We start from the raw sequence: 55,730 nt of genomic DNA on the forward strand, positions 1-55,730 counted from the left end.
GCGTCCGTTCGGCCTCGGGCGGCGGCAGCGCGTTGAACGTCTGCAGATCCACGCGCCCCCTTCCGTGCGAGGCGAGTGCTCCACCCGGCGACCGTCGCCGGATCGTCTCGCCCACCCCAACGTATCGACGTACGCGGCGCGCGCATGGTTCAGCGTTCGGAAGATCCCGCGGGGAGCGCCTCGAGCACCAGATCGTCGAACTTCCGCCGGATCGTCTCCAGCCGCCACTTGTTGCTGAACAGCGCCAGCACCGCGCCGTCGGCGCGGCGGGTGAGGACCTCGACCTCGCTCTGGCTCTTGAGCAGCTCCGCTCCGGCCGCGTCGGTGCGGCGGGTGACGGAGTAGCTCAGCGGTTCGAGGATGACCGGGGCCCGGAACTCCGACTCGAGCCGGGCGGTGACCACCTCGAACTGCAGGGGGCCCACCGCCGCGAGCACCGGTGCCTGGTCGCCACGCAGGTCGGAGCTCAGCACCTGGATGACGCCCTCGCTGTCGAGCTGCTCGATGCCCCGCCGGAACTGCTTGTAGGTGCCGGCGTCGGCCCCTCGCACCACGGCGAAGTGCTCGGGCGCGAAGCTCGGGATGGCCGGGAACTGCACGACTTCGGTGGAGTAGAGCGTGTCACCTGGCCGCAGTGCACCGGCGTTGACCAACCCGACGATGTCGCCGGGAAAGGCCTCCTCCACGGTGGTGCGCTGCTGGCCGAACACGGCCTGGGCGTACTTCGTGGCGAACGGGCGCCCGGTGGCGGCGTGGGTGAGCACCATGCCGCGCTCGAACCGCCCCGAGCAGATCCGCACGAACGCCATCCGGTCGCGGTGGGCGCGGTCCATGCCGGCCTGCACCTTGAACACCAGCCCGGACGTGGACGCCTCGAGCGGACGCGGGTTGCCCTCGGCGTCGTCGCGGGGCTCGGGTGCGGGGGCGAGCTCGACCAGTGCGTCGAGCAGCCGGGCGACGCCGACACCGTTCAACGCGGCGCCGAACAGTACCGGGGTGGCCGTGCCGGTGAGGAAGTCCTTCTCGTCGAACCCGGCCCCGATCTCCTCCAGGAGCGCGAGCTCGTCCTGCGCGGTGGCCCAGTACTGCGGCTCCTCCGCGCCGATGACCTCGGCGGGCACGATCTCGGTGGTGGCGCGGGTGGCCCCGCCCGCGGTACGTGAGTAGCGGCGGAACTCCCCGGTGGCCACCTCGACCAGCCCACGCAGCTCCCCGGCCACGCCCACCGGCCAGGTGACCGGCATCGGCCGCAGCCCGATCGTCTGCTCCACCTCGTCGAGCAGCTCCAGCGCCTCACGCCCCGGCCGGTCCCATTTGTTGACGAAGGTCAGCACCGGGATGCCGCGGGTGCGGCAGACGTCGAACAGCTTGAGGGTCTGCGGTTCGAGGCCCTTGGCCGCGTCGAGCAGCATCACCGCGGCGTCGACGGCGGCGAGCACGCGGTAGGTGTCCTCGGAGAAGTCGCCGTGGCCGGGCGTGTCGAGCAGGTTGATCACGCAGTCGCGGTAGGCGAACTGGAGCACCGCCGAGGTGACCGAGATCCCCCGTTTGCGCTCCATCTCCATCCAGTCCGACGTGACCCCGCGCCGGCCCGACTTGCCGTGCACGGCACCGGCCTCGTCGATCACCTCGGCGTAGAGCGCCAGCGCCTCGGTGAGCGTGGACTTGCCCGCGTCGGGATGGCTGATCACCGCGAACGTCCGACGCCGTCCCGCTTCGACCGCAATACGAGCGTCGCCCGATACCCGGACCGACTCCCCCGCCGACTTCTCCACCACAGCTCCAGACATCAGACCGCCGATCCTACGCGGCGGCCTGTTGTCCCCCAACGTCCGTGGTCGTCCACGACGGCCCTGACCGGGCGATCGTCACGAGAGAGCCGGGATGACCTCGCGCTCGAAGAGCTCCAGGCTCGACCGGTCGTGGGCCGCGCCGGGGAAGACGAAGATCCCGTAGGCCAGACCTCTCGACCGCATGCCATCGAGCCGCTCCACGATCTGCTCCGGCGTCCCGCAGCAGGCGACCGGCCCGTTGCCCAGGAACCGCCGGCCGAACGCCTCGGCGCCGTCCTCACCCAGTACCGGCACGAGCCGCGCCTTGTGCGCCGCGATCCGCTCGCCGACCTCGGACTCGGTGGTGCCGGCCACCACGTAGTAGAGGGAGGAGCGCACGATCGCGTCGAAGTCGGTGCCGACGTCGCGGCAGTGCTGGGCGAGCACCGCCGACTTGCGCGCGAAGCCCTCGGGCGAGCCGTCGAAGTTCGTGTACCGCGCGTACTGCGCGGCGATCCGCAGGGTGACCTTCTCGCCCTGTCCCGCGATCCACAGCGGGATGCCGCCGTCCTGCAGGGGCAGCGGACGCACGATCGCGTCCTCGACCTGGTAGTGCTTGCCACGGAGCGTCGCGCGGCCCGTGGTCCAGGCCTGCCGCATGATCGCGACACCCTCCTCGAGCATGCCGAGCCGGTCCGCGGCAGGTGGGAAGCCGTAGCCGTAGGCGGTCCACTCGGCCTCGTCCCACCCGGCGCCCACACACATCTCGACGCGCCCACCGGAGACGATGTCGCAGGTCGCCGCCACCTTCGCCAGATGGGCCGGGTTGCGGAAGCCGATGCACGTGCAGACCTGGCCCAGCCGCACCCGTTCGGTCACGGCACCGAAGGCGGCCATGAGGCTCCACGCCTCGTGCGTGCCCGTCTCGATCGGAGGCGGCGTGGGGAGGGCGTGGAGGTGGTCGTTGACCCAGATCGACTCCCAGGGACCGGCGTCGGCATGCTGCGCCAGGCCCTTCATCACGTCCCAGTGCGCCGCCGGATCGAGGCCGGCCAGGTCGTGGCTCCACCCCTGTGGCACGAACATCCCGAACCGCATACCCAGCCTCCCCGAGGACGACGATCACGACCGTACGTCGCGCGGCCGGGGTCAGCTCGCCGCGAGCGGCTCCCGCACCGAACGCTCGGCAGCGATGTGGTCGGCGACCCGGCAGGCCAGGGCGGTGATGGTGAGCGTCGGCCCGACGGCGCCCGCGGTCGGGAAGACGGCGCTGCCCGCCACGTAGAGGTTGACGCTGCCGTGCACCCGGCAGTCGGCGTCGACCACGCCGTGGCGCGGGGAGTGCGCCATCCGCAGCAGACCCATCTGGTGGGTGCCGTCGGTGAAGGGCATGTCGTCGATGCGCGCCGCGTCGGCCATGTCGACCGTGCCGTACCCGAGGCGGGCGAACTCCTCGCCGATCAGCTCCATGCTGCGGCGGATCCGGGCCCGGTCGTCGGTGGACACGCCGTAGTGCACCTGCAGGCGCCGCTGGCCCAGGTGGTCGCGCTCACGCGACAGCGTGACCCGGTTGGCCGGGTCGGACGTCTGCTCGGCGTCGAACCGGAGGCGGCAGGTGGCTCCGTCCAACGGCATGAACGAGGGCAGGATGCGGCCGCCCGTGACCCGGGGAGCGGCCCAGGACACCGCGAACCTGCCCACCCGCCGCCAGTCGTGCGCGACGTTGCCGATGTGCTGCCCCAGGCCGGACGTGCTCGCGTAGCGCGCGTGGGTGCCGGCGGACTTGAAGCCCAGCCGGGCCCGGTTCAGCGCGTAGTAGGTGAGGGAGAACGTGGACAGCAGCCCGTCCCCGTGGCTGGGGTCCATCGGGTCGGGGAACCACAGCGCGGCCTTGAGGTTTCCCAGCTCGTGGCGGGCCTGCGCCGCGGCTGTGAGCGCGAGCTTGCGCCGGGCGTACACACCGTCGCGGGTGGGCACGTAACCGAGCGCGAGGTTGCGGCCGAGCTCGCTCAGCACGACCGTGCCGACCTCGCCGACCGGGTGGGTCATGTAGTGCCGCCCGACCTGGTCGTGCTCGTTGCCGATGCCCGCCGGCGACTGCCGGTCGGACGCCAGCAGGATCCGGGACGACTCGAGACCGCCCGCGGCGAGGACGTAGGTGCGCGCCACGACCGCGATCTCGACGCCGGGGCGCGGCGAGACGACCGCCTCGGTGATCGCCCCGCTCACCGGGTGGCGCTCCAGGCGCACCACGGTGGCCTCCACGAGCAGCCGGACGTTCGCCGCCCCGGCCAGCGCCCGCATCCGGCCGGCGAAGCTGGTGGGCGGGCTCCACCGCCAGGTCGAGTCGACGTCCAGCGTCTCCGACGGCAGCGGGGCGAACAGGGGGAAGCCCGAACGGGACGCGGAGTACTGGTACTCCCCCGCCTGCAGGTGCCGCTGCGCGCGCCGGTAGAAGGGCTCCAGCTCCGACCCGGACACCGGCCATCCCGCGCTGTTCAGCCACTCGCGCGGCCCGAGGTCGAGGTCGTCGAGGGGAGCACAGCGCCCACCCCACACGACGCTCGTGCCGCCGAGGCGCTTCTGCCGGACCGCCTCGAGGGGATCGTGCGGGTCGACCGTCTCGCCGCGGTAGGTGTCGGCCTGACGCGACCCGAACCGCTGGCTACCACCCTCGACGACCACCACGTCGACGCCGCGGTGGGCGAGCTCGGCGGCCACCACCGCACCCGCCGGCCCGGTGCCGATGACACAGACATCGGCCGACACGCGGCCTCCCGGCGTAATGCCACGAGCATCGATCAACACGTGCACCGAGGGTAGAGCAAGGCCGGTTTCGTCCCCGCTTCCGGTTCCGTGGAGACTCGGGCCCCGGAGGTACGACAATGCGATTTCGGGAGATGGGCGCTGCCGTGCGGGTGCTGGCCCGCAACGACCTGGCCCGGTACAGCGGGGGCGGCACGTCCGAGACGTCCCGCTTCGAGGGTGAGCTGGGCCGGATGCTCGGGGTCGAGCATGCGCTGGCGGTGAACAGCGGCACGAGCGCGCTCATCGGAGCGCTGGTCGGGGCCGGGATCGGGCCGGGCGACGAGGTGCTCGTGCCGGCCTACACGTGGGTCGCCACGGCGGCGGCACCGCTGGCGGTCGGCGCCGTGCCGGTGCTGGTCGAGATCGACGCGAGCCTGACCATGGATCCGGCCGACCTCGCCCGCAAGATCACGCCGAACACCCGCGCGGTGATCCCCGTGCACATGCTCAACCTCGTGTGCGACATGGACGCGATCATGAAGGTCGCCGCCGAGCACGATCTCGTGGTGATCGAGGACACGTGCCAGGCGATCGGCGTGCGCCACCACGGCCGCCGGGTCGGGTCGATCGGGCACGTCGCGGCGTTCAGCTTCAACCAGCACAAGAACATCACCTGCGGAGAGGGGGGCGCGGTCGTCACCAACGACCGGCGCATCCACGCGCGGGCCGCGATGCACCACGACGTGGGCAGCTACGAGCGGCCCGGCTGGATCGAGACCGAGGCCCTGTTCCCCGGCGTCAACCACCGCATGCCGGAGCTCTCGGCCGCGGTGCTGCGCCCCCAGCTCGCCGCGCTCGACGCGCAGCTGGACCGCAGGCGCAAGCGCAGGCAGATGGTGCTCGACCGGATCGCCTCCGGACCCTGGCGGGGGGTGGCCACGGCACCGCACCACGACGAGTCGGACGCCGTCGGGCTCGCCCTGACCTTCGACGACCCGGAGCGGGCCCGCACGTTCGGCGCGCTGCGGGGGGCACGCCGGCTGATCGACAGCGGCCGCCACGTCTACACCAACTGGCAGTCGGTGCAGGCCAAGCGCTCCTACCACCCGCTGTTCGACCCGCACGGCTGGGCAGGGCGCGAGGTGGACTACGGGCCCGACGCCTGCCCGGCCACGCTGGAGATCCTCTCCCGCACCTGCTCGGTGGAGCTCGCCCCGGAGGTGCCGACCCCCGCGTTCCGGTTCCTGACCAGGGCGATGGGCCGCTGACGTCGCGATGACGGGCTCCGACCCCATCCCCCGAGGGTGGGGTCAGCCCGTGTCGGAGATCTGACGCCTGCTCTCCCCCGCCAGCCTGCGGAGGTCTCGCGACAGCATCTCCAGGCCCTGCACCTGGGCCCGGAGTGCCTCCACCCGGCTGTCGACCGCGGCGCGGAACACGGCGAGCCGTCCGGCCAGCTCGGCGGTGATCCGGGGGTCGTCGCCGAGGTCGTCCTCCAGCGCATCCATGGTGGCGAGCAGGTCACGCATCTGCTCGAGGCTGAAGTCGAGCGGCCGGAGCGTCTTGACCAGCACGAGCCGATCGATGTCGGCCTCGGTGTAGAGGCGGAAGCCGCCTGCCGAACGCTTCGATGGCACGACGAGCCCGACCTCGTCCCAGTGCCGGATCGTCCGCAGCGACAAGCCCACCCGCGTGGCGACCTCGCCGATCTGCATCACTCTCGTCGTTCCTTCCCACGAGTTGACCGAGCTTAGCCGCCGATCCCGGCTCGGCAGCGGCACGACGCTCGCCAGATCCACCCGGATCCGGGCCGCCGTCTGTCACATCCGTGGCCTCCCCGCCGTCCTGGTGGTTGATCCGGTGCGAGGACAACCGGACGAGAACGAGGAGAGCACGACGATGCACCCGCGCATGGACATCAGCACCATTCAGCCCGAGGCCTACCAGGCGATGTTCGGGCTCGAGAAGTTCCTGGCGGCGAGCCCGCTGCCACCGACCACGCTGCACCTGGTGAAGCTGCGCGCCAGCCAGATGAACGGCTGCGCCTTCTGCGTCGACATGCACAGCCACGACCTCAAGGCGGAAGGCGAGGCGGACGAGCGGCTCTTCTCCGTGGTCACGTGGCGCGAGGCGCCGTTCTTCACCCCCGCCGAGCGGGCCGCCCTCGCTCTCACCGAGGAGGCCACCCGGCTCGACGCGCACGGCGTGAGCGAGGAGGTCTGGACCGAGGCGGCCGCGCACTACGACCCGCCGACCCTCGCGGCACTCGTCACCGCGATCGCCACCATCAACGCCTGGAACCGCATCGGCGTGACCCTGCGGCTGGTGCCCGGCTCCTACCGGGCCGCCACCGCTACTTCTGGGGCAACCGCGTGAAGTCCGGCGGCACGATGAGGTCCTCGGGCCGCAGGTCGTGCACCGAGGCCCGGCCGAGCCCGAGCAGCGCCTCGTCGATCCCGCTGCGCAGGATCTGCAGGACGTTGGCCACCCCCGCCTCGCCGTTCGCCGCCATCCCCCACAGGTAGGCGCGCCCGATCAGCACGGCGCGGGCACCGAGGGCGAGGGCCTTCACCACGTCGCTGCCCCGCCGGACGCCGCCGTCGAGCAGGACCTCCACCTGCTCGCCGACGGCGTCGACCACGGCGGGCAGGGCGCGGATCGACGCCGGGGTGCCGTCGAGGTTGTTGCCGCCGTGGTTGGACACACTGACCGCGGTGGCACCGGCGTCGGCGGCGCGCCGGGCGTCGTCGGGGTGCATGATCCCCTTCACCGCGAACGGGCCGCCCCACTGCTCCCGCAGCCACGCGATGTCGTCCCAGGTCGGCAGCGGGGTCTGCATCCACTCGCCGTAGGCCCCGAAGAACGTGGGCGTGTCCTCGCCGGGGGCCGCCATGTTGGGCGTGGTGAGGTCGGGCAGCGCGCGGTGCCGTGCCCATTCGAGCAGGTACCGGGGCCGGGCGATGCCCTCCGGGGCGAACCGGAGCAACGCCTTGAGGTCGAGCCGCTCGGGGATGGGTGGGCTGCCCCAGTCGCGGCGCGTGGCGAACGTCCAGTCCAGGGTGACGATCAGCGCCTTCGCTCCGGCCGCCCGCGCGCGTTCCGTGCGCTGCAGGATTCGGTCGCGGTCACCCACCCAGTACGTCTGGAAGAACGTCAGCGGGTTGGCGGCCACCACGTCCTCGACGGACCGGCTCGCGAACGAGCTCAGACCCATGGCCGTGCCCGCCGCTGCGGCGGCGCGGGCCACGGCCACCTCGCCCTCCGGGCTCACCGCCTGCACTCCCGTCGGGGAGATGACCACCGGGAACGCGATCTCCTGGCCGAGCACGGAGGTGGCCTGCTCGCGTTGCTGCGGGAGGTCGGCGATGTGCGGGCGGAAGCCGATCTCGCGGAACGCCTGCACGTTGTCCTCGAGCGTGATGCCCTGTTCGGACCCGGCCACGAGTGCCAGGTAGACCGACTTCGGGAGCCGCTTCCTCGCCCGGCGCTGCGCCTCGGCGACCGACTCGAACCACTCCCTGGTGCTGGCCATGGGAAGACACTATCCAGCGGAGGGATCGACCTCGATCTTTCAGACGTCCCGGGTGGCGACGTGCGTGACCGGCAGACCGAACTTGCGGGCCAGTCGCCCTGGCAGGTCCTGGTGCAGCCAGCGCGACATCCGCGGCGGGAGCGTCGACACGATGATCTCGTCGAACTCCCCGCCGGACACGACCGCCTCGACCGCGCGCATGGGGTCGGGGTCGCACACCTCACCTCCCGCGGTGGCACCGGCGGCGGCCAGCTGCTTGAGCGCCGCGTCGAGCTTCAGCTGCGCCAGCCGACGTGCCTCCTCCGGCGGCGCCGGGATCGCGGGGACCCCACCCATCACCGGCATCGGCACGGCCATGGCGCTCGTCGAGAGGTCCTTCACGCGGGTTGCCGGCACGACGAGCCAGAACTCGGCGGGCCCTGCGGCGACCCGCTCCCGGACGAGGTCGGCGAGCTCGTCGCTGCCGAGCGTCTGGTTCGCGACGAGGAGGTAACGGTGCATGACGCCTCCCGGAGGTGTCGGACCTGTGCCGTCAGCGCCGGCGACAACGTGGAACGGCGCCACATCGGCGCGCGAACAGTACCGCTGCGCGCCCGACGTGAGAATGGTTCGACGTCGCCCGAAAGGGGCGTGCGCCGAAAGGGGCGTGGGGCCGAACGGGTGTAGGAATGCACGCATGAGCGAAGCCGACCGGCCACTGTTCCTGGTGGTGACGATCAAACCGAAGCTGGATCGGATGGCGGAAGCGGAGGCCCAGCTCCAGTCCATGCGCCGGAACACGCTCACCGAGCCCGGTTGCGTGTTCATGCATCTGGTGCAGCCCCATGACGACCCGCAATCCTGGGTGATGCTGGAGATGTTCCGCTCGCGCGCGGCCTGGGCCGAACACATGCGCCAGCCCTACAACACGGAGGGCAACATCATTCTGCAAGATCTGCTCCGCGAGCCCTCGGACCTCCGGCTGTTCGACGAGAAGTAGCCATCGGAACTGCGACCCGGTTCGTCGGTGCGAACACGGAACGTAGTTTGTGGTGCTTGCGGTGGAATCCGGCACGGGTGCGGACTAGGGTTCGCCCAGCTGTGTCCCACGTCACACGGGTGGTACCAGTCCGGCGTCTGCGAGGGGTGATCTCATGTCCCGTGGTTCGGTCACCCGGGTCCAACCGCACGAGGACGCGCGGAAGCCGCGGCTGGTCTACCCGGGCCTCACGGTTCCGTTCATCCTGGTCATCCTCTGCTTCGCGGCGTGGGGGTCGGCGGCCAACCTCACGGATGTGCTCGTGGGCGTGTTCCGCCACATCTTCGCGATGTCGAACTTCGAGTCGGCGCTGGTGCAGTTCGCGTACTACGGCGCCTACTTCTCACTCGCCATCCCCGCCGCATTGATCAACCGACGCTTCGGATACAAGGCAGGCGTGCTCACCGGGCTGGCCTGCGCCACGCTCGGCGGGCTCATGTTCATCCCGGCGAGCATTCTGCTCACGTACGGGTTCTTCCTCGTCGCCCTGTTCGTGCTGGCGGCCGGACTGTCGATCCTGGAAACCTCGGCCAACCCGTTCGTGATCGCGATGGGCCCGGAGCAGAGTGCCACCCAGCGGCTGAACCTCGCACAGTCGTTCAACCCGGTCGGCGCGAACGTCGGGGTGCTCCTCGGCGCGGTCCTGATCCTCCCGCAGATCACGCCGGAGTCGGCGAAGACGTCGATGTCGCCCGAGCAGCTGCGCCAGACCCAGGAACAGGACCTGTCGCTGGTGCTCGGGCCCTACACCGGAATTGCCTGCGTCCTCCTGCTGATCTGGATTCTCATCGCCTTCCGCAAGATCTCCGTTCCCGAGGAACACGCCGAATTCGGGTTGGACACCGAACGGACCGGAGTGCTCGGCCGACTCTGGCACAACCGGCACTACCGCTACGGCGTGGCCGCGCAGTTCCTCAACGTCGGCGCCCAGGTCTGCACGTGGACGTTCACGATCCAGTACGCGCAGGACGTCGTGGGCGTCAGCACCGCGAACTCCGGCTGGTACCTGCAGGCCAGCCTGATCCTGTTCCTGATCTCCCGGTTCGTGATGACCTACCTGCTCGGCATCTTCCGGCCGACCAAGCTGCTCTTCGCCATGGGCGCGCTCGGCGTGGTATTCGCCGCCGTCGCCGTGCTCTCGCCGAACCTGGTGGGTCTGCTCGCGGTGGTCGGGATCTCGCTCTCGCTGTCCCTGATGTTCCCGACGATCTACGGCGTGGCGCTGCGCGGCCTGGGCCCGGACACCAAGTTCGGCGCGGCGGGTCTCGTGATGGCCATCCTCGGCGGCGCCCTCCTCCCGCTGGTCCAGGGCCGGATCATGGACACGGCCGGGGCCGCCCCCGCCTTCATCGTCCCGGCGATCTGCCTGGCCCTGGTGGCGTGCTACGCGCTGTTCGACCTCCGCAGTACCCGGCATCCGGACATGGCCGTGGACGAGGGCGTCGCGCCGTGACCAGGTGAGGCGTCCCGGCTGACGCACTCGGTACACCGGTTCTCGTCGAGAGGAGTGGAGCGGATGTTCGTCGTCGTCGGGGAAGCGCTCGTGGACCTGGTCGGGCAGCGCGGCAGCCGCACTCTCGTCGCACATCCCGGCGGGAGCCCGGCCAACGTGGCCCTCGGACTGGCGCGGCTGGGGGACGAGGTGACGCTCATGACGCGGCTGGGCCGCGACGCACTGGGCGAGATGGTCGCCGCGCATCTGCGGGCCAGTGGTGTCCATGTCGAGAGCGGCCCCAACCACGGCACCTCCACCAGCCTCGCGATCGCCACCCTCGCCGCGGGGATCGCGACCTACGACTTCCGCATCGAGTGGGACATCGACACGCTCGAGCCCCTCCCGATCGAGACGCGCTGCCTGCACACCGGCTCGCTGGCGACCGCCCTGACACCGGGCAGCACGAACGTCGAGGACCTCATGGAACGGGAGCAGCGGCGGGGCCGGACGACGATCTCCTACGACCCCAACGTGCGGCCCGCGCTGCTCGGCTCACCCCACCACGCGCGCCCCGGCATCGAGCGTCTGGTCGGTCTGTCCGACGTGGTCAAGGTCAGCGACGAGGACCTGCTGTGGCTCTACCCCGACCGCCGGGACGAGGACGTGGCCAGGGACTGGCTCGGGCGAGGGCCGGCGCTCGTCGTCGTGACCCGCGGTGGCCGGGGCGTCTACGCCGTCACGGCGAACCTGGAACTGCGGCGACCGGCGCAGCCGATCGACCTGGTGGACACGGTCGGGGCCGGTGACTCCTTCACCTCCGGCCTGCTCGACGGCCTTCGCCGAGCCGATCTGATCGGCGGCGCGCGGCGCGCTGCCCTCGCGGCGATCGACGAGTCCACGCTCCTCAGCGTCGTGGGTGCGGCGGCCCTCGTCGCGGCGATCACCTGCTCCCGGCCCGGCGCCGATCCGCCCACGCGGACCGAGGTCGACGCCGCCGCCGACACCGCGCGATCGTCCACGACCGTCACGGCGCCGCTCGGCGGCTCACGAGGGATCGCCCCACCCGGTCCCGAGCCCGCCGCGCCGTCCCCGGTCGCACCCGAGCAAGGGAGACAGCGATGAACCGCACGGCGATGAACCGGACCGCGGGCTTCAGCGGCGCGATCTTCGACGTCGACGGCGTGCTCGTCGACTCGCCGCACGAGCTGGCCTGGCGCGAGGCCTTCAAGTCGTTGATGGAGGGCGAGTGGAGCGACATCCGGGACCGGACGAGCTGGACTCCCGAACGCTTCACCCCGGCGGTCTACCAGCAGGTGATGGCCGGGATGCCGCGCATGGCGGGCGCCCGGGCGGCGATGGAGCACTTCGGCGTGCCCGACATCGACGCGCGGATCCAGCAGTACGCGGATGCGAAGCAGGAGCACGTGATCATCCTGATCGACCAGAGCCGCTTCATGGCGTTCCCGGACGCGCTGCGCTTCATCCTCGACGTGAAGGCGATGGGCGTCCCGGTGGCGGCCGCGTCGTCGTCGAAGAACGCCAAGCTGTTCCTCGACCGGATCCGCCTGGACCTGTTCGCCGCCGAGCAGCGGATCGACCACGACTTCATCCACCCGGGCATGACACTGTCCCAGCTCTTCGACGCCGACATCTCCGGGCGTGACTTCCCGAAGGGGAAGCCGGACCCGACGATCTTCCTCACCGCAGCGGAGGAACTCGGTGTCGACCCGGCCGACTGCGTCGTCACCGAGGACGCGACCAGCGGCATCCAGGCCGCCAAGGCGGCGGGGATGGCCGCGCTCGGGGTGGCCCGGCTGGACGACCGGGACATGCTCCTGGAAGCGGGTGCCGACCTCGTCGTCACCACGCTGGACGACGTCTCCCGGCGAGCCTTGCGCCACGGGTACGTCGAGGAGCGGCGCGCCGCAGGCGAGATCCGGCAGCGGCGCACGCAGCAGCCGTCGAGCGTGTGGCGGCTCCGGTACGACAGCTACGACCCCGCCCGGCAGGGCCTGCGGGAGGCGCTGCTCGCGCTGGGCAACGGCTACCTGGTCACGCGCGGCGCCCTGCCCGAGTCGGACGCCGACGACGTGCACTACCCCGGCACCTATGTCGCGGGGCTGTACGACCGGGCCGAGACCGAGGTCGCCGGGCGGATGGTCGAGAACGAGGACCTGGTCAACGTCCCGAACTGGCTGCCGCTGCGCTTCCGGATCGAGGGCGGCCAGTGGTTCGACGCCGGCCGCGCCGACGTCTCCGAACACCGCTTCGAGCTCGACATCCGCCGGGGGGTGCTGACCCGGGACATGACCTGGCAGGACGCCGAGGGACGGCGGACCAGCATGACCCAGCGCCGGTTCGTGAGCATGAAGGACGAGCACCTCGCCGGGCTGGAGACCACGTTCACGGCGGAGAACTGGTCGGGCCGGCTCGAGGTCTCCTCCGGGCTGGACGGCCGGGTCGTCAACTCGGGCGTGAAGCGCTACCGCGACCTCAACGGTCGCCACCTTCAGGTGCTGGGTCACGGTGAGGTCGACCCGGAGACCGTCGACCTGCAGGTCGAGACGCTGCAGTCGCACGTGCGGGTCGCGGTGGCCGCGCGCACGCGGGTGCTGCGCGACGGACAGCGCCACGATGTCGACCGGCGGCTCGTCGAGGAGCCCGGGTACGTCGCCCACGAGCTGGGCATCGACCTCGAGGAGGGGCGGCCAGCGACCGTGGAGAAGATCGTCGCGCTGTACACCTCGCGGGACCGCGGGATCTCCGAGAGCCGCGACGACGCCCGGCTGGCCGCCGCCACGGCGGAGGACTACGCCGCGCTGCTGGCCCGGCACGAGGGCGCGTGGAACAGCCTCTGGAACCGCTTCGACATCCAGCTCGACAGTGCCAACGAGTGGACCGAGACGGTCCTGCACCTGCACATCTTCCATCTCCTGCAGACCATCTCGCCGCACACGCAGCACCTGGACGTCGGCGTACCGGCCCGGGGCTGGCACGGGGAGGCCTACCGGGGCCACGTCTTCTGGGACGAGATGTTCATCTTCCCGTTCTTCAACTTCGAGCGCCCGAGCCTGGCCGCGGCCCTGCTGCAGTACCGCTACCAGCGGCTCGACACGGCCCGCGCCGCGGCCCGCGCCGCGGGGTACGAGGGCGCGATGTTCCCGTGGCAGAGCGGGGCCACCGGTCGCGAGGAGACCCAGGAGGTCCACCTCAACCCGAAGTCGGGCCGCTGGCTCCCCGACCACTCGCACAACCAGCGGCACGTCAACATCGCCATCGCCTACAACGTCTGGCAGCACTACATGGTCACCGGGAGCACGGGGTTCCTGCGCTTCACCGGTGCTGAGCTGCTGATCGAGATCGCCCGGTTCTGGGCCAGCGCCACCACCTACGACGCCGACGAGGACCGCTACGAGATCCACGGCGTGGTGGGGCCGGACGAGTACCACGAGGGATACCCGGACTCCGACGAGCCGGGGCTGCGCAACAACACCTACACCAACGTCATGGCGGTGTGGGTGCTCCAGCGGGCGCTCGAGACGCTCGACGTCCTGCCGCCGCACTACCGCGATGAGCTCGTCGCGGAGCTCGGCATCCGGGACGAGGAGCCGGAGCGCTGGCGGGACATCACCAAGAAGATGAAGGTCGTCTTCCACGCCGACGGGGTGCTCACCCAGTTCGAGGGCTACGAGGACCTGCCCGAGTTCGACTGGGAGGGCTACCGGGAGCGCTACGGCAACATCCAGCGGCTGGACCGGCTGCTGGAGGCCGAGGGCGACAGCACCAACCATTACAAGCTCGCCAAGCAGGCCGATGTCCTGATGCTGCTGTTCCTGCTCTCCCGCGACGAGCTGCGCGGGCTGCTGCACAACCTCGGCTACGAGGTGAGCGCCGAGCAGCTCACCCGCACCGTGGAGTACCACCTCGACCGGACCTCGCACGGCTCCACGCTCAGTGGCGTGGTGAGCGCCTGGGTGATGGCGCGCTACCACCCCGAGGAGGCCTGGCGGTTCCTGCAGCAGGCACTGGAGAGCGACGTCAGCGACGTCCAGGGCGGCACCACGGCCGAGGGCATCCACCTCGGGGCGATGGCCGGGACCGTCGACATCGTGCTGCGGTGCCTCACCGGCATGCGGGCACTCGGGTCGGTGCTCCGCTTCGAACCCGCACTGCCGCCGGAGGTGAAGGAGCTGCGGTTCAGCGTCCACTATCGCGGCCAGCGCGTGGACGTCGACCTGGCCGAGGACCGCATCCGGCTCAGCGCCCGGCCGGGCGGCGCCACCCCCGTCCACCTCCTCGTGCACGGTCAGGCGGTCGAGCTCGCACCCGGTCAGGAGCGGGAGCTGCCACTGGAGCGCTTCTCCTCCGGTGGCGGCGGCTAACCTGCCTCCGTGACGCGCCCCGGCCCCGACAGCGGGCCCCGGCCCGGAACCCGCAGCGCGGTCGAGGACAGCAACCGCCGGATGCTCCGCGCGCGGGACGCGATGGACCGCACCTACGCGGAGCCGCTCGACGTTCCTGCCCTCGCCCGGATCGCGTTCGTCTCACCCGCGCACTTCAGCCGGACGTTCCGGGCCACCTTCGGCGAGACGCCGCACCGCTACCTGCAACGGCGCCGGGTGGAGCGGGCGATGTTCCTGCTGCGGACGTCCGGGCGCAGCGTCACCGAGATCTGCGTGGACGTCGGCTTCACGAGCCTGGGCACGTTCAGCCGGACGTTCCGCGACATCGTCGGCGAGTCACCCTCGGACTACCGCAAGCGCGGCGGCACGCCGGCCGACGCGGTGCCGACCTGCTTCGCGAAGGCGTGGCTGCGCCCGGCCGGGCCGCGGTGAGAGCCTGAGCAGTTTCGGATAAGCAGCGGCCGCCGCCCGCGCCCTAGATTTCTGCACATGCTGAAGAACATCACGCAGTCCTCGATCGTCGTACTCGACCAGGACGAGGCACTCGACTTCTACGTGAACAAGCTCGGGCTCGAGCTCCACGCCGACCAGGACCTGGGCTTCATGCGCTGGCTGACCGTCCACGTCCCCGGCGACCCCGAGCGGCAGATCCTGCTGGAGAAGCCCGGTCCCCCCGCGATGGACGAGGCCACGGCAGCCCAGGTGCGCGAGCTGGTCACGAAGGGCGCGATGGGCGGCTGGCTGTGCATCAGCACCGACGACCCGCAGAAGTCCTTCGAGACGCTGAAGGCCCGCGGCGTCGAGATCACCGACGAGCCCTCCGAGAAGCCCTACGGCGTCGACTTCGGGATCCGCGACCCGTTCGGCAACGCCATCCGGATCGGCAAGCTGAACCCACCGGCGGACGCCTGACACCGGGACACCCCTGCCCGGATGAATTCCCCCACCTGCGGGTACAACGCCCGTGTGAATCGATTCGGTCCTTTCGCCCGGCGCTACTTGCGCGACCGGGCGCCCGGTGGCCGGGTGGTGCCCCGGCCGTACGTCCAGGGGGACCCCCCGGTGCCCGGCAGGCGCAGGCGCGGCCGGTTCGGCTTCTGGGGCCCGGTGCCCTTCTACTCGACCAGGACCCGCCGCGGGTCGGAGGTCTCGGTCGGGGGCTGCGGCTGCTGCCTGCCCATCCCGCTCCTGGTCACGGCCGGTGCGGTCGGACTGCTGCGCACGGTCTGGCGGCAGCTGCGATGACCGGGCCCGAGAAGTTCGACCGGATGGTCGTGATCTTCAACCCGAACAGCACGGGACGGGCTCCCGAGCTCGCCGAGGAGCTTCGCGCCGAACTGGCGGAGCGGTTGCCGGACCTGCCGGTGACGATGAGCCCCACCCAGCACGCCGGGCACGGCCGCGACCTGGCCCGCGACGCGGCGGCGGCCGGTGGCCGACCGCTGATCGTCTCCGTCAGCGGGGACGGCGGTTACAACGAGGTCGTCGACGGCGTCATGCAGGCCGGCAACCGCGACGTGGTCTGCGCGGTCATGGCGGCGGGCAACGCCAACGACCATCGGCGGACCATCCGGGAGCGCCCGCTCGCCGACGCCGTGGTCGCAGGCGAGGCGTACCGCATCGACCTGCTCCGCATGACCATCGGCACCGGCCCCGATGCGCGCACGCACTACGCCCACTCCTACATCGGGCTCGGGCTGACGCCGGTCGTCGCCGTCGATCTGGAGAAGGGGGGCAAGGGCTCCATCCGGGAGATCGTGTCCGTGGTGCGGACCTTCGCCCGCTTCCGCCCCTTCACGATCGAACTGGAGGACGGGAGCCGCCGCAGCGTCGACAGCCTGCTCTTCGCCAACATCTCCGAGATGGCCAAGTTCGCCACTCTCAGCGAGGGCGGACGGCCCGACGACGGCCGGTTCGAGGTGATCACGGTGCCGCACACGGCGAAGTGGCGGATCCTCGGCGTCGCCATCAGGGCGGCGACGCGCGGGCTGGGTCCGCAGCCCACCGCCACGCGCTACGGCTTCACCACGCTCAAGCCGACCCCGCTGCAGCTCGACGGCGAGGTCATCGCACTCGACCCGGGCACCCCCGTCTGCGTGGAGGTGGCCCCCCGGGCACTCGCGACGATCAGCTGACGGGCCCGGGAGCGGCGCTGCGGAGCATCAGCAGGGCGGACGCGCGCAGGTCGGCCAGGGCGTCCGGCCTGCCGGACAGATGCCGGAGCAACGCCATCTGGAAGGCGCCGTCGAACATCGTGTAGGCCGACGACGACGTGATGGCGGGCCGCACGCCCAGCAGTTCGGCGTAGCGGTGGACGACCCGCCAGACCATCCGCTCGATGCTGGCGTCGATCTCGAGGACGTCGGCGCGGAAGGACTCCTCGAACAGCGCCTGCGCCCGCAGGTCGTACCAGAGGCGGTGCAGCTTGCTCTCCTCGCGCACCGACTCGACGAGACCGTCGGCGAACCGGCCGGCGAGCCCCTCAGGTGAGTCGGCCTCCACCACGAGCCGGTCGTAGCGGAGCACGCACTGCGCCTTGTACTCCCGGACGCAGCACGTGATCAGGTCGACCTTGTCCGTGAAGTAGTAGTGCAGGACACCGTGGGAGAACGCGGAGTTCTGCGCGATCTCCCGGAGGCTGGTGCGGGCGTAGCCCAGCTCGGACAGCGTCTGGATCGCCGCCTGGGCCAGTTCCTTGCGACGCTCGGCGAACTTGCCTGCCGACGGCCGTGAGGGCCGGGGGCGCTTCGCCTCGGCTTCGGTCACCGGTGCGCCCGAGGCGGGTGCGCCGCGCATTCCGTCCCGGCCCTCACGCTGCCGGCACGACTGCTGCCCTGGCCTGCAACCTGCCGGCCACGACCGTGCCGATCCCGGCGAGGACCACCATGAACGTGAGGTAGACCGATACGCCCCAGACACCGGCGGACGAGGCCAGCAGCAGGGTGGCGATGATCGGCGCGAGGGCGCCGCCGAGCACCGAGCCGAGCTGGTAGCCGATCGAGGCGCCGCTGTAGCGCACCTCCACCGGGAACGCCTCGGCGGCCACCGCGGCCGACGGCCCGTACATCGGCGCGGCGCCCGTGCGCCCGAGCACCACGGCGATGAAGACGACCACCGGGATCGCGGTGGCGAGCAGCGGGAGGAAGACGATCGCGACGATCCCGGTGGAGATGGCGCCGAAGAGGATCATCCGGTGCCGCCCGATGCGGTCCGACAGCGAGGAGAAGTACAGCGACAGCGGGATCTCCAGCAGCGCGGCCACGAGCACGGCGGAGATCATGAACGTGTTGGGGAGCCCGAGGGTGGCGGTCCCGTACTGGATGGCGAAGGTGGCGGCCATGTAGCCCATCGTGGTGATGCCGGCGAAGATCCCGATGCCGCAGAGCACCTGCGGCCAGTGGTCCCGCGCGACCGTGATGATCGGCAGGCGCATCGACGGTGCGGCCTTCGCGGCGGCGGCAGCGGCCACGAACTCGGGGCTCTCGGTGACCTTGAGCCGGACGTAGAGCCCCACGGCCACCAGCGCGGCGCTGACCAGGAACGGGATGCGCCAGCCCCACGAGGTGAACTGCTCGTCGGTGAGCGTCGCGGCCAGGACCAGGAACACGAGGTTCGAGGTGATGAGCCCGATCGGCACCCCGAGCTGGGGGAAGCTGCCGTAGAGCCCGCGCCGGTTCTCCGGGGCGTGCTCCACCGAGATCAGCACGGCCCCGCCCCACTCACCGCCGACGGCAAGGCCCTGCACCACCCGCAGCAACACCAGCAGGATCGGGGCGGCCACCCCGATCTGCGCGAAGTTGGGCAGCACCCCGATGAGCGCGGTCGCGACGCCCATCGACACGAGCGTGGTGACGAGGGTCCGCTTCCGGCCAATCCGGTCGCCGAGGTGACCGAAGACCACCCCGCCGATGGGGCGCGCGAGGAACCCGACGGCGAACGTGCCGAGAGCGGCCAGGGTGCCGGCCAGCGGGGAGGCGCCGGGGAAGAACTGGCCGCGGAACACGATCACGGCGGCGAGGCCGTAGATGAAGAAGTCGTACCACTCGATGGACGTGCCGACGAGGCTGGCCACCGCCACCCTGCGCACCTCGGCCGGCGTTGCCGGGGCCGGTGCATCCGGCGGGTACTCGGTGGACGAAGACATCTGCACTCCTATGTGGAACACCTGTGGCCCACGCCGCCCGGCCGGGGCGACGGATGGCAGCACCCTGCACCGGGGACGATCAGTGCGCTATCACTCTTCCGCATGCTGAAAAGACATTTCCGGTGATCCTCGCGAACACCCAGGACACCGACGGGATTACCTTTCCGCCATGTGGCAAGGGGGTTCGGTCACCCGCTTCTCCACCGGAACATGCATAGGTATGACAACGATCCCGCGCGACCAGTGGTACGTCGCGGCCTACGGCCGCGAGATCGGGCGCGACCTGTTCTCCCGCACCGTCTGCGGTGAGTCGATCCTGTTCTGGCGCACCGAGGCCGGCGAGGTCACCGCCATGTCGGACCGGTGCGTGCACCGCCGCTTCCCTCTCTCCCAGGCTCCGAGCCGGCTCGTCGGCGACGCGGTGGTCTGCGGCTACCACGGCTTCACCTACGGCGCCGACGGCGCGTGCGTCGCGGTGCCCGGCCAGACCCGGGTCCCGCGCACCGCCCGGCTGCGCAGCTACCCCGTCGTCGAGCAGGACTCGTTCATCTGGGTGTGGATCGGCGACCCGGCCCTGGCCGACGGCACGCGCATCCCGCGGGCGCCGTGGCTCACCTCGCCCGGCTACGCGACGGTGTCGGGGATGGAGCCGCTCGCAGCCCGCTTCGGCCTGCTGGTGGACAACCTCATGGACCTCTCCCACGAGACCTACCTGCACGGCGGCTACATCGGCACCCCCGAGGTGGCCGGCACGCCGATCACCACGGAGGTCGACGACGGGGCCGGCATCGTCTACGTCAGCCGGCACATGGACGACGCCGAGTGCCCGCCGTTCTACGCGAAGTCGACCGGCCTGACCGGGCGGATCGCACGCTGGCAGGACATCGAGTACACGCCGCCGTGCCTGTACAAGCTGCACAGCCGGATCGCGCCGGTGGGTTCCGTGCCGAACCCGGACGGCACCGACCCCGATGCCTTCCACGTCGAGGTCGTCTACGCGATCACCCCGGAGACCGAGCACAGCACCCACGACTTCTGGGCGGTCGCCCGCGACTTCGCACTCGACGACACCTCGGTCTCGGACTTCCTCGCCGAGCAGAACCGCACCGTCGTGCTGCAGGACGTCGCCGCGCTCGACGTGCTGGAGCAGGTGATCGCCACCGAGCCGGCGGGCTACCAGGAGCTGTCCATCAACATCGACACCGGCGGCCTCGCCGCCCGCCGGATGCTCACGGCGATGCTGCACGAGCCGGCCACGGCGGCGGCGAGGTGAGCCCGGGCATGGACATCGAGCCCATCCGCATGCTCACCGGACCCGGGGTGCTGCGGGTGGTGTGGCTGCCGGGCAGCGACCAGTTGCAGGGCACCTGCCACTGCGGCGCCGTGCACGTGGCCGACGGGCCGGTCGAGGTGTGGGACTGGCTGCTCGCCCATCCCGTGGGACACGAGCGGCACCGCGGGACCGGCGACGGAGAGCCACCCACCCCGAGGCGGAGCTCACCCGCGCCCGTGCCCGCGTTCGCCTGATCCGCGAGCGTCTCAGCCCACCACGGCCAGCGCGTCGACCTCCACCAGCATGGCCTCGTGGGGCAGGCCGACGATCACCGTGGTGCGGCCGGGCAGTTCACCGCTCGGCACGTGCTCGGCCAGGAACTCCGCGTACACCTCGTTCATGGCGGCGAAGTCGCCGCGGCTGGTGAGGTAGACCCGGAACATCACGACGTCCTCGACGCTCGCGCCGCCGGCCTCCAGGATCGCGCGGACGTTCTCGAGCGTGCGCCGGGTCTGTGCCCTGACGTCCCCCGCCCCGACGTACTCACCGGTCGCCGGGTCCATCGGGGTCTGCCCGGAGACCTGGAGGATGCCGCCCTTGCGCACCCCCTGGCTGTAGGTGTGCGCCGGGGCGGGGGCGTCCGTCGTGCTCACGATGGTCTTGCCGGTCATGCCAGGCCTTTCGTCTCGGTCGGGGTCTCGGGCTGCCAGCCGCAGTCGCGGGAGATCCGCTCGGTGACGGCCAGCAGCGGGGGCAGCAGTTCCAGGAGCCGGTCGTAGGTCAGGACGATGTCGGGCACGGAGACCGACACCGCGGCGCCCACCCGGCCCGACGCGCTCCGCACGGGCGCGGCGATGCAGTTGATGGAGGGCTCGTTCTCCTCCCGGTCGCAGGCCCAGCCCTGCTCCCGGACCGTCGCCAGCTCGGCGAGGTAGTCCGCGCGCCGCGTGATCGTGCGGGGCGTGGCGGGCGTGAAGGCCAGACCCGCGAGGACGGCGTCGCGCTCGACGGGCGGGAGGTCGGCGAGCAGCACCTTGCCTGCGGCCGTGGAGTGCACGGGAGCCCGCAGCCCGATCCGCGACGCCATCCGCACGCGGTCGTGCGACTCGAGCTTGTCGATGTAGACCACCTCGTCGCCTGCCAGCTCGGACAGATGGGTGGTGCGGCCGTGCTCCCGGTTGAACGCCGCGAGGTGCGGTGCCGCGATCCCGCGGACCTCCCGCTGGTCCAGCCCGCGCGAGGACAGCTCGAAGATCCGCGCCCCGAGGTGGTAGCGGTGCCGGCCGTCGCGGAAGACGAAGTGCTCGCCCGCGAGGGTGCGCAGCAGCCGCAGCACCGTGGTCTTGTGGACCCCCAGCGCGGCGGCGAGCTGGTCGAGCGTCGCCGGGCCGGTCCCGAGCTGGACGAGGATGCGGAGCGCTTTGCCCAGGCTGTGGCTCATCGTGGCGCCGTCACCACCGGCCCTCCCTCACGTGTGATCATTTGACGGGTTCGGTTAGCAATGCTACAACCCGTGGATCACCCTCTGCAACGGACGTTGCGTAGGGCGCAACCCGGCAGTGCGAGGGGGATCCGCGTGGACACGACCGTCGCCACCCGCCGACCGGACGCGCTGGACAAGTCGCTGCCCGTGGCCGCGGACGGGGCGCCGGTCGCCGAGTTCCTCGCCGGACTGCCGCGGCTCTCGTCCTTCAGCACCCCGCTGCTGGTGCTGACGTCGTCGGTGATCGACGCCAACGTGTCCCGGATGGCCGAGTGGTGCGCCGCGCGCGGGGTGGACCTCGCGCCGCACGGCAAGACGACGATGGCGCCCGCCATCTGGCAGCGCCAGCTCCGGGCCGGAGCCTGGGGCATCACGGTGGCGACGCCGAGCCAGCTGCGGGTGGCGGTGGCGTCCGGGGTCGGTCGCATCCAGCTCGCGAACGCGCTGGTCGACCCGGTCGGACTGACCCGCGTCGCTGCCGCTCTGGACGCCGATCCGGACCTGCAGGTGCTGAGCTGGGTCGACTCCGTCGACGCCGTCGAGGCGATGACCACCGTGCTCGCCGACGCCCGCCCGCACCGTCCGCTCACCGTGCTCGTGGAGCTGGGCGCACCGGGCGGCCGCACGGGCGCCCGCGACCTGCCCACTGCGCACGCGGTGGCCGCGGCCGTGACCGCGAGCCCGCGCCTCTTCCTGGGCGGGGTCAGCGGGTACGAGGGCGCGCTCGCCCACGACGCCTCCCCCGGCGCGCTCGGCGCCGTCCGCGGCTACCTGGGTGACCTCGCGGCGCTGCACCGGGAGCTGGTCGAGACCGGTGCCTACGCCGGAGCGCCCGAGGTGGTCGTCACCGCGGGCGGCAGCGCCTACTTCGACGACGTCGCCGACGTTCTCGGGCCGCTGGCCGATCCCGCGGGCGCGGCGGGCGTGCCCACCCGCGTCCTGCTGCGGTCGGGCGCCTACGTGATCCACGACGACGGCTTCTACCGGGGAATCTCCCCGTTCTCCCGGACCCACGGCGAGCCGCTGCGATCGGCCATGCACGCGTGGGCGCGGGTCGTCTCCCGTCCCGAGCCGGGCCTGGCCCTGCTCGACGCGGGCAAGCGCGACGTCCCGTTCGACGAGGGGCTGCCGGAGCCGCAGCTGGTGACCGACCGGCTGGGCGGCCCGGTCACGGCGCTGTCCGGCGCGGAGATCACCGCCGTGAACGACCAGCACTCCTTCCTCCGCATCGACCCGGCCTCGACACTGCGGGTGGGGCAGGTCGTGCGGCTCGGTCTCTCGCACCCGTGCACCGCGTTGGACAAGTGGCAGTGGATTCCCGTGATCGCCGACGACGCCGACGGCGAGACCGACCCGGTCGTGGTCGATCTCCTCCGGACCTACTTCTGAGCAGGGGGACCAGCGTGCGCACCCTCATCCGGTCCGCGACCGTCGTCGACGGGACCGAGCAGCCCCGCTACGGCGCGCACGTGCTCGTGGACGGCGCCCGGATCGCCGAGATCTCCCGCGACGGGGGTGCACCGCCCGCCGCCGACCGGGTCATCGATGCCGACGGCCTGGTGCTCGCGCCCGGCTTCATCGACATGCACGCCCACTCGGACCTGCAGATCCTCACGTCGCCCGAGCACCTGCCCAAGATCACCCAGGGCGTCACCACCGAGCTGCTCGGTCAGGACGGGCTGTCCTACGCGCCGGTCGACGACGCCGCGCTGGCCATGCTCCGGAAGAAGATCGCCGGCTGGAACGGCGACCCCGCAGGCTTCGACTTCTCCTGGCGCAGTGTCGGGGAGTACCTCGACCGGCTCGACGAGGGGATCGCGGGCAACGCCGCGTACCTGGTGCCGCACGGCGTGGTCCGGGCCCTCGTCCTGGGCTGGGACGACGTCCCGGCCACCGCGGCCGACATCACGGCCATGCAGCGGATCGTCCGCACCGGCATGACCGAGGGCGCCGTCGGGCTCTCCGCCGGGCTGACCTACACCCCCGGCATGTACGCCGACTCGGCCGAGCTGCTCGCGCTGTGCCGGACGGTCGCCGAGCTCGGTGGCTTCTTCGCCCCGCACCACCGCTCCTACGGCAAGGGAGCCCTCGAGGCCTACGCGGAGATGATCGACCTCAGCACGCGGTCCGGGTGTGCCCTGCACCTGTCGCACGCCACCATGAACTTCGGCCCGAACAAGGGCCGCGCGGGCGAGCTGCTCGCCGTGCTCGACCGGGCCGTCGAGGCCGGCACCGACATCACCCTGGACACCTACCCCTACCTGCCGGGCGCCACCACGCTGTCGGCGGTGCTGCCCAGCTGGTCGTCGGCGGGCGGCCAGGACGCCACGCTGGCCCGGCTGCGCGACCCCCACGACCTGGCCCGGATCCGCGAGGACCTGGAGGTGCGCGGCTCCGACGGCTGCCACGGCGTGGTCGCCGAGTGGGACACCATAGAGATCAGCGGGGTGACCCGCCCCGAGCTCGACGACACCGTCGGCCGGACCATCGCGCAGCTCGCGCAGGCACAGCGCCGCGACCCGTTCGACGTGTTCGTCGACATCCTGCTCCGCGACGAGCTGGGCACCGGGATCCTGCAGCACGTCGGCCACGAGGAGAACGTCCGGGCGATCATGCGTCACCCCCGGCACACCGCGGGGAGCGACGGCATCCTCGTCGGCGCGAAGCCGCACCCGCGGGCCTGGGGCACGTTCCCCCGCTACCTCGGCCACTACGCGCGCGACCTGGGCCTGTTCACGCTCGAGGAGTGCGTCGGGCACCTCACCGGCCGGGCGGCCGCCCGGCTGCGGCTGCGTGACCGCGGCCTGGTCCGCCCCGGGTACGCCGCCGACCTGGTGCTGTTCGACCCCACGACGGTTGCCGCCACCACCACCTTCGAGCACCCGCAGCAGCCTGCCGCCGGCATCCCCTACGTCTTCGTCAACGGCGAGGCCGCCGTGGCCGACGGCGAGCGCACCGGCGCCATGGCGGGCCGGGCGCTGCGCCGCCGCCCCGACGGCGACGTGACCTGACCTTCCCCCGGACTCCCCTCCTCCCTCCCTCCCTCCCGGAGCCGCTGATGAATGCCTTCGTGCACTGGCTGCAGCACGACACGGCCGGCCTGCTCACGCTCGCGGTCCTGAGCGTCGCCGTCCTGCTGCTGCTGATCATCAAGGTGAAGCTCGAACCCTTCATCGCCCTGATCGTGGTCGGGGTGCTCGTCGCGCTGGCCGCAGGCGTGCCGATCGCCGAGCTGGTGGGCACGCCGATCAAGTCCTCCGACTCGCTGCTCGAGACGGGGTTCGGGTCGATCCTCGGCCACATCGCCCCCATCATCGGCCTGGGCACGGTGCTCGGCGCGATCATGGAGCGCTCGGGCGGCGCCGACGTGCTGACCACCCGGCTGCTGCGGTTGTTCGGCCCGAAGGGCGCTCCCCTGGCCATGGGCCTCACCGGCCTGATCCTGGGCATCCCGGTGTTCTTCGACATCGGCATCTTCGTGCTGGCGCCGCTGGTCTACGTGGCCGCCAAGCGAGGCGGCCGGTCGCTGGTGCTGTACGCGATGCCGATGCTCGCCGGCCTGTCGATGACGCACGCGTTCCTGCCACCGCACCCGGGGCCCGTCGCCGCTGCCGGCCTGCTGGGCGTCGACCTGGGCTGGCTCATCATCATGGGTCTCGTCTGCGGCATCCCGGCCTGGCTGGTCAGCGGCGTGTGGTGGGGCTCCTACATCGGCAAGCGGGTGCTCGTGGACGTGCCCGACGAGTTCGTCCCCGCCGAGCCCGATGACCCTGAGAACGACAGCGCAGGGAAGGACGGCGCACGGAAGGACGCCGCAGGGGACGACGCTCCGGCGGGCGGCGTCGCGACGGCGGTCCGCACCCGTCCGCCGTCGGTGGCGCTGATCAGCTCGGTCATCCTGCTGCCGATGGTGCTGATCCTGGGGGCCACCATTGGCACCGTCGTGCTCCCCGCCGGCCCCGCGCAGTCGGTGCTCATCTTCCTCGGCACGCCGACGATCGCTCTGACCGTCGCCGTGCTCGTGGCCATGTACCTGCTGGGCATCCGGCGCGGCTTCGGCGTCGCCGAGCTCGGTCGCATCACCGGCGAGTCGCTCAAGCCGATCGGCATGATCCTGCTCGTCGTGGGCGCCGGATCGTTCTTCGGTGCGGTGCTGCGGGCCACCGGCGTCGGTGAGGCACTGGCGGGCTCGATGACGGCGGGCGGACTCCCGGTGATCGTCTCGGCCTATCTGATCAGCTCGGCCCTGCGGCTGGCCCAGGGCTCGGCCACCGTCGCCATCGTCACCACCGCGGGCATCATCGAACCCATCGTGACGGCGGGCGGCTACTCGCACGCACAGATCGCGCTGATCGTCATCTCGGTGTCGGCGGGGTCGATCATCGCGAGCCACGTCAACGACGGTGGTTTCTGGATCGTCGCCAAGTACTTCAACATGTCGGTCAAGGACACGCTCAAGACCTGGACGGTCCTGGAGACGATCCTGTCCGTGGTCGGCTTCGCCATGGCCGTTCTGGTGTGGCAGGTGGTGTAGCGCCCGGGGTGAGGTGGCCGGCCAGTGCGGCGTGGCGGGAGCGGCTGTTCTCGTTCATCCCGGTGATGGTGACCGCCTTCGCCTTGCTTGCGTACTTGGCGGTGATCGCGTCGAGCGCGGCCACACTGGAGGCGTCCCAGATGTGCGCCTCCGACAGGTCGATCACCACATCGGCCGGATCACCGGCGTAGTCGAACGCGAAGACGAGATCGTTGCTGGAGGCGAAGAAGAGCTGGCCGGTCACCCGGTACACCTTCCGGGTGCCGCCGGGCTCGACCAGCGAGGTGACCTCGACGAGGTGGGCCACCCGCCGCGCGAACAGGACCGTGGCGACGAGCACCCCGACCGCGACGCCGTAGGCGAGGTTGCTCGTCGCGACGGTGACCGCGACGGTCGACAGCATCACCGCCGTCTCGCTCTTCGGCAGCCGGCGCAGCGTGGCCGGGCGGACGCTGTGCCAGTCGAACGTGCCCACCGAGACCATGATCATGACCGCGACGAGCGCCGCCATCGGGATCAGCGCGACGACGTCGTCCAGCACCACGACGAGGATCAGGAGGAACACCCCGGCGAGGAAGGTCGACAGCCGCGTGCGCGCTCCGGCCACCTTCACGTTGATCATCGTCTGGCCGATCATCGCGCAGCCACCCATGCCACCGAAGATGCCGGTCACGATGTTGGCCACGCCCTGACCCCAGGATTCGCGCCTCTTGTCCGAGTGCGTGTCGGTGATGTCGTCGACGAGCTTGGCCGTCATCAACGACTCCAGGAGCCCGACCGCGGCGATCGCGAGGGCGTAGGGCAGCACGATTCGCAGCGTGTCGAGGGCGAACGGAACGTCGGGGATCCCCGGGACAGGCAGGCTGTCGGGCAGCGCGCCCTGGTCCCCCACCGTCGGGACAGCCACGCCGGCGCCGACGGTGACGAGGGTGAGCACGATGATCGCCACCAGCGGCGCGGGCACCGCCGTGGTGAGCCGGGGCAGCCCGACCAGCACCACGAGCGCCACGGCGACGAGGGGATAGACCATCCAGGGCACGCCCGTCAGGTGGGGCAACTGGGAGACGAAGATGAGGATCGCCAGCGCGTTGACGAAGCCGACCATCACGCTGCGCGGCAGGAACCGCATGAGGCGCGCGACGCCGACAAGTGCGAACGCCACCTGGAACACTCCGCCGAGTATCACCGCGGCCACGAGGTAGTCGAGACCGTGTTCGCGCGCCAGCGGGCCCACGACCAGTGCGACCGCACCGGTGGCGGCCGAGATCATCGCCGGGCGCCCTCCGGCGAAGGCGATCGTCACCGCCATCGTGAAGGACGCGAAGAGCCCGACCCGCGGGTCCACGCCCGCGATGATCGAGAAGGCGATCGCCTCCGGGATCAGCGCCAGCGCGACGACGAGGCCCCCGAGGACCTCGATACGCAGTCGGCGCGGAGTCGGCCACGGGACACGGGAACGGAACACGGGCAGGGTCGACACAGGGGATGCCTTGATCACTTTCATCGGGGAGCGGAGGTGTGAGCCGCGGACATCGGGACTCGGCACGCTCGAATCTATCTCCCGTCAGAGGTGGCAGCCGAAATGCGGGCAGGGGCAACCCTCGGCTCCGCCCGCGAGACCGGATCGCCGGCCTGCTACCCACCGTGAGGCGCACGGCACAGCTGCATTGCTGTCTCGAAGCCAGCTGCGGCCGATCGAGCGGATCGTCCTAGTCTTGACGGGTGGACGTCGACGGGAACGAGCCGACATGCTCGATCGAGCGGAGCCTGCAGATCCTCGGTGAGCGCTGGACGCTGCTCATCCTGCGCGACGCGTTCCGTGGCCTGCACCGGTTCGCCGACTTCCGCCGCAGTCTCGGGATCGCCCCGAACCTGCTCAGCACTCGCCTGAGGACGCTCGTCGACGCCGGCCTCCTCGAGACCCGCGGCTACCAGGAGCCCGGCAGCCGCACCCGCGTCGGTTATCACCTCACGTCGTCCGCCCTGCGGCTGCGCCTCATCCTGGCGGCCCTGCAGCAGTGGGGCGACGAGGAGCGGCCCCGGCCCGCCGGACCGTCCTCGCTCCGCCGCTCCCGCACCACGGGCCGTCCCCTGCGGGTCGCCCTCGTCGACGACGAGACCGGCAGGGAGGTTCCGCTCGAGGACCTGACGTTCCTCGCCGCCACACCGGAGGTGTCCCGACCCGCCTGACGCGACGTCGCGCGGCGGGCACCTCAGCTCAGGGGCCCGGCGAGGTGATCCGGGCCTGGATGCCGGCGAGAATGGTGTCCAGGCCGAAGGTCAGCGCGTGCTCGGGATGCTGGGCGGCGTCGAACTGCGCACCGACCGCGCCACCGATCCGGGCGGACACGATGAGCTCGTCGTCGGCCATGACCTGGTCGAGGACCGGGGCCACGACGGCCCACCATTCGGCATCCGACATCCCCGACTCGGTCCGGGTCCGCGAGACGTTGCGGTGCGCGCGGGCCGTGCTGTCGACGTGGCTGAGCACCAGGGTGAGGGCGGCATCCATCTCGACGTCGGACAGGCCGATGCCGTCGAGTGGGCGCAGTTCTACCTCGTACTTGCGGCTGATGTGCGGCCCGAGGGTCGGCCGGGACGAGCGGATGTCCAGCAGCCACGGGTGCCGCTGGTAGAGCGCCCAGTTCCGCTCGGCGACGAACCGCATCGCCGCGCGCCAGTCGCCGACCCGGCTCGCGGCCGCTACATCCCCGCCGCCGTTCCCGTCATCGCCGTAGAGCTCGGCGCAGACCGCGTCGACCATCAGCGCGGTGAGGTCGTCCTTGCCGGGCACGTGCCCGTAGAGCGACATCGCGCCGACGCCCAGCCGGTCGGCCACCTTCCGCATCGAGACGGCGTCCAACCCGTCGACGTCGGCGATCTCGATACCGGCGGCGACGATCGCGGGCACCGTCAGGCCCGAGCGTCCCGGGCTGGGATGGTGGCCCCACAGCAGGTAGATGCTGCGGGCCAGGTCGGGCGCCGGGGAACGTCGAGCCACTGGTCGTGCCTTCCTGCTGAACAGCTGTCCGTCCAAGCGCGCCGGCCGAGTGTGGAGGGGTGCTGCTCGCCGCTCCCGGACAGCGTACCGTACGGTTCACGGTACAGCGTACGGTACGCTGCACGATGGAGGTCGCCGTGGCCGACGAGAAGACCGTGCCCCTGCTGCCCTGCCCGGACATCGACGAGATCGAGGCGTTCTACGCGATGCTGGGGTTCACCCGGACCTACTACCAGACCCGCCCCAACCCGCACGTGGCGTTGCGGCGTGGGGACATCGACCTGCACTTCTTCGGTATCCCGGGCTTCGACCCCGCGGACTCCTACGGGTCCTGCCTGGTCATCGTGCCCGACACCGGGGAGCTGTACCGGGCCTTCGCCGCGGGGATGCGCGCGGCCCACGGCAAGATCCTGGTCGCCGGGATCCCCCGGATGACCCGGCCGCGCCTGCGCAAGAACGCCGACAACCTGTCCGGGTTCGCCGTCATCGACCCGGGCGGCAACTGGATCCGGATCCACGCCGCTGCCGGCGAACCCGCAGCCGACACCACTGCCGCGCAGCCGGCCCGGAGCAGGCTCGGGAAGGCCCTGGACAACGCCGTGGTCATGGGCGACTCGCGCGGGTTCGAAGAGCAGGGCGTGCGCATCCTGGACACCGCACTCGGCCGGGACCTGTCCACGTCGACGCCGGTCGACCTGGTCAACGCCCTGGCCTACCGGGCAGAACTCGCCGCCAGGACCGACGATCCGGGCGGCGCCATGGAGTTCCTGACCCGGGCAGGCGCGGTCGCCCTGACCGACGCCGAGCGGGTCACGCTCGCCGACACCCTCACCGGTCTGCGCGACCTCGCCGCCGCCCTGCCGACCAGCCCTGAGCTCAGCTCTCGGCGAGCGCCTTGACACCGGCGAGGGTGGCGGCGATGTTCGCCCGGATGACGCGGAACCGGCCGGTCCAGATCTCCTCGGCCTGCTCGGCGTTCTGCTGGGCGACGGCCGATGTGGCGGAGGTCCCGGGCCCGACGAGCATCGAGTGGGTGACCCGGGTGCTGCCGCCGGACAGCGGTTCCAGGCGGAACGTCCAGCGGGCCGACGGGCGTTCGCGGTCGCCGACGATGTAGCCGAACTCGTGCGGCGGCTCCCACCGCTCGATCCGGCAGGGCGTGGTCCAGAACAGCCCGTCCTCCGCGAGCCGGTCGATCGCCGGATGCCCGGCGTCCGTGGTGGCGTTCGAGCCGCGGAAGCACGCGCCCGGCCCGGGCTGCTGGTTCTCGTCCCAGGTGGCACCCGTGGCTTCGGCGCTGAACCGCGACGGCAGCGTGATGTCGCTGACCAGCTGCCACACCCGCTCGGCCGGAGCCTGCACGTCCACGTCGAGGCTCACCCCCCGTCCCTCACCCGAATGAGCCCGCTCCTGCTCGGGCACCGTGCTGGGGGTGAATCCCCACTGGTCGAAGAAGGTGATCTCGCCGGCCGGACGTCGGGGAGCGGGCTGGAAGTCGCCGCCGGTCGTGTAGGCCACCGGGAGCAACACGATTTGCGTGACACCGTCCGGAATGCCCAGCAGCTCGGCCACCTCCTGTGCGCGCTGCAGGTGCAGAGTGGTCCATGCGGTCCCGATTCCTCGAGCCCGGGCGGCGAGGCAGAAGCTCCATGCCGACTGGATGACCGAGTCGAACAGACCGGGCCTGCCGCCGCCGTCGTACGCGCCGTAGATCGTGACGATGACCAGAGCCGGCACCCGTTCCAGGTTCTCGGCGAGGTGGGCCGCCGAGCCGGCCACCCGCCCGCTTCGCCCGTCCGCCTGGTCGGCCCCCGCCCGCAGCCCGGCGAACAGGCTCGATCCGGCCTCTCGGTACAGCTGGGCGATGCGTTCCTTCGTGGCCGGATCGCGCACGACCACCCACCGCCTGCTGGCCTGGTCGGAGCCGGAGGGCGCCTGTTCGGCCAGGTCGATCAACCGCAGCACCACCTCGTCGGGTACCGGCCGGTCCAGGTCGAGTCGCTTGCGCACCGCCCTCGTGGTGCTGAGCACGTGGTCGATCCGGTCGAGGTCGAAGGACGTCATCAGATCCCTTCCGATGGGTGGTCGATGCGGGTCACCTGATTCCGAGCCGTCTGACCGACCCGCTCGATACAGCTCGACCATAATCTATCGACGATTACAGGGTCACCCGGTCGGTGCGCAGACTGTCCTCTCCGACCGGATATCTATTCACAATGGGATTCCAGAGTCATTTCTCTTCCCGCCGCTCAGCGCAAGGGGCAGGCCTGTTCAGGTGGGATAAAAATCACAGTCCAATCATGATCTGATCCATACCACCGGGCTGCACGTGTAATTCGTAAGTGGCTCGAAAGGTGCGACTCCGTCCTGGGAGGAGATGCGATGGCCAACCTGACCGAAGAGGTCGTGCGGCGTGGGGTCACAGCGCCGCTGGGGTTGCGACCCACCCCACGATGGGGCCGGATCTACCGCTCGCGCGGAGTCTGGCGCGATCAGACACCCGTGTCCGACCTGCGGCGATGGCGTCGGAAGACCCCGGACGCCGTGGCGATCACCGCCCACCGCACCGAACACGGGGTCCGGCACCTCACGTACCGGGAATATGCCGCGTACGTCGAACGGTTCGCCGGCGCGCTGCACGAACTGGGCGTGCGCCGTGGCGACGTGGTGGCGATCCAGCTGCCCAACTGGTGGCAGGTCAGCACCCTGGTTCTCGCCTGTGCCCGGGTCGGTGCCGTGACAGTTCCGATCACCACCAGCATTCGTCCGCGCGAGCTGGAACGCATGCTCGCGATGCTCGGGGCATCGGTGTGCGTCACCGTCGACCGTTGGTCCGGATTCGACCATTCGGCGGCATTGGCCGAGATCGCACCTCGGCTGCCGCACCTGCGGCACCGGGTGGTGCTCGGTGACCACGTGCGCGACGGCGAGGTCGACTTCGTCCGGCACTTCGAGGACGTGCCGTGGGAACAGTGGCACGGCATCAGCCTCGACGACCCCGGCGAGGACCCGGACCAGGTCTCCGTGGTCACGTTCACCTCCGGCACCACCGGATCGCCGAAGGCCGTGCTGCACACCTTCAACACGTTCCATGCCGGCGTCTTGCCCGTCGCGGTCGAGGACGAGCTCGGGCCGGACGATCGGCTGTTCACCCCGCACTCCCTCACCCACGGGTGGGGGGTGAAGTTCGGGGTCCTGCTCCCGCTGCTGGTGGGCGCCCGCTCCGTGGTGATGGACACCTCGGAGCCGGATGCGGCGCTGCGCCTGCTCGCCAGCAGCGGCGCGACGTTCGTCGTCGCCACCCCGGGGTTCCTGACCGAGCTGACGGCAGTGGCCCGGCAGCGCTGCGAACGGCTGCCCACCGTGCGACGGATCGTGACCGGCGCCGTCCCCGTCGCACCCGAGGTGGTCACCGAGGTCGGCGAATGGTTCCGCGTGGTCCCGCAGGCGGCGTGGGGGATGTCCGAGGTCATCGGCGGCACCCGGACCCGGATCACCGACCCGATCGACTGGCCGACCCGCAGCGACGGCTCACCGCGCGCCGACCTGGAGATCGACCTGCGCGGCGACGGGGAGATCACCTCGGAGCGGCCGGCCCGGCTCTTCGTACGCGGCGCCAGCGTCTGCCTGGCCACCGTGAACCGCGACACGGGAGCGACCGTCGTGCTGGCCGACCACGATCACGGGTGGTACGACACAGGTGACATCGTTGTCCCGGATGGCCGCGAGGGCATCCGGCTGGTCGGCCGGACGGGCGACCGCATCGGTGGACTCGCCATGATTCCGGTGCTCGACGTGGAGCAGGCGCTGCGTCGTCATCCGGCAGTACGAGAGGTGGCGCTCGTGGGTTATCCCGACCCGCAAGGCGGAGAGCTGGCCTGCGCCGTGGTCGTGCCCGACGCGCCGGTGACCCTGGCCGACCTGCGCCACCATCTGGCGACCCTGCAGATGACCGAGTGGTACCGCCCCAGTCGCCTGGAGATCCTGCCGGCGCTGCCGCGCAACATCATGGGCAAGGTCGAGAAGGACCGGCTCCGGCGGTGGTTGCGTGACGGCACTGCGGTCGACCAGGGGCCGCCCGAATGACGGTCCCGTACCGGTCCCGCACCGACCCGACCGCACACCCCACCACCCCGAGGAGCCTCCATGTCCGTCCATGACACGTACGGCGAGCCCCGTCCCTCGGTCGAGGTCCCGGACGAGGAACTCCCGAGCTCCGTGCGCTACATCGGCTCGATGGCCTGGGTCCGCGAGCCGCTGGACGACGCCGTGCGGGGCCGCAGGCAGGTGATCGCTCCCCCCTCGACCGCGACGATCGGCACCCCCGCGCACGGCGCCAAGGCGGCCCTGAGGGTGGAGCTCGACCAGCCGAACACGGTCTTCATGATGGGAGACAACCCCGCGCTGCCGAAGATGCCCGAGCGCCCGACGCTCGGCGACTTCTTCCGCCTGCGGTTCGACGCCTTCTCCACCTCGCACATGCTGCAGAGCGCGAAGATCGCCAAGGATCGTGGCCTGGACGAGAACGTCATCATGGCCTGCCTCCTCCACGACATCGCCGTGGCCGGGCTGATCTCCAGCGACCACGGGTACTGGGGCGCCCAGCTGCTCGCGCCCTACGTCGACGAGGAGGTGTCCTGGGCCGTCGAGAAGCACGAGGCACTGCGGTACTTCGCCGACGAGTCGGTCGGCTACTCCTACCCGGAGGCGTACATCAGGTACTTCGGCGAGGACTACGACCCGCCCGAGTACATCCACCGCGAGCACGAGGCAGCGCGCAAGCACCGCTGGTACATGACGTCCCGGCTGGTCACGATCAACGACATCTACTCGTTCGACCCGGCGGCAGAGGTCCGGTTCGAGGAGTTCGAGGACATCGTCGGGCGCAACTTCCGCCAGCCGGCCGAAGGGCTCGGGTTCGACGGGTCGCCGGTGGCCCACATGTGGCGCACGATGATCTGGCCCAACAACTTCCTGTGAGCCGTCCTGCTGTCTGCACCGACCCTCAGCGGGGGCCGCTGCCTGCGGGGAACACGGCGTCCACCTCCACCTCCACCAGCCAGCCCGCCACGGGCAGGCTCTGCACCTCGAGCGCGAAGCGGCTCGGCCGGGCCGGGTTGCGCACGAGCGGCGCGGCGGGGGCCGCGCTGCCCAGCGGCACGAGTTCCGTGTCGCCGCTGACGAGGTCGGTGTTGGCGAAGAACTGGCGGTAGGCGCGGTTCCAGCCGGCGTAGTCGGCGCGGTCGGACCCGGGGGCGTTGTCGAGGAAGACGCGCATCGTCGTGACGTTCTCGAGCGTCAGGCCCTGCGCCTCCAGGTTCTCCCGGATGTTGCGCAGCACGTTCATGCCCTGGGCCTCGGTGATCGTGACCCCGGCGGGAAGCGTGCCGCCTGCGAACTGGTCGGTGTCGATGAACGACTCCGGGGTCCCGTCTGCGGCGGCGGCGTTCAGCTGCGCCGGCCCCAACCCGCTGGTCTTGTAGAGGGCGGCACCTGCGCCGAGCGCCACCCCCTGGGCGATCATGGGGTTGTCCTGCCCGGGCTCCAGCACCGCCTGCGACACCACCTCCGGCGGGGCAGGGGCGGCCGTGGAGGCACCGGTGGCGGAGCATCCGGCGGCGACGAGCGCGAGCACAGCCGCTCCCGCTGCGACCGCCCGCCTGCGGGCGAGCGGCAGGGTCGTCCGGTGCGGCGTCGTCTGGTGCGGCGGGGTCGGTCGGTGCGGCATCGGGTGCTCCCGTCGGTGCTGGGGGTGCTGGGCGTGCTGGCTGAGCGCTACCGGGCCCATCAGTTCGGACCTCCGACCCGGCTGTGCAGGGCGGCGACGACGGCCCGGGCCGAGGTGAACGCCCCGTGCTGCCACGCGATCGCGTTCGAGAGGTGGTCGCCGGCGAAGTAGATCTTGTCGACGGGCTGGAGGAGCAGCTTGTACTCCGGGCTCGTGGAGTCCCATGACGCCCACGCCGACTCCGAGAACCGGGTGCGCCGCCAGCTTCCGGAGAACGACGAGGTGACGTCCTTCTTGTACTTGTCGCCGTGGATCTCGGCGCCTTCCGCCAGCGCCTTGGCCAGCCGTTGGCGGTGGGTGAGCGACTCGAAGGCCTGGTGGCGTCTGCCGGTGTTGTAGTAGCCGACCACCACTCCCCGGTCGGAATGGAAGTGGTCGTAGGGGAACATGATCTGCGCGATGTCCTTGTCGGTGTTGCTCGCGCCGCCGTAGATACGCTCGTCGGTCTCCCACCACCGCCTCGAGTACTCGATGCCGAGCTTCCCCGACGAGGTCACCTTGGCTGCCTTGAGCGCCGCCAGCACGTCCGCGGGGAGGTTGTTGCCCAGCCGCCCGATCAGGTGCGGCGGGATCGTGCACACGACGTAGTCGGTGGTGATCGACTGGGCCCGGCCGCCCGCGGTGTACTCGACGGTGACGCCGTCGGGCACGTTGCGCATCGCCGTGACGACGGACCCGAACGTGACGCGGTCGCCGAGCCGGTCCTGGAACGCGTAGTAGATGCGGTCCATCCCGCCGACCGGGGTGAACATCATCGTGGCCTGGTCGTACTCGAAGTCGAACGCGAAGTTGCGCCCGATGCCGCTGCGGATGACGTCCGACATGCCGTGCGGTGGTGCCAGACGCGTGCCGTAGTCGGTGCCCGCACCCGGTTCCGACGTGTACCCACGCCGGGTCGAGCCGAGATAGCGCCCGTCGCTGCCGAGGTCGCCGAAGTCCGTCAGGAACTCCGCGAGCGCGTGCTTGTCGTCGGCCGAGAGCACGTCGTCGAGAGCGCCCCGCGACGCGGCCTTCTGCAGCAGTTCCGCCACGTAGCCGTAGGTATCGGCCTTCGCCGCGCGGTAGGTCATCGACGTCTTGGACAGCGGGGTGTCGCTGGCGTAGTTCACCAGCGTGTTGGCGTTCTGGTTGCCGAACGGCTGGATCTCGACGCCGAGTTCCTTGCAGTAGTCCAGCGTCACGTGGCTCTGCGGGATCCGCGTCGCGCCCATGTTGAAGAAGTGGCCGTCCGAGAACGTGGAGCGCTGCGTCTCCCCGTTCAGGTCGGTCTCCTCGGTGCCCGCCCGGATCGACCACACCCGCCCGCCCGGCCGGGACCGGGCCTCCAGGACCGTGACGTCGTAGCCGGCCTTGCCGAGCTCGTACGCCGTGCACAGGCCCGCGGGCCCGGCACCGAGGACGGTGACCGAGTGGTGTCCCGGCGCCTGCCCGACGAGGTCGCGGATCGTGGGCGACCGGAACGGGGCCTCCGCGGCGGCCGGAGCCAGCCCGATCGCCGACATCGCGCCGTACATCACCCCCGCTCCCCCGGTGACTCCCAGCCCTTTCATGAACGATCTCCGCGTTACCGGCAACTCGCGCTCCTGCTCCCCAGCCCGGATGACCAACGGCACCCATGCTCGAAGGCACAGAATTCGGGCAGAGGACGCGCCGCGAACGATTCGGCGCGCCCCGAGTGGGAGAGCCCGGCGCCGTTCCCACTCGCGAGGCGGCGGTTCGACCCCTGCGGGCAACCTCACCGCAACACGGCGGTCCTAGCTTCCGGTTGATCACCGCACTAGTCGTGGCCAGGCGACTCCGGAGGCAACGATGTCGGCGCTCTCGGACGCCATCAGCCGGTCGTTCACCGCCGGGGAGCCCGAGCGTCCCGCGGTCTCGCCGTTGCGCGCGCTCGGACGACGCAGGCTCTCCGGCGTCGAGGTGCTCGCGCAGTCGGTGGCCACCACCGCGCCCGCGGCGTCCATGGTGGTCCTGCCGATGACCGTGCTGCGGTACGCGTCGCCCCTCACCGGGCTGCTGACGATCCTCGGCGCGACGATCCTGATCTTCCTGATCGCCCTGTGCGTCACCCGGTTCACGCGGCGGCAGGCCGCGGCCGGCGGGCTGTACAGCTTCGTGTTCCAGGGCCTCGGCACGCGGGCCGCGATCACCACCGGGGTCGCGATCCTCGTCAAGTACCTGGGGAGCGCGACGCTCACTCTCTACAGCGGCACCGCGGCGCTCACCGCCGTGCTGGGCGAGCTCGGGATCGACGTCACAGGGCGCGCGGGCACGGTCGCGATGCACGCCGCCGTCGCCGCCGTGGCGCTGGCGGTGCTGGTGCGCGGCGCCCGGTTCGCCACGCTCGCGCTCCTGGCGGTCGAGGCCGGGTCCCTGCTGTTCATCGTGGCCCTGACCCTGCTGCCGCCCGCGGGGCCCGCGCCCCCGGCGCCCACCGGGGCACCGCACGGGTTGCTGTACGTCGCGCTCGCCGCCATCTTCGCGCTGGCCGGGTTCGAGAGCGCCACGTTCTTCGGCCCCGAGGCGAAGCGCCCGCTGGTCACCATCACCCGCACGGTCCTGCTGACGCCGTTGATCTGCGGCGGGCTGTTCGTCTTCGCCGCGTGGGCCGCCTGGACCGGCCGCGCCGACACCCTCGTCGAGGCCTACCTGCGCGGCACGGCCTCCGGCGCGTCCGCACCGCTCGTGATCGCCCTCAACCTCGGGCTGACCTGCTCGTGGCTCGCGTCGGCCACGGCGTCGTCGCACGCGGCGTCCCGGCTCGTGTACTCGATGGGGGTCGAGCGGCTGCTGCCGCCGTTCTTCACCGTGGTGCACCGCCGGTTCCGCACCCCGTACGCGGCGCTGCTGTGCATCGTGCTGCTCGTCACCGCGGCGAGCGCCCTCATCGCGCCCCACCCCGTGGCCGACACCCTGCGCGACGTCGTCAGGGCGATGGTCGTGGCGGCCTACGTCCTCGTGGCCGTGGCGTCGATCCGGTTCCTGCGCCGGATCCGGGAGCAGACTCCCGGCGCCGTCGGCTGGGCGCTGGTGGCGAGCCTGGCGGGAGTCGCGCTGCTGGCCTACCTGCTGGTCGCGCGCGCCGTCGACGCCGACGTCGGGGCGCCGGCCGTGATCGTCGCGCTGCTGTCGGCGGGCGCGGTCTGGCACCGCCACCTGCGCCGACGCCGCCCGGGGGACCTCGCCAGGGTGGGTGCGTTCGACTGCGCGGAGTCCGCCGACGTCCTGCCCGGCGCGGGGGTGTTCGCCCCCGACGCCCACGGCAACCCCGTCCTCGTCGCCGGCAGAGCCCCGCCCCGGCGCAGGCCACGACCGCGCGAGACCCCACCTCCCGACCCCGACGCCGCCTGATGGGCGCGGTCTCGCAGCGGCCACACGAGCCAGGCGGCCATGAGACGCGGGCGGCACAGAAGGCGCTGATGCTCCTGGAGGCGGTCGCGCAGCTCGGATCGGGCGCCACGGCGAGGGACATCTCGAGCCTCAGCGGGATCCCGCCCGCCACGGCGTACCGGCTGCTGAACCTCCTCGTCGCCGACGGGTTCCTCGTGCGGGTCTCCGACCTGTCGGGGTTCGCGCTCGGCCGCCGGACCCGCGAGCTGGCGGGCGAGGTGGGCGCCCCGGCCGCCGAGGACTTCTCGACCGCCCACGCCGTGGTGGAGCAACTGCGGGCCCGCGTGCGGTTCGGCATCTTCGTCGCGTCCTACGCGGAGGACCGCATCCGGCTGGTGGACCGGGATCCCGACCACGAACTGGCGGGCGAGAGCGTCATCCGCACGCACCTGCACGCCTCGGCGATCGGCAAGCTGCTGCTGTCGCACCGGCCGGGGCTGGAGCCCCGCGGGCCGCTGCGGCCGCTGACCGGGCGCACCATCGTCGAACCGGACGCCCTCGCGGTCGAGCTCGGCAGGATCCGGGAGTCCGGCGTCGCCCACGAGGTGGACGAGATCAAGGTGGGCCGCTCGGCGCTGGCGGTGCCGCTGCGCGACAGCCGGACGACGGTGATCGGGTGCATCGCCGCGATCGGGAGGACCGGACGCGTCAACAGCGACGACGCGGAGCTCGCCGGGCTCCTGCGCACCTACGCCGAGCGCATCGTCGCGGAGATCATGGCGTAGCAGTCAGCGCGTACCGGCGGCCCGGGCATGCACGGCGGCGACGGCGGCGCGGGCCGAGGTCAACGCCCCGTGCTGCCACGACATCGCGTTCGAGAGATGGTCGCCCGCGAAGTAGATCCGGTCCACGGGCTGCAGGAGAAGCTTGTACTCGGGGCTCCTGGAGCTCCACGACGCCCACGCCGACTCGGAGTAGCGGATGCGGCGCCAGCTGCCCGAGAACGACGAGGCGATGTTCTTCGTGTAGCTGTCCCCGTGGATCTCCGACCCCTCCGCCAGCGCCTTGGCCAGCCGGTCGCGGTGGCGCAGCGGCTCGAAGATCTCCTGGCGCTTCCCCGTGTTGTAGTAGCCGACCACCACGCCCCGTGCGCCGTGGAAGTTGTCGTAGGGAAACATGATCTCCCTGATGTCCTTGTCGGTGTTGCTGATGCCGCCGTAGATCCGCTGTTCAGCCTCCCACCAGCGCGTCGAGTACTCGATGCCGAGCTTCCCCGACGCCACCGCCTTGGGCGCCCGCAACGCGGCCAGCACCGGGGCGGGAAGGTTGGTGCGCAGCCGTTCGACCAGGTGCGGCGGCAGGGTGCAGACCACGAAGTCGCTGGTGATCGACCGGGTGGCGCCGCCGTCGGTGTAGTCGACGGTGACGCCGTCGGGGACGTTGCGCATCGCCGTCACGACCGTGCCGAAGCTGACGCGGCTCCCGAGCTTGCGCAGGAACGCGTAGTAGATGCGGTCCATCCCCCCGACAGGCGTGTACATCATCATCGCCTGGTCGTTCTCGAGGTCGAACCCGAAGTTGCGCCCGATCCCGCTGCGCACCACGTCGGAGAGGCTCGGCGGCGGCGGAAGTCGGGTGCCGTAGTCGGTGCCCGCGCCCGGTTCGGAGAGGTAGCCGCGCCGGCTGGAGCCGACGTAGCGCCCGTCGCTACCGAGGTCGCCGAAGTCCTTGAGGAACTCGGCGAGCGCCTGCTTGTCGTCGGCACTCAGCACGTCGTCGAGCGAGCCGCTCGACGACGCCTTCTGCAGCAGCTCCGCCACGTATCCGAAGGTGTCGGCCTTGGCCGCCCGCTGGGTGATCGAGGTCTTGGTCAGCGGGGTGTCGCTCGTGTAGTTGACCATCGCGTTCGCGTTCAGGTTGGGGAACGCCTGGATCTCGACGCCCAGCTCGCGGCAGTAGTCGATCGTGACGTGCCCCTGCGGGATCCGGGTGGCGCCCATGTTCAGGTACTGGCCGTCGGCGAACGTGCAGCGCTGCGTCTCGCCGTCGAGGTCGGTCTCCTGCGTCCCGCTCCGGATCGACCACACCCGGCCGCCGGGACGTGTCCGGGCCTCCAGCACGGTCACGTCGTACCCCGCCTTGCCCAGCTCGTACGCCGTGCAGAGACCGGCGGGCCCGGCACCGAGGACGGTGACCGAGTGGTGCCCGGGCGCCCGCCCGACGAGGTCACCGAGCATCGGCTCCCGGAACGGCACCTCCGCCGCCGCCGGAGCCAGCCCGACCGCGGACATCGCCCCGTACATCATCCCCGCTCCCCCGGTGACCCCGAGGCCCCTCATGAACGATCTCCGTGTCAGCGCCACCCCGTACTCCTGATCCCCCCGCGTCCCACGATCGAATTCATCCGGTGAAATGCAGCCGGCTGGTCCGACCCTCGCGTTCGGACAATAAGCGGGGACTTCCATTTCTGCCGCCCGGACGTAGCACACGCAACCCGTGGCCAATATCACGAGTGGCGTCCCAGCGATCAAGTACCACCCGATCTGGTCAGTGCGCACGACACCTAGTGACAGCGATCACTTACCGCGCTCCGCCGAGGCCGTTAGAACGGACACACCCACCACGTCGGACAGGCGCTTTCCTCCGGGGCGGCGCCATCGAGGGGACGGCTATGTCCACCACCGAAGCGTCCAGCACGGGAGCCACGGAGGCCGAGGCGCCGACCGTCCACATTCTGTGGATCAACGCGGGTCTGAGCTGCGACGGCGACTCCGTCGCACTCACCGCGGCCACCCAGCCCAGCATCGAGGAGATCGCCCTCGGCGCACTTCCGGGCCTGCCGAAGATCGCGGTGCACTGGCCGTTGATCGACTTCGACAACGGGCCCGTGGGCGGCAACAACGACTTCATCGAGTGGTTCTTCAAGGCCGACCGCGGTGAGCTGGAGCCGTTCGTCCTCGTGATCGAGGGCTCGATCCCCAACGAGAAGATCAAGCCGGAGGGCTACTGGTCGGGATTCGGCAACAACCCGGAGACCGGGCAGCCGATGACCACGAGCGAGTGGCTCGACCGGCTGGCGCCCAAGGCCCTCGTCGTGCTTGCCGTGGGCACCTGCGCCACGTACGGCGGCATCCACGCGATGGCCGGGAACCCGACCGGCGCGATGGGCGTGCGCGACTACCTCGGCTGGAACTTCACGACCCCCGCCGGCATCCCGATCGTCAACGTGCCGGGCTGCCCGGTGCACCCGGACAACCTGTCCGAGACGATCCTGTACCTGCTCTACCAGGCCACCGGCGCGGCGCCGATGATCCCGCTGGACGACGCGGGCCGTCCGACCTGGCTGTTCGGCCAGACGGTGCACGAGGGCTGCGACCGCGGCGGCTACTACGAGCAGGGCCAGTTCGCCACCGAGTACGGGTCGCCCAAGTGCCTGGTGAAGCTCGGCTGCTGGGGCCCCGTCGTCAAGTGCAACGTCCCCAAGCGGGGCTGGATCAACGGTGTGGGCGGCTGCCCGAACGTGGGCGGGATCTGCATCGGCTGCACGATGCCCGGCTTCCCCGACAAGTTCATGCCCTTCATGGACGCCCCTCCGGGCAGCCGGATCTCCGGCGCCGCGAGCAGTGCGTACGGGGGGATCATCCGCCGGCTGCGCGGTATCACCGAGCGGAAGCTCGACAAGGAACCGAGCTGGCGCAAGAACGGGCGCGAGCTGACCACCGGCTTCACGAAGTCCTGGTAAGGGGAACGCGTCGATGACCACCACACAGGCAAAGCCGAGCAGCACGGGCACCGACAAGACCGGCCTCACCGAGATGGCCTGGGATCCGATCACCCGGATCGTCGGCAGCCTCGGGATCTATACCAAGATCGATTTCTCGCAGAAGCGCGTGGCGGAGTGCCACTCCACGTCGTCGGTCTTCCGCGGCTATTCGATCTTCATGAAGGGCAAGGACCCGCGCGACGCCCACTTCATCACCAGCCGTATCTGCGGCATCTGCGGCGACAACCACGCGACCTGCTCGGTCTACAACCAGAACATGGCCTACGGCGTCCGCCCGCCGCACCTCGGCGAATGGATCATCAACCTCGGTGAGGCCGCCGAGTACATGTTCGACCACAACATCTTCCAGGAGAACCTGGTCGGGGTGGACTACTGCGAGCGGATGATCGCGGAGACCAATCCCGGGGTGCTGGAGCTCGCCAACCGCACCGAGTCGCCGCACGGCAGCGACCACGGCTACAAGACCATCGGCGACATCATGCGGGCGCTCAACCCGTTCACCGGTGACTTCTACCGCGAGGCGCTGCAGGTCAGCCGGTACACCCGCGAGATGTTCTGCCTGATGGAGGGGCGCCACGTGCACCCCTCCACGCTGTACCCGGGCGGCGTCGGCACGGTGGCCACGATCCAGCTGTTCACCGACTACTACACCCGGCTCATGCGCTACGTGGAGTTCATGAAGCGCGTCGTGCCGATGCACGACGACCTGTTCGACTTCATGTACGAGGCGCTGCCCGGCTACGAGGAGGTCGGCCGCAGGCGGGTGCTGCTCGGCTGCTGGGGCGCGTTCAACGACCCCGACCACTGCGACTTCCAGTACCGGACGATGACCGGCTGGGGCCGCAAGATGTTCGTCACCCCCGGCGTCGTGGTGGACGGCAAGCTGGTCACCAACGACCTCGTGGACATCAACCTCGGGATCCGGATCCTGCTCGGCAGCTCCTTCTACCGGGACTGGGAGGACCAGGAGACCTTCGCCACGCACGACCCGCTCGGCAACCCGGTCGACCGCAGGCACCCGTGGAACCAGCACACGATCCCGGCGCCGCAGAAGCGCGACTTCGACGACAAGTACAGCTGGACGATGTCGCCGCGCTGGTACGACGGCACGGACCACCTCGCACTCGACACCGGCGGCGGCCCGCTGGCCCGGCTGTGGGCCACGGCGCTCGGCGGGCTCGTGAACATCGACGAGATCAAGGCCACCGGGCACAGCGTGCAGATCAACCTGCCGCGCACCGTGCTCAAGCCCGAGGTCAGCTTCGAGTGGAAGATCCCGCACGACAAGCAGGGCCGGCCGCTGTCCAACGCCATCGAGCGCAACCGGGCACGCACCTACTTCCAGGCCTACGCGGCCGGGTGCGCGCTGCACTTCATCGAGAAGGCGCTCGCCGAGGTCCGCGGCGGCAACACCAAGACCTGGCAGAAGTTCGTGGTCCCGGACGAGGCCATCAGCGTGGGCTTCACCGAGGCGGTCCGCGGCGTGCTGTCGCACCACATGGTGATCCGGGGCGGCAAGATCGCGAACTACCACCCGTACCCGCCGACGCCGTGGAACGGCAGCGTGCGGGACTCGTTCGGCACACCGGGCCCGTACGAGGACGCGGTGCAGAACACGCCGATCTTCGAGGAGAGCCGCAACGAGGACTTCAAGGGCATCGACATCATGCGCGCGGTCCGCAGCTTCGACCCGTGCCTGCCGTGCGGCGTGCACATGTACAAGGGCGACGGGAAACCGCTGCACCGCATGACGTCGCCGTCGATGCTCAACACGATCTGAGCGGCAGCGGTGGCATCGACCGACCTCGACCCGCAAGGACTCGCCGGACGCATCGAGGAGCTCCTGGAGGGCATCACGGCCGACGGCGGTCCCGCGGTGGGGCATGCCGCGGAAGAGCTGGTGCGGGTGCTGATGAAGTTCTACGGCGCCGGCCTGGAGCAGATGGTCTCCATAGTCCGGGCCGGTGCCGGGGACACCATCGTGCACCGCATGGCGGCCGATCCGCTGGTCGCCGGCCTGCTCGCCCTGCACGACCTGCATCCCGTGCCGGTCGAGCAGCGGCTGGGGCACGCGCTGGACGCGTCCCGGCGCAAGCTCGGTTCCCACGGGACGGGCCTGACCCTCGACGGGATCGACGACGAGGGCCGGGTGCACGTCCAGGTGGCGGGCGGCGGCTGCGGGACGGACACCATCAAGGACGTGGTGGCCGCGTCGATCAGCGAGCTGGCCCCGGAGGTGGCGGGCGTGGTGTTCGACGCCGCGCCCGCGGGCCCGGCGCTGCTGCAGATCGGCGTACGCCCTCCGTCGCAGGAGAAGGTGGGCTGAGTGGCCTCACTGTCCTCCCTGCGCCGGTTCCTGGCCGATCCTCCTGACCAGGCTCCGGTGCAGGAGGTCTGCGAGCTCTGCGCGACGCCGGTACCTGAGCGGCACCCGCACCTCGTGCAGGTCGCCGAGCGCCGGATGATCTGCGCGTGCGGGCCGTGCGGCTTCCTGTTCGACAACCCCGGCGCGGGTGGCGGCGGCTACCGCCGCGTCCCTGACCGGTACCTGTCCGACCCCGACTTCCGGCTCTCCGACGCGCAGTGGGACGCGCTGCAGATCCCGGTCGGCATGGCCTTCTTCCTGCGCAACTCGGCTCAGCAGAAGCTGATCGCCTGTTACCCGAGCCCGGCCGGGGCCACGGAGAGCGAGTTGGGGCTCGAGGCGTGGACGGCGGGGGTCGGCGGGGGGCGGCTGGCCGCCGAGCTGGAGCCCGACGTCGAGGCCCTGCTGGTCCGCCGGGACAAGGCGGGGTCCGGCGGCGCCCAGGGGCGAGCGGCCGAGTGCCTGCTCGTCCCCATCGACGCCTGCTACCGGCTCGTGGGGCTGGTGCGCCTGCACTGGCGCGGGTTCGACGGCGGCACCGAGGCGTGGCGGGAGATCGACGGGTTCTTCGAGGCTCTGCGCGCCGAGGCCCGGCCGCTCCCACCTGCGGTCGCGCCCGAACCGGAGGCCTGACGTGTTGCAGTTCGCCTGTACCGGAGCCCGGCCCGAGCCCTATGCGGCCGGCCCGTCGCTCCTGTTCGACCTGCGCATCAGCGAGGACAGCGGCCGCCGCGTGCACTCGGTGGCGCTCAAGACCCAGATCCGCATCGAGCCGCGCGGGCGGACCTACACCGCCGAGGAGTCGGCGAAGCTCGTCGACCTGTTCGGGGAGCCGTCGCGGTGGGGGGAGACGCTCAACGCCCTGCAGTTCGCCCAGGTCGGCTCCACCGTCACCGGCTTCACCGGCGAGACCACGGTGCCGATCGCGGTGCCGCTGACCTACGACCTCGACATCGCCGCCACGAAGTACTTCCACGGCCTCACCGAGGGTGAGATTCCCCTGCTGATGCTCTTCTCCGGCACCGTGTACTACGCCACGCCCGGCGGCGTCCAGATCGGGCTCGTGTCGTGGCACGAGGAGGCGGCGTTCCGGCTCCCGGTGGCCACCTGGCGCGCCGCGATGGACGAGCACTTCCCGGGAGCGGCGTGGGTGCGGGTCAGCACCAGAACCCTCGACGCCCTCTCGGCCTACCGCTCGGAGCGGGTGATCCCCAACTGGGACGACACCTTCGAGCGGCTGCTGAAGGAGGCCGGCCCGTGAGCACGCGCGACTCCGCCGACCCCGTGCTCGACCAGGTGGCCGCCGTCGCCGACGCGGTGCTGTTCGAGGGTTACCTGCTCTACCCCTACCGGGCTTCGGCGCAGAAGAACCGGCTGCGCTGGCAGTTCGGCGTGCTCACCCCGGCGAGCGACGACACCGAGCCCACACGCAACCGCATGGAGTGCCTGCTCGAACCCGATCCCGGCGGAGGCGGCGAGCTGCACGTCCGGCTGCGCTGCCTGCAGCTGCAGGCCCGGTCCCCCCGCAGCCCGGACGGCACGCCGGTGGAGGAACTGGTGGTCGACGGTCAGCGCCACCTCCGCTTCGAGGAGGGCGTGCCCCGCTACGTCGACGCCGAGCTGAGCCTCGACCGCCTCCTGCGCGACGAGGTGACTGTGTGGGTCCTGCTGCCGGGGTCGCGGGACGTCGAGGAGATCCGCGACGCGGGCGGTGCCGTGGCCGGCCGCCTCGTGCGCGAGTGCTGGCCGGTGGCCGCGCGGCTCGTGGTCTCGGCCACCGACCTCCCGGGGCCCTACCTGGTGCACCGGCTGCGGCTCGACATCGTCAACGACAGCTCGTGCGCGCCCGGCGCGCCCCGCGAGGAGGTGCTGCGCACGTCGCTCATCGCGGCGCACACGCTGATCGCGGCCCGCCCCGGCACGTTCCTCTCGCTCACCGACCCGCCGCGGTGGGCCGAGCCCGCGACGAAGGAGTGCGTCAACGAGCACACCTGGCCGGTGCTCGCCGGCCCGGACGACCGCAACGACCTCGTGCTGTCCTCGCCGATCATCCTCGCCGACCACCCGCAGCTCGCCCCGGAGAGCACGATCAACCTCTTCGACGGGCTGGAGAACGACGAGATCCTCACCCTGCGGACCCTCGTGCTCACCGACGAGGAGAAGGCCGAGGCCCGCGCGACCGACCCGCGGGCCGCGGGGATCATCGACGCGGTCGACGCCATGCCGCCGGAGATCCTCGAACGGCTGCACGGGGCGATCCGCTCGATGCGGCCCGCCGGAGCGACGTCCGTCGGCATCCCGGTCTTCGACACGAGCAGCGCGGCCTTCGGCGCCGACAGCCCGGCGGCCCAGCCGCCCGAGCAGCAGCCCTGGTGGGACCCCGGGCAGGACGCGGCCGTCGACCCCGACACCGACGCGGTGATGGTGGGCGACGTCCCGGTGGCCAAGGGCAGCCAGGTCGTGCTGCGGCCCGGCCGCAGGGGTGACATCCAGGACCGCTTCCTCGAGGGGATGCGCGCCACCGTGCACGCCGTGGTCCACGACGTCGACGGCGGGGTGCACGTCGCGGTGTCGGTGGACGACGACCCCGGCGCGGACATGCAGCTCGCCCACGGGCGGTTCCGCTACTTCCATCCCGACGAGCTCGAGGCGCTGTCGTGACCGGCCCGGGGTCGGCCGATCGGGTGCTCGTCGCCGGGGTGGGCAACGTCTTCCTCTCCGACGACGGGTTCGGCGTGGCGGTGATCGAGCAGCTGCGGCGCGACGGGGAGCTGCCCGCCGGCGTCGAGCTCGTCGACACCGGCATCCGGGGCATGCATCTGGCCTACCAGCTCCTCGACGGCTACCGCGCGCTGGTGATCGTCGACGCGGTGCAGCGCGGCAGCGCGCCCGGCACCCTCTACACGCTGGAGCACGACCTCGACGGCTCCCGCTCCCGCACGACCGATGCCGCGCTCGACGGCCACGGCATGGACCCCGACGCCGTGCTCGCGCTGCTCGACGGGTTGGCCGGGTCGCTGGGCCTGCCCCGGCCGGTGGACCGCGTGTTCGTGGTCGGCTGCGAGCCCGCCGTGCTCGCCGAAGGCATCGGCCTGAGCCCACCGGTGGCCGCCGCGGTGGAACCCGCCGCGCTGGCCGTCACGGCACTGGTCACCGTTCTCATGATCGACGAAGGAGCTCCGAGATGATCCGCAAGACGCTGCTGTTCGTGCTGGTGGCCGGGATGGCCGCGGCCACCGTGCTGACCCTGCAGTCCCGCGCCGAGATCGCCCGGTACCGGGACCTGCGCCGGATGTAGGAGGAGATCCCCATGTGCCTGGGCATTCCCGGCGAAGTGATCGAGCTGATGACCGAGCACGAGGACCTGGCGATGGTCAGCGTCGAGGGCGTCAAGCGCGCGGTGAACATCGGGCTGCTGCACGACGAGGACCTGAAACCGGGTGACTGGATCCTCATCCACGTCGGCTTCGCGCTGTCGAAGATCGACGAGGCCGAGGCGAAGGCGTCCCTGGACTTCCTCACCGGGCTCGGCGACGCCTACACCGACGAGCTCGAAGCGCTCGCCGCCAGCGACATCACCTAGCGACTCCCGGCCAAGGTAAGGGGACGGCGATGAAGTTCGTCGACGAGTTCCGCGATGCGGGCATGGCCCGCACGCTGGCGACGCAGATCGCCGCACTGTGCGAGCCCGGCAGGCACTACAAGTTCATGGAGGTCTGCGGCGGCCACACCCACACCATCTACAAGCACGGCCTCGAGGACTACCTGCCGGAGACCGTCTCGCTGGTGCACGGCCCGGGCTGCCCGGTCTGCGTGATCCCGATGGGCCGCGTCGACGACGCCATCGCGATCGCCGAGCGCGACGACGTCATCCTCACGACGTTCGGCGACATGCTGCGGGTACCGGGTGGTCGCGGCTCGTTCTTCGACTCGAAGGCGGCGGGCGCCGACATCCGGATGGTCTACTCGCCGCTCGACGCGTTGAAGATCGCGCGGAAGAACCCGGACAAGCGCGTGGTGTTCATGGCCATCGGGTTCGAGACCACCGCGCCGTCCACGGCCATGACCGTGCTGCGCGCGGCCGCCGAGGGTCTCGACAACTTCTCGATCTTCTGCAACCACGTCACGATCATTCCGGCGATCAAGGCGATCCTCGACTCCCCCGACCTGCGCCTGGACGGTTTCCTCGGCCCGGGCCACGTCTCCACGGTGATCGGGTGCCGCCCCTACGAGTGGATCGCGCGCGACGCGCACAAGCCGCTGGTCTGCGCGGGCTTCGAACCGCTCGACATCCTGCAGTCGGTGTACCAGCTGCTGGTGCAGCTGAAGGAGGGCCGCTGCGAGATCGAGAACCAGTACGCGCGGGTGGTGCCGTGGGACGGCAACCCCAAGGCGCTGCAGGTGATCGGTGAGGTGATGGAGCTGCGGCCGCACTTCGAGTGGCGCGGGCTGGGCTTCATCTCCCACTCGGCACTGCAGGTGCGGGAGCGTTACGCCCGCTTCGACGCCGAGCGCATCTTCTCCGTGCCCGGCGTCCGGGTCGCCGACCCGAAGGCCTGCCAGTGCGGCGAGGTGCTCAAGGGCGTGCTCAAGCCGTGGGAGTGCAAGGTCTTCGGCACCGCCTGCACGCCGGAGACCCCGATCGGCACGTGCATGGTGTCGTCGGAGGGCGCGTGCGCCGCGTACTACAACTTCGGCCGCTTCAGCCGGGATCGCGTGAAGGAGGCGACCCGGACATGACCCAGGATCTCGGCTCGACCATCCCGACGCGCGCGAACTGGGCGGAGGAGGCGGTCTCCAAGGCCGCCGCCGAGGAGGCGCAGAACCCCCACGCCGGCGCCGAGCACCTCACCCGCGAGGAGCAGGTGCTGGCCCGGATCGCCAAGGCCCGCGCCCGCAAGGCGAAGATCAAGGAGGAGCGGATCACGCTCTCCCACGGGGCGGGTGGCAAGGCCACGCAGACGCTCATCGAGGCGGTGTTCCTCGACGCCTTCCGCAACCCGGTGCTGGAGCGGCTGGAGGACGGCGCCCAGCTCGCCCCGGTGTGGGCGGACGGCGGCACCGGGCGGCTCGCGTTCACCACCGACTCCTACGTGGTGTCACCGCTGTTCTTCCCCGGTGGCGACATCGGTGACCTCGCGGTCAACGGCACCGTCAACGACCTGGCGATGTGCGGGGCGCGGCCGCTGTACCTGTCCTGCGGGTTCATCCTGGAGGAGGGTTTCCCGGTCGCCGACCTGCAGCGCATCGTGGCGTCCATGGCCGCCGCCGCCGCCACGGCCGGGGTGCAGATCGTCACCGGCGACACGAAGGTGGTCGAGCGCGGCAAGGCCGACGGCTGCTACATCAACACCGCGGGCGTCGGCGTGCTGGAGCGCCCGGTCGTGCTGTCGGCCGCGGCGGCGAAGCCCGGCGACGTCGTGCTCGTCTCCGGCCCGATCGGTGACCACGGCATCACCGTGATGCTGGCGCGCGGCGAGCTCGACATCTCCGCCGACATCGTCTCCGACACCGCCCCGCTGCACGAGATCACCGCCGGGCTGCTCGACGCCGCGGGCGACGGCGTGCGGCTGCTCCGGGACGCGACCCGCGGTGGCGTCGCCACGATCTGCAACGAGGTGGCGGTGGCCTCTCAGGTCGCCGTGGTGCTCGACGAGGCCGCGCTGCCCGTGCGGCCGGTCGTCAACGGGGCGTCCGAGCTGCTCGGCATCGACCCGCTGTACGTCGCCTGCGAGGGCCGGCTCGTCGCCGTCGTCGCAGCGGAGCAGGCCGATGCGGCGCTCGCCGCGCTGCACGCGCATCCGCTCGGCGAGGGCGCCGCCGTGATCGGGACGATCAAGGACGACCCGCCGGGGCTGGTGCTGCTGCGTACGGCGTTCGGCGGCACGCGGATCGTCGACCTCCTGGTGGGCGACCCCCTGCCCCGGATCTGTTAGCCGCGCTGACGTGCACGAACTGTCGATCACCCAGACCGTCGTCAGCACCGTGACCCAGCGGATGCAGGACGCCCGCGTCCGCCGCATCCGGCTGGAGGTCGGCCGGCTGTCCGGTCTCGTGCCGGACGCCGTGCGGTTCTGCTTCGAGATGGTGGCGGCCGGCACCACGTGCGAGGGCGCCGTACTGGAGATCGACGAGCCGCCGGGCCGGGCGGTGTGCCGCACCTGTGGCGCGGCGTTCGAGACCGGCGAGGTGCTGCCGTTGTGCGACTGCGGCAGCGCGGACATCGAGGTGCAGGGCGGCCGCGAGCTGCGGATCCGAGAGGTGGAGGTGGTGTGAGGTGTGCGCGACATGCGGCTGCTCCGACGACGCCGGCGTGCGGGTGACGGACCCGGCGGCCGCCGGCCACGACCACCCGCACGGTGACCACGAGCACCCCCACGGGCACGGGCACGGGCACCGCGAGCCGGACTCGCGGACCGTCGCCCTCGAGATCGACCTGCTGGCCAAGAACGACGACCTGGCCGGGGGCAACCGCCGGTGGCTCGCGGAGCGGGACGTCGTCGCGCTCAACCTCATGAGCTCACCGGGCTCGGGCAAGACCACCCTGCTCACCCGCACGATCACCGACCTCGGCGGTGAACTGCCCTGCGCGGTCCTGGAGGGCGACCAGGAGACGCTGCTCGACGCCGAGCGCATCGGTGCGACGGGGGCCCGTGTCATCCAGATCAACACCGGCGCGGGCTGCCACCTCGACGCCGACATGGTCGCCGCGGGACTGCGTGCCCTCGCCCCCGAGCAGGGGTCGCTGCTGTTCGTGGAGAACGTCGGCAACCTGGTCTGCCCGGCGCTCTTCGACCTCGGGGAGGAGGCCCGGATCGTGATCATGTCGGTGACCGAGGGGGCCGACAAGCCGCTCAAGTACCCCCACATGTTCCGCACGGCCGACCTGATGCTGGTCAACAAGGTCGACCTGCTCCCCTACGTCGACTTCGACGTGGAGTTCTGCGTCGCGGCCGCCCACCGGGCCAACCCCGCGGTGGAGGTGCTGGAGATCTCCGCCACCAGAGGGGACGGCCTGGAGCAGTGGTACACCTGGCTGCGCCGGCGGGCGGGGGCGCTCACCGCGTGAGGTGTGCACCGCCTTCGCGCACCGTGCCGCCGCTCAGCCCTGGGCGAACTCGCTCAGGGGGTCGGTGTGCCGGGGCCGCCAGCTCAGCTCCCGCTGTGCCTTGGCCGGGGTGAACTGTTGGTCGAGAGCGAACGCGTCCGCGATCGGCCCCATCTCGGCACGAGCCTGCTCGAGCGTGATCGACGTGGTCTTCCCGTCCAGGCCCACGGCGTGCGCACACGCCTCGACGACCTGCCTCGCGGTCGGGTTCACTCCTCCCACCCCCAGGTAGACCGAACCGGCCTTCGCCGCCAAGGCGGCCACGTAGAGCGGGGCGAGGTCGTCGATGTGCACCAGCGCCCAGTGGTTGCCACCGTCGCCGATGTAGGGGATCGCGCCGTTCTTCCGGCCGGGCCGGACGAAGAAGTCGTCGATCAGGCGGTTGTCACCGCCGTAGAGCAGGCCGGGCTGCACGATGACGGGGCGTCCGCCGTCGGCCGACCGCGCCAGCACGGCGTCTTCCACGGGCTTGCGCCAGGCCACCGCGCCGGGCGGGTTCCACGGCGCGGTCTCGTCCTTGACCCCGTCGGTGTCGCCGTAGACCCAGCTACCACCGGTGTGCACGTAGGTGCCAGCGCCCACACCGTCCTGCATCGCGGTGGCCGCGGCGAGGTCCTCCTCCCCCGAGGTCGCCTGGGCGAGGTGGATCACCCCATCCGCGCGGGCCGCAGCGTCCTTCAGCACATCCAGGTCCGTCAGGGCGCCGCGAACCGCGGTCGCACCGGCCGCCGTGACGGACTCCTCGGCGCGCTCGCTGCGGGCGAGTGCTTCCACCGTGTGGCCCTGGTCGACCAGTTCGGCGATCGTGGCCCGGCCGATGTAGCCCGACCCGCCGGTCAGAAAGACTCTCATGACAACTCCCTTTTCTCGCATCACGTGCACCACGAAGGTGCTCCGCCGCCCCGGTGTCCGTCCAACACCTGTTCCGCGTTCTGTGATGCCCGCTCGGCATTGCCGCCCGCCGGCGCCGCGGTCAGTAACGGGTGTCGGAGGCTCGCAGCAGCGGGGACACCACCGATGAATGACCGTCCACGGTGGCTCCCGCGAATTGAAGAGTCGGCGCGAGCAGCCTGTTGTTCTCGGCCGGGAAGTTCAGAGTGGGAGCCGAAACGTCATCGAGCGCGGCGCGCTGGGAATCGCTGAGCGTCACGTCCAGGGCGCCGAGGTTGGTCTCGAACTGGTCCATCCGGCGCGCGCCGATCACCGTCGAAGTGACCCCGGGGCGCCCCTTCGCCCAGGCCAGGGCAACCTGGGCCGACGTCGCGCCGACCTCGTCAGCAATGGCGTTGAGGGCGTCGATCACCACCAGGTCCGCCTCGCTCGGCATCCGCCCTCGGGTGGTGTCGACCGAGGTTGTGGTGGCGCTGGAGTACTTACCCGACAGGAACCCGCCCCTCAGCGGCGACCACGGCATCACGCCCATCCCCATGGCTTGCGACATCGGGATCAGCTCACCTTCCGAGGTCCGCTCGAGCAGGGAGTACTCCAGTTGCAGCGCGATGATCGGAGCCCATCCGCGCAACCGCGCGAGCGTGGCCGCCTCGGCGGTCGCCCACGCCGGCACGTCGGAGAAGCCGATGTAGCGGATCTTGCCGGCGCTGACCTGGTCGTCCAGCGCGCGGAGGGTTTCCTCGATCGGCGTGACCGGGTCGAAGTTGTGCAGCCAGTACAGGTCGACGTAGTCGGTCTGCAGGCGTCGCAGCGAGCTCTCCAGCTGTTGCACGATCGCCTTACGGCTGGGTCCGCCGCCGTTCGGGTCCTTCTCGTGCAGATTGCCGAAGAACTTCGTGCCGAGCACCACGCGGTCACGCAGCGACGGCCGGCCCGCGAAGTGGTCGCCGATGATCTTCTCGGAGTGGCCGTTGGTGTAGAGGTTGGCGGTGTCGATCGAGTTCCCGCCGCGGTCCAGATAGGCGGAGAGGATCCTCGTGGACTCCTCCGCACTGCTTCCCCAGCCCCAGTCCTCACCAAAGGTCATGGTGCCCAGGGTGAACGGGCTGACCCGCAGGCCCGACCGGCCGAGGGTGACGTAGGAATCGAGGGACATCGTGGCCTCCGGGCCGATAGGACGACGAGACGCCGGTGGGGCGGTCTCCAGTACGTCTCCAGTGAAGGCGCCGGCGACGTGATCACCTAGACCGATGCGGGCGATCCGTTGCACGATCCGCCCAACCTCGGCCGGATCGTCGTGGTGCATTTGCGCCCTCTGCCGTGGTTGACTCGGACGATGGACCACCTGGACGAGGTCGGTCGCCGGGTCGCGCGGCTCGCCGGGAGCAATCCGCGCCCGTTGTGGATCGAGGGCGTGATGGTGTTCGCCGCCGACCGCGTGACCGAGCCCATGGGCTCGGTCACCGAACCGATGCTCGCCCTGGTCGTGCAGGGCGCGAAGCGCTCGGTCCTCGGCGACCATGTCTTCGAGCACCACCCCGGCCAGGTCGCCGTGGCGACCGTTGACCTTCCGCTGACCTCGCAGATCATCCGCGCCGGCCCCGGCGAGCCGTTCCTCTCGCTCGGGCTGCGGCTCGAACCCGCGACCATCGCGCAACTGCTGGTGGACGCCGGTCCCACCACGATCCGCCCGCACGACGGTCCCGGCATGTCGGTGAGCGAGGCGGACGACAACCTGCTCGACGCCCTCGTCCGGCTGACACGTCTGCTGGACGAGCCACGTGACCTGCGGGTACTGGCGGCCGGGGTGCGACGCGAGATCCACTGGCGGCTGCTGAACGGCCCGCAGGCGGCCTTGATCAGGCAGGCCGGGATGGCCGACAGCCGCCTGGCCCTCGTCGCCCGCGCGATCGGGTGGATCAAGTCCCGGTACGACCGCGTGATCCGCATCGACGACCTCGCCTCGGATATCGGCACCAGCGTCTCGTCCCTCAACCGCCATTTCCGCGCCGTCACCGCGATGAGCCCGCTGCAGTACCAGAAGCAGATCCGACTGCAGAAGGCCCGCATCGAGCTCATCGCGGCACCACACGACGTGGCCGCGATCGGATACGCCGTCGGGTACGACAACCCCTCGCAGTTCAGCCGCGAGTACCGGCGAATGTTCGGGGTGCCGCCGGGGCAGGACGCGGTACGCCTGCAGACCATGGTCTTCGTCCAGGAATAGCCCACTCCGAGGGTGTGGTGCGTTCAGGGCATCACAGAGAACCGATCAGGTCTTGGACGTGACTCATTCGGCGCGGGCACAGTCGGAACGATGAAACCCGGGATCAACCGCGACGCGGTGCTGTGGTCGGAATCCGAGGGCAGGCACGGTGAGCGGCCCGTGCTGGTGATGCTGCACGGCTGGAGCTACGACGAGACCCATCTGTATCGGCGGCTCGCACCCCGGCTGCCGGAAGACCTCGTGGTCGCCTCGGTCAGGGCGCGCATCCCGGAAGCGGGCGGGTACGCCTGGTTTCCCAGCGCAGGGAACCCGATCGGCGATCCTCGGCCCCACGTGGCCGACGCCGCGACCGACGACGTTCTGGACTGGGTGCGCACTCTCGACGCGCCGTTGATCGGCCTGCTCGGGTTCTCCCAGGGTGGCGCCATGGTGCACCAGCTGATGCGGCACGCCCCGGAGCGCTTCGCCTACGGCGTGAGCCTGGCGGGGTTCGTCGTGCGCGATCCCCACCCCGGCGACACGACCCTGGCCGCGGTGGTGCCCCCTGTCTACTGGGGTCGCGGCGAGAACGACCGGGTCATTCCGGACCACGCCATCGAGCGCACCGAACGCTGGCTCAAGGAGCACGCCACCGCCGAGATCCACGTCTACCCCGGCTTGGGTCACGACGTCGCCGGACAGGAGATCGACGACCTGGCGGCGTTCATCGCCGACCACGTCGGCAGGCCAGGAGACACCCGTGCGTCATGACATCGAGTTCGACGCCGAAGGCGCTGTGCTGCGCGGCTGGTTCTACGAGGCCGAGGGGGCGGCCGGCCCGGCGCCCTGCGTGGTCATGGCCCATGGCTGGACGTCGACGAAGCGCATGTACCTCGACCGGTTCGCGGAGGTGTT

55 protein-coding genes (2 of these 55 running past the window's edge) are annotated in these 55,730 nt (G+C 71.0%); 36 read left to right on the top strand and 19 right to left on the bottom strand.

Translation table 11 applies throughout. The features are described 5' to 3' along the window. The 4 genes from uraD to AC5L35_RS25450 all read right to left on the bottom strand — a co-directional run. Positions 1 to 52, bottom strand: partial view of a 2-oxo-4-hydroxy-4-carboxy-5-ureidoimidazoline decarboxylase gene (gene uraD / locus AC5L35_RS25435; protein ID WP_495062208.1) — the start only. Its footprint begins 434 nt before the window's first position; the window shows 52 of its 486 coding nt (coding positions 1-52); it begins with the start codon at positions 50 to 52; its stop codon lies beyond the left edge, outside the window. Positions 53 to 149: 97 nt separating this feature from the next. After that, positions 150 to 1,790 carry a peptide chain release factor 3 gene (locus AC5L35_RS25440; RefSeq protein WP_495062209.1) on the bottom strand — a complete coding sequence of 547 codons (1,641 nt, stop codon included), beginning with the start codon at positions 1,788 to 1,790 and terminating at the stop codon, positions 150 to 152. A 78-nt stretch (positions 1,791 to 1,868) separates the two neighbouring features. Continuing rightward, positions 1,869 to 2,870 carry a TIGR03560 family F420-dependent LLM class oxidoreductase gene (locus tag AC5L35_RS25445; protein ID WP_495062210.1) on the bottom strand — a complete coding sequence of 334 codons (1,002 nt, stop codon included), beginning with the start codon at positions 2,868 to 2,870 and terminating at the stop codon, positions 1,869 to 1,871. A gap of 51 nt (positions 2,871 to 2,921) precedes the next feature. Next, positions 2,922 to 4,541: an FAD-dependent oxidoreductase gene (locus AC5L35_RS25450; RefSeq protein ID WP_495062211.1), complete on the bottom strand. Its 1,620-nt coding sequence runs from the start codon at positions 4,539 to 4,541 to the stop codon at positions 2,922 to 2,924. Positions 4,542 to 4,657: 116 nt separating this feature from the next. Here AC5L35_RS25450 and AC5L35_RS25455 point away from each other — a divergent pair, with 116 nt between their 5' ends. Beyond that, positions 4,658 to 5,788: a DegT/DnrJ/EryC1/StrS family aminotransferase gene (locus AC5L35_RS25455; protein ID WP_495062212.1), complete on the top strand. Its 1,131-nt coding sequence runs from the start codon at positions 4,658 to 4,660 to the stop codon at positions 5,786 to 5,788. Positions 5,789 to 5,830: 42 nt separating this feature from the next. Here AC5L35_RS25455 and AC5L35_RS25460 read toward each other — a convergent pair whose 3' ends face one another. Then, a complete protein-coding gene (locus AC5L35_RS25460) occupies positions 5,831 to 6,235 on the bottom strand; it encodes a MerR family transcriptional regulator (RefSeq protein WP_495062394.1) in 405 nt (134 codons plus the stop codon). A gap of 145 nt (positions 6,236 to 6,380) precedes the next feature. Between AC5L35_RS25460 and AC5L35_RS25465 the strand changes: the two genes are divergently transcribed. Further along, positions 6,381 to 6,896: a carboxymuconolactone decarboxylase family protein gene (locus tag AC5L35_RS25465; protein WP_495062213.1), complete on the top strand. Its 516-nt coding sequence runs from the start codon at positions 6,381 to 6,383 to the stop codon at positions 6,894 to 6,896. Here AC5L35_RS25465 and mftD read toward each other — a convergent pair. Beyond that, positions 6,874 to 8,052 (bottom strand): pre-mycofactocin synthase MftD, encoded by a 1,179-nt coding sequence (gene mftD / locus AC5L35_RS25470; protein WP_495062214.1) that lies wholly within the window; start codon positions 8,050 to 8,052, stop codon positions 6,874 to 6,876. The two genes, AC5L35_RS25465 and mftD, sit on opposite strands and share 23 nt — an antisense overlap. 39 nt (positions 8,053 to 8,091) lie before the next feature. Further along, positions 8,092 to 8,553, bottom strand: coding sequence for a hypothetical protein (locus AC5L35_RS25475; RefSeq protein ID WP_495062215.1), 462 nt, complete (start codon positions 8,551 to 8,553; stop codon positions 8,092 to 8,094). A 175-nt stretch (positions 8,554 to 8,728) separates the two neighbouring features. On the opposite strand from AC5L35_RS25475, the gene AC5L35_RS25480 reads away from it, so the two are divergent. The 8 genes from AC5L35_RS25480 to AC5L35_RS25515 all read left to right on the top strand — a co-directional run bounded on the left by AC5L35_RS25480 (position 8,729) and on the right by AC5L35_RS25515 (position 17,043). Then, complete coding sequence (locus AC5L35_RS25480) at positions 8,729 to 9,031, top strand: putative quinol monooxygenase (RefSeq protein ID WP_495062216.1); 303 nt, start codon at positions 8,729 to 8,731, stop codon at positions 9,029 to 9,031. 154 nt (positions 9,032 to 9,185) lie between these two features. Next, entirely contained in the window at positions 9,186 to 10,523 is a 1,338-nt protein-coding gene (fucP, locus tag AC5L35_RS25485; protein ID WP_495062217.1) for an L-fucose:H+ symporter permease, read from the top strand. Positions 10,524 to 10,586: 63 nt separating this feature from the next. After that, complete coding sequence (locus AC5L35_RS25490; protein ID WP_495062218.1) at positions 10,587 to 11,627, top strand: carbohydrate kinase family protein; 1,041 nt, start codon at positions 10,587 to 10,589, stop codon at positions 11,625 to 11,627. Next, positions 11,624 to 14,887 carry an HAD-IA family hydrolase gene (locus AC5L35_RS25495; RefSeq protein ID WP_495062219.1) on the top strand — a complete coding sequence of 1,088 codons (3,264 nt, stop codon included), beginning with the start codon at positions 11,624 to 11,626 and terminating at the stop codon, positions 14,885 to 14,887. Before AC5L35_RS25490 ends, AC5L35_RS25495 begins: the two co-directional genes overlap by 4 nt. A gap of 81 nt (positions 14,888 to 14,968) precedes the next feature. After that, complete coding sequence (locus AC5L35_RS25500; protein ID WP_495062395.1) at positions 14,969 to 15,340, top strand: helix-turn-helix domain-containing protein; 372 nt, start codon at positions 14,969 to 14,971, stop codon at positions 15,338 to 15,340. Between the two features lie 57 nt (positions 15,341 to 15,397). Continuing rightward, a complete protein-coding gene (locus tag AC5L35_RS25505) occupies positions 15,398 to 15,820 on the top strand; it encodes a VOC family protein (protein ID WP_495062220.1) in 423 nt (140 codons plus the stop codon). A 54-nt stretch (positions 15,821 to 15,874) separates the two neighbouring features. Continuing rightward, positions 15,875 to 16,153 (top strand): hypothetical protein, encoded by a 279-nt coding sequence (locus AC5L35_RS25510; protein WP_495062221.1) that lies wholly within the window; start codon positions 15,875 to 15,877, stop codon positions 16,151 to 16,153. Then, the gene (locus AC5L35_RS25515; protein WP_495062222.1) at positions 16,150 to 17,043 is read left to right on the top strand and encodes a diacylglycerol/lipid kinase family protein; all 894 of its coding nucleotides are present in this window, start codon (positions 16,150 to 16,152) and stop codon (positions 17,041 to 17,043) included. The genes AC5L35_RS25510 and AC5L35_RS25515 overlap by 4 nt, the downstream gene beginning before the upstream one ends. On the opposite strand, the gene AC5L35_RS25520 is transcribed toward AC5L35_RS25515, so the two are convergent. Together AC5L35_RS25520 and AC5L35_RS25525 are read right to left on the bottom strand one after the other, a co-directional pair. After that, entirely contained in the window at positions 17,036 to 17,674 is a 639-nt protein-coding gene (locus AC5L35_RS25520) for a TetR/AcrR family transcriptional regulator (protein ID WP_495062223.1), read from the bottom strand. The two genes, AC5L35_RS25515 and AC5L35_RS25520, sit on opposite strands and share 8 nt — an antisense overlap. Before the next feature lie 43 nt (positions 17,675 to 17,717). Then, the gene (locus AC5L35_RS25525) at positions 17,718 to 19,052 is read right to left on the bottom strand and encodes an MFS transporter (RefSeq protein WP_495062224.1); all 1,335 of its coding nucleotides are present in this window, start codon (positions 19,050 to 19,052) and stop codon (positions 17,718 to 17,720) included. A 220-nt stretch (positions 19,053 to 19,272) separates the two neighbouring features. Here AC5L35_RS25525 and AC5L35_RS25530 point away from each other — a divergent pair, with 220 nt between their 5' ends. Together AC5L35_RS25530 and AC5L35_RS25535 are read left to right on the top strand one after the other, a co-directional pair. Then, positions 19,273 to 20,325, top strand: a complete 1,053-nt coding sequence (locus tag AC5L35_RS25530; protein ID WP_495062225.1) for a Rieske 2Fe-2S domain-containing protein — start codon at positions 19,273 to 19,275, stop codon at positions 20,323 to 20,325. A gap of 8 nt (positions 20,326 to 20,333) precedes the next feature. Next, positions 20,334 to 20,579: a hypothetical protein gene (locus AC5L35_RS25535; RefSeq protein ID WP_495062226.1), complete on the top strand. Its 246-nt coding sequence runs from the start codon at positions 20,334 to 20,336 to the stop codon at positions 20,577 to 20,579. A gap of 12 nt (positions 20,580 to 20,591) precedes the next feature. Here AC5L35_RS25535 and AC5L35_RS25540 read toward each other — a convergent pair whose 3' ends face one another. Then, entirely contained in the window at positions 20,592 to 20,996 is a 405-nt protein-coding gene (locus AC5L35_RS25540) for a RidA family protein (protein ID WP_495062227.1), read from the bottom strand. Further along, positions 20,993 to 21,766, bottom strand: a complete 774-nt coding sequence (locus AC5L35_RS25545) for an IclR family transcriptional regulator (RefSeq protein WP_495062228.1) — start codon at positions 21,764 to 21,766, stop codon at positions 20,993 to 20,995. Before AC5L35_RS25545 ends, AC5L35_RS25540 begins: the two co-directional genes overlap by 4 nt. Positions 21,767 to 21,901: 135 nt before the next feature. Here AC5L35_RS25545 and AC5L35_RS25550 point away from each other — a divergent pair, with 135 nt between their 5' ends. From AC5L35_RS25550 to AC5L35_RS25560, 3 genes are read left to right on the top strand one after another with little or no spacing between them, the layout of a single operon-like run. Next, on the top strand, positions 21,902 to 23,197 hold the full coding sequence (locus AC5L35_RS25550) for an amino acid deaminase (RefSeq protein ID WP_495062229.1): 1,296 nt from the start codon (positions 21,902 to 21,904) through the stop codon (positions 23,195 to 23,197). A gap of 14 nt (positions 23,198 to 23,211) precedes the next feature. Further along, a complete protein-coding gene (locus tag AC5L35_RS25555; RefSeq protein WP_495062230.1) occupies positions 23,212 to 24,819 on the top strand; it encodes an N-acyl-D-amino-acid deacylase family protein in 1,608 nt (535 codons plus the stop codon). Between the two features lie 47 nt (positions 24,820 to 24,866). Then, entirely contained in the window at positions 24,867 to 26,342 is a 1,476-nt protein-coding gene (locus AC5L35_RS25560) for a GntP family permease (RefSeq protein WP_495062231.1), read from the top strand. Here the strand turns inward: AC5L35_RS25560 and AC5L35_RS25565 are convergent. Next, the gene (locus tag AC5L35_RS25565) at positions 26,263 to 27,813 is read right to left on the bottom strand and encodes a SulP family inorganic anion transporter (RefSeq protein ID WP_495062396.1); all 1,551 of its coding nucleotides are present in this window, start codon (positions 27,811 to 27,813) and stop codon (positions 26,263 to 26,265) included. The two genes, AC5L35_RS25560 and AC5L35_RS25565, sit on opposite strands and share 80 nt — an antisense overlap. A 251-nt stretch (positions 27,814 to 28,064) precedes the next feature. Here AC5L35_RS25565 and AC5L35_RS25570 point away from each other — a divergent pair, with 251 nt between their 5' ends. Beyond that, the gene (locus AC5L35_RS25570; RefSeq protein ID WP_495062232.1) at positions 28,065 to 28,532 is read left to right on the top strand and encodes a winged helix-turn-helix transcriptional regulator; all 468 of its coding nucleotides are present in this window, start codon (positions 28,065 to 28,067) and stop codon (positions 28,530 to 28,532) included. 28 nt (positions 28,533 to 28,560) lie between these two features. Here the strand turns inward: AC5L35_RS25570 and AC5L35_RS25575 are convergent, their stop codons facing one another. After that, positions 28,561 to 29,343 carry a TetR/AcrR family transcriptional regulator gene (locus tag AC5L35_RS25575; RefSeq protein ID WP_495062233.1) on the bottom strand — a complete coding sequence of 261 codons (783 nt, stop codon included), beginning with the start codon at positions 29,341 to 29,343 and terminating at the stop codon, positions 28,561 to 28,563. Positions 29,344 to 29,468: 125 nt separating this feature from the next. On the opposite strand from AC5L35_RS25575, the gene AC5L35_RS25580 reads away from it, so the two are divergent. After that, the gene (locus tag AC5L35_RS25580; RefSeq protein ID WP_495062234.1) at positions 29,469 to 30,242 is read left to right on the top strand and encodes a DUF8817 family protein; all 774 of its coding nucleotides are present in this window, start codon (positions 29,469 to 29,471) and stop codon (positions 30,240 to 30,242) included. On the opposite strand, the gene AC5L35_RS25585 is transcribed toward AC5L35_RS25580, so the two are convergent. Then, positions 30,220 to 31,407: a nitroreductase family protein gene (locus tag AC5L35_RS25585; RefSeq protein ID WP_495062235.1), complete on the bottom strand. Its 1,188-nt coding sequence runs from the start codon at positions 31,405 to 31,407 to the stop codon at positions 30,220 to 30,222. The genes AC5L35_RS25580 and AC5L35_RS25585 overlap by 23 nt on opposite strands. 318 nt (positions 31,408 to 31,725) lie before the next feature. Here AC5L35_RS25585 and AC5L35_RS25590 point away from each other — a divergent pair, with 318 nt between their 5' ends. Together AC5L35_RS25590 and AC5L35_RS25595 are read left to right on the top strand one after the other, a co-directional pair. Next, positions 31,726 to 33,429, top strand: a complete 1,704-nt coding sequence (locus tag AC5L35_RS25590; RefSeq protein WP_495062236.1) for an AMP-binding protein — start codon at positions 31,726 to 31,728, stop codon at positions 33,427 to 33,429. Positions 33,430 to 33,489: 60 nt separating this feature from the next. Beyond that, positions 33,490 to 34,323, top strand: coding sequence for an HD domain-containing protein (locus AC5L35_RS25595; RefSeq protein ID WP_495062237.1), 834 nt, complete (start codon positions 33,490 to 33,492; stop codon positions 34,321 to 34,323). Positions 34,324 to 34,348: 25 nt separating this feature from the next. Here the strand turns inward: AC5L35_RS25595 and AC5L35_RS25600 are convergent, their stop codons facing one another. Together AC5L35_RS25600 and AC5L35_RS25605 are read right to left on the bottom strand one after the other, a co-directional pair. After that, positions 34,349 to 35,071: a Rid family hydrolase gene (locus tag AC5L35_RS25600; RefSeq protein ID WP_495062238.1), complete on the bottom strand. Its 723-nt coding sequence runs from the start codon at positions 35,069 to 35,071 to the stop codon at positions 34,349 to 34,351. Between the two features lie 59 nt (positions 35,072 to 35,130). Further along, positions 35,131 to 36,681 carry a flavin monoamine oxidase family protein gene (locus AC5L35_RS25605; protein WP_495062239.1) on the bottom strand — a complete coding sequence of 517 codons (1,551 nt, stop codon included), beginning with the start codon at positions 36,679 to 36,681 and terminating at the stop codon, positions 35,131 to 35,133. A 259-nt stretch (positions 36,682 to 36,940) separates the two neighbouring features. Between AC5L35_RS25605 and AC5L35_RS25610 the strand changes: the two genes are divergently transcribed. Together AC5L35_RS25610 and AC5L35_RS25615 are read left to right on the top strand one after the other, a co-directional pair. Further along, complete coding sequence (locus AC5L35_RS25610; RefSeq protein WP_495062240.1) at positions 36,941 to 38,482, top strand: APC family permease; 1,542 nt, start codon at positions 36,941 to 36,943, stop codon at positions 38,480 to 38,482. Continuing rightward, positions 38,482 to 39,246, top strand: coding sequence for an IclR family transcriptional regulator (locus tag AC5L35_RS25615; RefSeq protein ID WP_495062241.1), 765 nt, complete (start codon positions 38,482 to 38,484; stop codon positions 39,244 to 39,246). The genes AC5L35_RS25610 and AC5L35_RS25615 overlap by 1 nt, the downstream gene beginning before the upstream one ends. Before the next feature lie 3 nt (positions 39,247 to 39,249). Here AC5L35_RS25615 and AC5L35_RS25620 read toward each other — a convergent pair whose 3' ends face one another. After that, the gene (locus AC5L35_RS25620) at positions 39,250 to 40,800 is read right to left on the bottom strand and encodes a flavin monoamine oxidase family protein (RefSeq protein ID WP_495062242.1); all 1,551 of its coding nucleotides are present in this window, start codon (positions 40,798 to 40,800) and stop codon (positions 39,250 to 39,252) included. A gap of 332 nt (positions 40,801 to 41,132) precedes the next feature. Between AC5L35_RS25620 and AC5L35_RS25625 the strand changes: the two genes are divergently transcribed. The 12 genes from AC5L35_RS25625 (at position 41,133) to hypB (ending at position 51,679) form a co-directional block, all read left to right on the top strand. Beyond that, positions 41,133 to 42,203 (top strand): NADH-quinone oxidoreductase subunit B family protein, encoded by a 1,071-nt coding sequence (locus tag AC5L35_RS25625; RefSeq protein ID WP_495062243.1) that lies wholly within the window; start codon positions 41,133 to 41,135, stop codon positions 42,201 to 42,203. A gap of 13 nt (positions 42,204 to 42,216) precedes the next feature. Then, the gene (locus tag AC5L35_RS25630) at positions 42,217 to 44,025 is read left to right on the top strand and encodes a nickel-dependent hydrogenase large subunit (protein ID WP_495062244.1); all 1,809 of its coding nucleotides are present in this window, start codon (positions 42,217 to 42,219) and stop codon (positions 44,023 to 44,025) included. 9 nt (positions 44,026 to 44,034) lie between these two features. After that, complete coding sequence (locus AC5L35_RS25635) at positions 44,035 to 44,571, top strand: NifU-related iron-sulfur-binding protein (protein ID WP_495062245.1); 537 nt, start codon at positions 44,035 to 44,037, stop codon at positions 44,569 to 44,571. Next, positions 44,572 to 45,243, top strand: a complete 672-nt coding sequence (locus AC5L35_RS25640; RefSeq protein WP_495062246.1) for a DUF5947 family protein — start codon at positions 44,572 to 44,574, stop codon at positions 45,241 to 45,243. Between the two features lies 1 nt (position 45,244). After that, positions 45,245 to 45,871: a DUF6084 family protein gene (locus AC5L35_RS25645; RefSeq protein WP_495062247.1), complete on the top strand. Its 627-nt coding sequence runs from the start codon at positions 45,245 to 45,247 to the stop codon at positions 45,869 to 45,871. Beyond that, a complete protein-coding gene (locus AC5L35_RS25650) occupies positions 45,868 to 47,271 on the top strand; it encodes a hypothetical protein (protein WP_495062248.1) in 1,404 nt (467 codons plus the stop codon). The genes AC5L35_RS25645 and AC5L35_RS25650 overlap by 4 nt, the downstream gene beginning before the upstream one ends. After that, positions 47,268 to 47,798, top strand: a complete 531-nt coding sequence (locus tag AC5L35_RS25655) for a hydrogenase maturation protease (protein ID WP_495062249.1) — start codon at positions 47,268 to 47,270, stop codon at positions 47,796 to 47,798. Before AC5L35_RS25650 ends, AC5L35_RS25655 begins: the two co-directional genes overlap by 4 nt. A 122-nt stretch (positions 47,799 to 47,920) precedes the next feature. Continuing rightward, positions 47,921 to 48,193: a HypC/HybG/HupF family hydrogenase formation chaperone gene (locus tag AC5L35_RS25660; RefSeq protein WP_169396387.1), complete on the top strand. Its 273-nt coding sequence runs from the start codon at positions 47,921 to 47,923 to the stop codon at positions 48,191 to 48,193. A gap of 29 nt (positions 48,194 to 48,222) precedes the next feature. Further along, entirely contained in the window at positions 48,223 to 49,350 is a 1,128-nt protein-coding gene (gene hypD / locus AC5L35_RS25665) for a hydrogenase formation protein HypD (RefSeq protein WP_495062250.1), read from the top strand. Beyond that, entirely contained in the window at positions 49,347 to 50,546 is a 1,200-nt protein-coding gene (hypE, locus tag AC5L35_RS25670) for a hydrogenase expression/formation protein HypE (RefSeq protein ID WP_495062251.1), read from the top strand. The genes hypD and hypE overlap by 4 nt, the downstream gene beginning before the upstream one ends. A 10-nt stretch (positions 50,547 to 50,556) precedes the next feature. Continuing rightward, positions 50,557 to 50,886: a hydrogenase maturation nickel metallochaperone HypA/HybF gene (locus tag AC5L35_RS25675; RefSeq protein ID WP_495062252.1), complete on the top strand. Its 330-nt coding sequence runs from the start codon at positions 50,557 to 50,559 to the stop codon at positions 50,884 to 50,886. A gap of 1 nt (position 50,887) precedes the next feature. Then, positions 50,888 to 51,679 (top strand): hydrogenase nickel incorporation protein HypB, encoded by a 792-nt coding sequence (gene hypB / locus AC5L35_RS25680; RefSeq protein WP_495062253.1) that lies wholly within the window; start codon positions 50,888 to 50,890, stop codon positions 51,677 to 51,679. Positions 51,680 to 51,712: 33 nt separating this feature from the next. Here the strand turns inward: hypB and AC5L35_RS25685 are convergent, their stop codons facing one another. Then, a complete protein-coding gene (locus AC5L35_RS25685) occupies positions 51,713 to 52,570 on the bottom strand; it encodes an NAD-dependent epimerase/dehydratase family protein (RefSeq protein ID WP_495062254.1) in 858 nt (285 codons plus the stop codon). 121 nt (positions 52,571 to 52,691) lie between these two features. Next, on the bottom strand, positions 52,692 to 53,915 hold the full coding sequence (locus AC5L35_RS25690) for an aldo/keto reductase (protein WP_495062255.1): 1,224 nt from the start codon (positions 53,913 to 53,915) through the stop codon (positions 52,692 to 52,694). 30 nt (positions 53,916 to 53,945) lie between these two features. Here AC5L35_RS25690 and AC5L35_RS25695 point away from each other — a divergent pair, with 30 nt between their 5' ends. From AC5L35_RS25695 to AC5L35_RS25705, 3 genes are all read left to right on the top strand, one after another. Next, on the top strand, positions 53,946 to 54,836 hold the full coding sequence (locus AC5L35_RS25695) for an AraC family transcriptional regulator (RefSeq protein WP_495062256.1): 891 nt from the start codon (positions 53,946 to 53,948) through the stop codon (positions 54,834 to 54,836). Between the two features lie 90 nt (positions 54,837 to 54,926). Next, a complete protein-coding gene (locus AC5L35_RS25700) occupies positions 54,927 to 55,586 on the top strand; it encodes an alpha/beta hydrolase (RefSeq protein WP_495062257.1) in 660 nt (219 codons plus the stop codon). Further along, positions 55,576 to 55,730 carry the 5' portion of an alpha/beta hydrolase gene (locus tag AC5L35_RS25705; protein ID WP_495062258.1) on the top strand. 769 nt of this gene lie beyond the right edge of the window, so 155 of the gene's 924 nt are visible here — the first part of the coding sequence; its start codon is at positions 55,576 to 55,578; its stop codon lies off the right edge, out of view. Before AC5L35_RS25700 ends, AC5L35_RS25705 begins: the two co-directional genes overlap by 11 nt.

The sequence above is a fragment of the Pseudonocardia sp. OZ21 genome, assembly GCF_059359135.1.

What these genes read in the sequence shown, in the direction of transcription:
- AC5L35_RS25440 (WP_495062209.1), bottom strand. Translation starts at nt 1,790, where the DNA reads ATGTCTGGAGCTGTGGTGGAGAAGTCGGCGGGGGAGTCGGTCCGGGTA.
- AC5L35_RS25445 (WP_495062210.1), bottom strand. Translation starts at nt 2,870, where the DNA reads ATGCGGTTCGGGATGTTCGTGCCACAGGGGTGGAGCCACGACCTGGCC.
- AC5L35_RS25455 (WP_495062212.1), top strand. Translation starts at nt 4,658, where the DNA reads ATGCGATTTCGGGAGATGGGCGCTGCCGTGCGGGTGCTGGCCCGCAAC.
- AC5L35_RS25460 (WP_495062394.1), bottom strand. Translation starts at nt 6,235, where the DNA reads ATGCAGATCGGCGAGGTCGCCACGCGGGTGGGCTTGTCGCTGCGGACG.
- mftD (WP_495062214.1), bottom strand. Translation starts at nt 8,052, where the DNA reads ATGGCCAGCACCAGGGAGTGGTTCGAGTCGGTCGCCGAGGCGCAGCGC.
- AC5L35_RS25475 (WP_495062215.1), bottom strand. Translation starts at nt 8,553, where the DNA reads ATGCACCGTTACCTCCTCGTCGCGAACCAGACGCTCGGCAGCGACGAG.
- AC5L35_RS25480 (WP_495062216.1), top strand. Translation starts at nt 8,729, where the DNA reads ATGAGCGAAGCCGACCGGCCACTGTTCCTGGTGGTGACGATCAAACCG.
- fucP (WP_495062217.1), top strand. Translation starts at nt 9,186, where the DNA reads ATGTCCCGTGGTTCGGTCACCCGGGTCCAACCGCACGAGGACGCGCGG.
- AC5L35_RS25490 (WP_495062218.1), top strand. Translation starts at nt 10,587, where the DNA reads ATGTTCGTCGTCGTCGGGGAAGCGCTCGTGGACCTGGTCGGGCAGCGC.
- AC5L35_RS25495 (WP_495062219.1), top strand. Translation starts at nt 11,624, where the DNA reads ATGAACCGCACGGCGATGAACCGGACCGCGGGCTTCAGCGGCGCGATC.
- AC5L35_RS25500 (WP_495062395.1), top strand. Translation starts at nt 14,969, where the DNA reads ATGCTCCGCGCGCGGGACGCGATGGACCGCACCTACGCGGAGCCGCTC.
- AC5L35_RS25505 (WP_495062220.1), top strand. Translation starts at nt 15,398, where the DNA reads ATGCTGAAGAACATCACGCAGTCCTCGATCGTCGTACTCGACCAGGAC.
- AC5L35_RS25515 (WP_495062222.1), top strand. Translation starts at nt 16,150, where the DNA reads ATGACCGGGCCCGAGAAGTTCGACCGGATGGTCGTGATCTTCAACCCG.
- AC5L35_RS25525 (WP_495062224.1), bottom strand. Translation starts at nt 19,052, where the DNA reads ATGTCTTCGTCCACCGAGTACCCGCCGGATGCACCGGCCCCGGCAACG.
- AC5L35_RS25530 (WP_495062225.1), top strand. Translation starts at nt 19,273, where the DNA reads ATGACAACGATCCCGCGCGACCAGTGGTACGTCGCGGCCTACGGCCGC.
- AC5L35_RS25535 (WP_495062226.1), top strand. Translation starts at nt 20,334, where the DNA reads ATGGACATCGAGCCCATCCGCATGCTCACCGGACCCGGGGTGCTGCGG.
- AC5L35_RS25540 (WP_495062227.1), bottom strand. Translation starts at nt 20,996, where the DNA reads ATGACCGGCAAGACCATCGTGAGCACGACGGACGCCCCCGCCCCGGCG.
- AC5L35_RS25545 (WP_495062228.1), bottom strand. Translation starts at nt 21,766, where the DNA reads ATGAGCCACAGCCTGGGCAAAGCGCTCCGCATCCTCGTCCAGCTCGGG.
- AC5L35_RS25560 (WP_495062231.1), top strand. Translation starts at nt 24,867, where the DNA reads ATGAATGCCTTCGTGCACTGGCTGCAGCACGACACGGCCGGCCTGCTC.
- AC5L35_RS25580 (WP_495062234.1), top strand. Translation starts at nt 29,469, where the DNA reads ATGGAGGTCGCCGTGGCCGACGAGAAGACCGTGCCCCTGCTGCCCTGC.
- AC5L35_RS25585 (WP_495062235.1), bottom strand. Translation starts at nt 31,407, where the DNA reads ATGACGTCCTTCGACCTCGACCGGATCGACCACGTGCTCAGCACCACG.
- AC5L35_RS25590 (WP_495062236.1), top strand. Translation starts at nt 31,726, where the DNA reads ATGGCCAACCTGACCGAAGAGGTCGTGCGGCGTGGGGTCACAGCGCCG.
- AC5L35_RS25595 (WP_495062237.1), top strand. Translation starts at nt 33,490, where the DNA reads ATGTCCGTCCATGACACGTACGGCGAGCCCCGTCCCTCGGTCGAGGTC.
- AC5L35_RS25600 (WP_495062238.1), bottom strand. Translation starts at nt 35,071, where the DNA reads ATGCCGCACCGACCGACCCCGCCGCACCAGACGACGCCGCACCGGACG.
- AC5L35_RS25605 (WP_495062239.1), bottom strand. Translation starts at nt 36,681, where the DNA reads ATGAAAGGGCTGGGAGTCACCGGGGGAGCGGGGGTGATGTACGGCGCG.
- AC5L35_RS25610 (WP_495062240.1), top strand. Translation starts at nt 36,941, where the DNA reads ATGTCGGCGCTCTCGGACGCCATCAGCCGGTCGTTCACCGCCGGGGAG.
- AC5L35_RS25615 (WP_495062241.1), top strand. Translation starts at nt 38,482, where the DNA reads ATGGGCGCGGTCTCGCAGCGGCCACACGAGCCAGGCGGCCATGAGACG.
- AC5L35_RS25620 (WP_495062242.1), bottom strand. Translation starts at nt 40,800, where the DNA reads ATGAGGGGCCTCGGGGTCACCGGGGGAGCGGGGATGATGTACGGGGCG.
- AC5L35_RS25625 (WP_495062243.1), top strand. Translation starts at nt 41,133, where the DNA reads ATGTCCACCACCGAAGCGTCCAGCACGGGAGCCACGGAGGCCGAGGCG.
- AC5L35_RS25630 (WP_495062244.1), top strand. Translation starts at nt 42,217, where the DNA reads ATGACCACCACACAGGCAAAGCCGAGCAGCACGGGCACCGACAAGACC.
- AC5L35_RS25660 (WP_169396387.1), top strand. Translation starts at nt 47,921, where the DNA reads ATGTGCCTGGGCATTCCCGGCGAAGTGATCGAGCTGATGACCGAGCAC.
- hypD (WP_495062250.1), top strand. Translation starts at nt 48,223, where the DNA reads ATGAAGTTCGTCGACGAGTTCCGCGATGCGGGCATGGCCCGCACGCTG.
- hypE (WP_495062251.1), top strand. Translation starts at nt 49,347, where the DNA reads ATGACCCAGGATCTCGGCTCGACCATCCCGACGCGCGCGAACTGGGCG.
- AC5L35_RS25685 (WP_495062254.1), bottom strand. Translation starts at nt 52,570, where the DNA reads ATGAGAGTCTTTCTGACCGGCGGGTCGGGCTACATCGGCCGGGCCACG.
- AC5L35_RS25690 (WP_495062255.1), bottom strand. Translation starts at nt 53,915, where the DNA reads ATGCACCACGACGATCCGGCCGAGGTTGGGCGGATCGTGCAACGGATC.
- AC5L35_RS25695 (WP_495062256.1), top strand. Translation starts at nt 53,946, where the DNA reads ATGGACCACCTGGACGAGGTCGGTCGCCGGGTCGCGCGGCTCGCCGGG.
- AC5L35_RS25700 (WP_495062257.1), top strand. Translation starts at nt 54,927, where the DNA reads ATGAAACCCGGGATCAACCGCGACGCGGTGCTGTGGTCGGAATCCGAG.